A 57,671-nucleotide genomic window follows, 5' to 3' on the forward strand; every position below is an offset into this window, starting at 1 on the left:
TGCTTCTCACGGAACTCAAGCAAGATCTGCTTCTGGCCAACCAGACGCTCCAATTCCTTGATTTTTTGCTCCATTTCCTGAATTTTATGGGTATCACTCATGGGTTCGATGATTTGGCGAATTTGCTTTTTACGGTGAGCAGAATATTTATAAAGCCATTTGTAGACCGCTGCTCGGGTCACCCCATACACTTTACTCACCTGCATCACTGTAGTTAAGTTACGCTCAATTTCCCGAACCTTTTCCTGCTTGAAAGATTCACTGAAGTGACGCACCACTTGCACTTGTTTCTGATTTTCCATTTTTTGAAAGTTTTGTAACTCCCAAAAACGGTCAAGCTATTTTAGTCCTTTACATACTGCCTACTGAACACTGCCTACTGAACACTGCCTACTGATCAGTATCCCTTGATCATCCGTGCGATGTATTTTCCCACGATGTCAAACTCCAGATTGACCAAGTCACCCACCTGTAGTTGGTGGAAATTGGTGAACTCAAAGGTGTAAGGAATGATGGCCACGGAAAATTTCCCCGGCCCGGAGTTAAAGCAAGTCAGACTCGTGCCGTTGATCGTGATGGAGCCCTTTTCTACCGTGACATTGCCGGTGGCATCATCAAACTCCAGATCAAACAGCCAAGAGCCATTCTCATCGCTGATCTTCTTTACCACTCCTGTCTGGTCGACGTGGCCTTGCACGATATGTCCATCAAATCTACCACTTGCTGGCATACAGCGCTCTAGATTTACTTTCTTGCCTACTTCCCAACCAGAGAGATTGGTCTTTTGGATCGTCTCATGGATAGCAGTCACCCGATATTGCTGTGGATTGACAGCCACTACTGTGAGGCAAACCCCATCATGGGAAAGGGATTGGTCGATCTTGAGTTCGGGTGAGAGCGCCGAGCTCAGATCAAAATGTACGTTGCTGCCTTCGTGGGTGATTTTTTCGATAGTCCCAAAGGACTCGACGATTCCTGTAAACATGCCTGAAATTTAAACTTCGATAGATCAATTGGATAAGCAAAAAATGCCTTTCCGGGTTCAAAGTAAGGTAAATATTCATTTATCTTCGAACACCCAAACCCTCCCGGCATGCTAAAACTTGAAGATACCTACCTACACAAAGGAAAACGACGCGCACTGGTCGCCGAACTCCGGGTAAAGGGTATCAAGAGTGAAAAGGTCCTCGAAGCCATCAACCTCCTACCCCGTCACTTTTTCTTCGACACAGCGCTGATATCCCATGCCTATGAGGACAAAGCCTTTCCGATTGGTGAAGGTCAGACCATCTCCCAACCTTACACGGTCGCTTTTCAGACCGAACTTTTGGAAGTGAAAGCAGGCGACAAAATCCTCGAAATCGGAACGGGCTCAGGCTATCAGGGAAGTATTCTGCACCTGTTGGGAGCGGAAGTGTACACGATTGAGTACCAAAAGAAGCTGTTTGAAGGCACACAACGCTTTCTGAAGCGACTGGGAATCGAGATGCATCTGTTCTATGGCGACGGCACCGGCGGATTGCCGCAGTTTGCTCCTTATGATAAGATCATCGTGACTGCTGGAGCTCCGGTGGTTCCCGAAGCATTGATTCAGCAACTGAAAATCGGGGGAATTCTGGTAATTCCAGTGGGAGACCGGAAGCGCCAAGCTATGGTAAAAATCACCAAAAAGACCGCAAAAGACATCGTTCGGGAAGAATTCGATGGATTCGCCTTTGTTCCGCTGTTGGGAAAAGATGGATGGAAGTAGGAGTTACGGATTTTGATTTATGATTTACGAGGTTGGAAACAAACTGATCACGATTTGAGTTTTGGACAGCTTTTTCCAGAATAAAATTCCGATTGGATATAACTGGATTACCAAAACAGAATTTAATTTCTATTTTTGTCTAAAATCAGTTTTATGGCAAAGCAAAAGTTCGCAAAGGATTCTGTCACGATCATGACGGAAATGGTCCTCCCCAACGATACCAACACCCTCAACAACCTCATGGGCGGACGTCTGATGTACTGGATGGATATCTCTGCGGCCATTGCTGCGCAAAAGCACTGCAATCGCATCGTGGTCACCGCCTCTGCCGACAGCATCTCCTTCAAGCAACCGATCAATCTGGGAAATGTGATCACGCTTAGATCCCAGGTCACCCGCTCGTTCAACTCCTCCATGGAGGTATTTATCGAAGTGACTGCTGAGGATATTCCTGCGAAAAAGAAGATCATGACCCATCGCGCTTACTTCACTTTTGTGGCTGTGGATCAACATAGCAAACCGATCGAAGTACCGGAATTGATCCCGGAAACTCCCGAAGAAATCGAACAGTATGAGGGTGCATTGAGACGGAGACAACTTCGACTGGTGCTGGCCAAGCGAATGAAGCCTGAGGACGCTGTCGAGCTGAAGTCGATCTTCAATCTCGGAGAAAAGTAAGGAGTTCTGAGGACAGAGAGATAAAAGCGGCAAGGGGCTGATTTTTTCCCATCCGATTTTTTGCTATCTTCTTTCATGAAAGTCGCCGGCATCCTTACGCTACTTTTCCTTTTTTTCAGCTCCTGCGGCATCGAAGACGGCAGACCAAACGGGATTTTCATCCGGGTGCACAACAACTCTGACGTCAATTTCGAAAATGTCAGCGTTCGGTCCGGCAATGCCGAGCAGGCCTTTGGAGACATCCTTTCCCGAACGGAATCAGACTACAGGGAATTTGATCATGCGTTTCGCTATGGCGCAGTTTGGCTGAATGCCGAAGGTGTGGCGCTCTCGCTCGTCCCGATCGACTATGTTGGCGAAACTCCGCTCCGCGACGGCTATTATACCTATCGCATCGGCCTGAGCTCCGCCAATCTGGAGGACGCCGCCCTCACCTTTGAGCTCGAAGAAGACGAGTGATCCTACCGAAGCGGTCCTACCATTCGTCGCTGCAAACTGCCTATCCCTTTTTCTCCTCCGGCCAAATCACCGAAGCTAACACAGAGACCAACAAGATCCCTCCGACCACTCCCAGGGAAGGCGTCGAGCCAAAATGGTAAAACGGCGCCGTGATCATCTTAAATCCGATAAAGGCCAGAATGATAGCCAGACCAAACTTGAGACGGCTAAACATGTGGATGAAATTTGCCAGCAGAAAGTACAGCGACCGCAGTCCAAGGATCGCAAAGATATTGGAGGTGTAAAGGATGAATGGATCATCCGGTGCGATCGCGAAGATCGCCGGGATAGAATCCACTGCAAACAGCAGATCGGTGAATTCTACCACAGCAAGTACTACGAGCAGCGGAGTGGCCATCTTCACGCCGTTTTTGACGATGAAAAACTTGTCTCCGTGGTACTCCGGCGTCACCTTGAAGTAGTGATAGATCAGCTTCGCTCCAGGGTTTTTGGTATAGTCCTTATGCTCGTCCTCATCGTGGCTCGCAAACCAGGACTTGTACCCCGCATAGATCAGAAACGCCCCGAAGACGGTCAACACGACATTGATCTTCGCGGGATAGCCCCAGATCATCATCTCCGGTAGATAGGTCATCGAGATGATCCCCACTCCTGCGAAAATAAAGATCGCACGCATCACCAGCGCTCCGATGATCCCCCAAAACAACACCTTGTGGTGATACTCTCTCGGAACTTTGAAGAAGCCAAAGACCAGGATAAAGACAAAGAGATTGTCGACAGACAGGGCCTTTTCGATCCAGTAGGCCGATTGGAACTGGGAAAACTTCTCCAGCCCCACCTCTTCGTAGGTCACGATGTAGATGAAAATACTGAAGATCATCGAAAGCCCAATCCAGAATACAGACCAGATCGCGGCTTCTTTGTTGGAGATAATGTGACTCTTCTTGTTGAAGATCCCAAGATCGAGCAACAGCATAAATCCAACGGTAATGGCAAAACCGATAAGAATACCGGGATGGTTGATTAATGAACCCATAGAAAGGAATGATTGTAAATGTCTTGATTTGAAACCCGGTCAGCTGCCGGTTGGGAATAGGGTCTACTGCTAATTAAAAAGCAGCTCCCTAGGTCGTTTCAAAATAGACTTCAAACAGAATCCTGGTGTCAAAAAAAGAAGGAATCTGATCAATGACCGGTTCAGAGACACGGGCGCCGAACGGTGTCGGGCTGAAAGAGAACTGAAATTCAAAGGGAATGCTTAAAACCCGGTCTCCCAGATTCAGTTGAAAAGACTGGGCTTGTGAAGCGCTTCGGAGATGAAACTCGGGAGCAGCGTTTTGGCTAAAGTAGCTCGACTGATGATCAGCTGGTACATAGTCTGGAACGGGCGGAAAGATGCAGATCAGAAAGATCCCCAATATCCAACTGCCTAATACCAATCCAAAGAATGCCTGTTTTTTCATCAATACGCTAAGAGCATCCAAAGGTAGGACAATTGAAAGCTCCTGTGAAAGCTCAGATGGAAACTTTTACTGAATTAGCTGACGGGAAAAAATGCCGCAAAGTCAGACGCGAGTGTCTCTCCGAAATAAGCACTGGCCAGACGATTTGCCCTGAGCTCCGCCCAATACGTCCGATGATCGCCTGCGAAAGCCGGGATGCGGTTGATTCCCCACACCAGATTCAGCAGACTGGGGAGTCCAATCTTGCCGTAAAATCCCAGCAGATACGAGCCAAGCAGCCGCTTTCGATCTCCGTCCACTCCATATCTATAATCTAGATAATGGCCAAACTCATGCTGGATGATCCGCTTCGAAGCTCGGTCAGGGATATCTGAATGGATAAAAATCCCGATTCCCGGAAGGCAGATTCCGCTGCCGGACAGCATCAGACGGGTTCGGAAGACTCCGATTCCTTCCAGCTTTTCGATATTATCTATTCTTTTGACCAAGATCCAATGGTTAATAATGCGTACGAAAGTCTAATCTGATTTCATGCCAATCCCGCAAATAATACCGAAAAACTGGATTACGGTGGTTTATGAATCATAAATCTTTTTGAGTCAACGATTTCCAGCCAAGCCTCGGATCATCTCAGTCACAACTTACCGACGGTCCGGCTTGAAGCACACGATAATTCTATGCAAATTGAGTCTACATCAAACTTTTACTGACATGATAGACCAATTGTTAAAATCAGCAGACGGGCCATTGAAGGATTTATTGGCTCAAACCAGCGGAGACGCTGACTCGGCGGGTACCGTCCGCGAGACTTTTCTGGAAGTGATACAGACGCAGGCCCGGTCGGGCAATTTCGAGGGCATCATGGAGATGTTTTCCGGATCAGAAACTCCAGCCGACGGAGCTACGGTCAACCATCTCAAAGGCGATCTCGGTGACAAACTCAGCGAAAAGCTGGGAATAGACACCGACAAAGCGCTGTCCATCGCCGCAGCAGCGCTCCCGATGCTGCTCAACCTCTTTAACAAGAAGGTAAACGACGCACCGCAGCCCAATGCAGAGATTCAGGAATCGGTCGTGAAGTCCATGAAAGAAGACGAAGGAGACGGCACAGGACTGGGAGGTATCTTGAGTTCAATCTTCGGAGCAGATGCCGACCCCAGCGCCATTGATCTGGGCGGTGTGATTGATTTTGGAAAGGGATTGTTTAAGAAGAAATAAGACCGGAGAAGGTCGGGTTGACTTCAATCCAGATGTCCAATACATTCCTCCAAAAAATCCCTCTTCAGACTGGAGAGGGATTTTTTTTGTGGGTATAATCTCATCCCGGTAGGCGGGCATCGACAATATTGGGTAAAGTGCCATCGCGTGAATTAAAACCATTGAGATGGTTTTTTCGATCCGGTGAAAACAACATAGCCCACGGTTTAAGAGACTGTGTGAAAACATAAAAAGCAACTAAGTTTTTTAAGCTATTTAGTTATTTTTAGAGGAGTTCAATTTTGAAGCATGCATTACAAAGACTCTCAAGATAGGCATCAGGTAATGATGCTCAGTTATGATTCGATGATTTCCCAAGATAACCCTGTGCGATTGCTTGACATGATGTGTCGCCGGTTTGTTGAATCCAATCCAGATCAGTTTTTCAAAAAGGGCAAGAAGAAAGCGGGTAGGAAAGCTTATTCTCCTATTGCCTTACTTAACCTGTTGGTGTATGGATATTTCAACGGCATCTCCACGAGCAGAAAACTTGAGAAGGAATCTCACAGGAATATTGAAGTCATCTGGCTTATGGAAGGGCTCCAGCCAGACCATTGGACAATCAGTGACTTTAGAAAGGAAAATGGAGAAGCTATAAAAAGCTTTCTCCATACATTCAGGAGCTTTTTGAAGGATCAGTCCTACATCACTGGAGAAAGGATCGTCTTCGACGGATCCAAAGTCAAAGCCTATGCTTCTAAGGATATGCTCACCCAAAGCGGTATTCTGAAGAAACTCGACAACATTGAAAAGAATCTGTCTGAGTACTTCAAGTCCATGGAGCAGCTGGATTCATTGAAGAATAAAGACGAAAAGTTTACAAATGAGATTGAAGAGCTTAAAAGAAGCATAGAGAAGAAAGAGGTTCAAAAAAAAAGCCTGACCCAGATCAATGAAAAATTAGAACAGAAAGGCCTTAAGAGAATCACCGTCAATGATCCGGAGGCTGTTTTGGTCAAAAGCAGAAACGGTAAATTTGCCGGCTACAACCTGCAGATAGGGGTCGATTCCCAAAACCACTTTATAGTCACCAACTATCTGACCACTGATGTAAACGACCGCAAACAGCTTGAAGAATGCGTGAAGGAGACAATATCCCAGTTAGGAGTTAAACCAAAGGAAGCAGTCGCGGACAAAGGGTATGGAAACTTTAAGGATATTTTTTCTTTACAGGGGCAGGGAGTAGACTGTTTTGTACCGCTTCAAACCGTGGCAAATGATAAAAAAGAAGAGGAAGGACTAGTTTTTATCTATGATAAACTACAGGACAGATACACCTGCCCCCAGGGAAATTTTCTATATCTGAAAGCCAAAAACATCAAGTCGTCGGACTCTTTTTATGACAAGTACCAATGTAAAGATTGCGCAAAGTGTCCAATCAAAAATGAGTGTACCACTTCAAAATATGGAAGAGCAATAAAAAGGAATGTAGAGCAGGAAAAGATTGACCTCTACAAAACAAAATTGAAGGAGGAGCGGGTGGTAAAGGCTATTAAAGACCGAAAAAACATCGTCGAGCATCCCTTTGGTACAATCAAAGCCCTGATGGGAAAGTTTGATCTGGTTTTATGCGGAAAGTATAAGGCAGGAATTGAAATTGACCTCTATACACTCGCTTACAACCTAAAAAGGCTGGGAAATATCCAAAAGCCAGACTTACTGCTTAAGCAAGCGAAAAACTACAACTGGAAAGCAGCATAACGTCTATTCCATTTTTCAGAATTGGAAAAGAAAAAGTCTAAAACCAAAAATAGGATCAAGCAATAAACAAACTGAAAACATGTCAGAAGCCTTTTTTTGAACTGCGTTCAGTAAAAAATCTTGCTAACCCTTAAAATTATCAATTTGAGGGGGTTTTAAAGAAAAACGTTGGTTTTTAACACGGCCTCTTAAACCGTGGGCTATGGAGCCGATTCGTCCCCTGTAGAATGGCTTCAGCCATTTAGAATCATAGACGTGTTCGGGACCCTTCAGGGCAATTTGGTGGTTCTGTCGTATCGCTATCCTCGGGTTGCATCCGCGGCTACGCCACTTATCGATTTTTACTTAACACGATTCAGACAAAGGCGAAACCTGCAAAAAAAACAGCAGTGCGAATTGGGGTTTTAAACGGCCTTTTCCTCAACTTTATTTTGCGTTCTTTTCCATTCCAATTGAATCATCTTTTTCCCCCGGTAATGTCCTCCCTCCAAACGATCAGCATACCGGTTCCCAAAATTTTCCTGAATGAAAAGCTTTCCTTCAACTCCAACTTATTTTTCAAATGAAAAAGTACCTGACTTTACTTTTATTGTTCGCTTCCTGCGTTTCGGAGGAGTTCGAAACCCCTCCTTTCGAATCCCGACCCACCGTAAGAATTTTGGAAGATGTGGAAATGACTTTGGGTCAATACCATTCAGAACGTGATTCTTTCTACATAACCCTAAAGGAAGCCGGTTCAGACACGCTGCTCTCTCCGGTTGACACTACATTAGTAAGTAGATTGGTCCATGAAAATGTCTTAATCAGTGGGGTATTACCATTTACTGGGAGCATCACTAATTTTATAGAATTCAATCCTTACTACTATGATCTTTCAGGAATGAAAGTATTGGTTTCAGGTGAGGTAAAGCAAAAAGTGATTCAAGATTCGATACCGGGTCTACCCTTAATCCTGAGTAAAATTGATATTATTCCAAATTGTCCTGTTCCATTTATCTGGGAAAACAAAGAAGTGCCCCTGCAGAATACAATTTGGCAATGGATCGGTTTCGTAGACGAATCAAATCAAATCTACTCTGTACCAACTTGTGAAAATCCGGCTCCCTCTATTACTCTGACCGATTTACTTATCAACCGGCCTGAGTCACACTACTATTCCTATCAGCGTGATGCCTTACAAATCAATTTCAATCAATTTTATACTGGATATTTCGCCGTTTACACGATTAAAGGAAGCACTTTGCAAATCTACACTGGCTTCAAAAAAGTCCAACTATCTCCCGGTCAACAAAATGCCGGCAAGGTTTCAACTTATTTCTCCAAATATTACCAAGCAAAGAATGACAGCCTAAGTCTATTGTTTAGTAAGGACTTTGTGGCCCCATTAGAGATGGATTTTCTATTGGAAGGAAACCAATTGATCTTAAGCAATAGCAAAAGTAAGATCCGAGCCCTGTTTATCGCCGATTAGGTATCATAGAGCTGGAAAGATTTCGCACTTCCCTACACTGTAATGCATGCTGTTTCGGTGGTCAAGCTTGGTTGGTGATCCCAGTTGAACCATGCCGAGACCAATCCGTAAATTTCAGATACTGGTGCAAAAACGGATCCTTATATTTTTTCTACAAAATGACCTCGGCACAAGGTATAGATTCCAAAATCTGTAAATTCAGGGATCATTTAACCTTCCATTTTATGAACAGAACAAAATTTATTTCAGCTTTTCTTTTCCTCTTGTTCTTCGCTTTTGCAGCCCAAGCACAGATTCCGAGTATTCCCAAAGTAGGCACTGACGCGCTGTCCAGCCAGGTTTTGGGGATCTTGGACAGCAGCTCCTCCGGTCTCGGACTGTCGGGAGACAAGTCCACCCAGCTCAAGGCGGACAACAAGTCCTTTGTCAATGATCTCATGAAGATCGTCGGTGGGTCGGGCTCCGACGACAGCAAAAAAACCAGCATCCTCGGTCTCAAGGACAAGCGTCTGAAATTCCTCACCGACCTCATGGGCAATGAAGTAGCTCAAAAATACATGGGAAAAGTCCTCAGCGGCATCAACCCGCTCAAGTCAAAATTAGGGTTGGCCGCGCTTGCATTCTGACGGCAATTCACCCAACTTGAAGCCTTGGAAATCTTTCCAGGGCTTTTTCTTTTCACCGCAAATGAAAAAAATACTCCCTCTCCTATTTCTCGCGGCCTGTCTTGGCTGCGCAAAAGAACGGCATCCCATTGACCTCTGGCTTACCGATCCCAAAGCAAATGTGCTCTTTCAGAAGCAAACCGAACCACAAGAAGTCACGGACAGCGAACTGACCCTGACGGTAGACAGCGAGACTATCTTTCAACCGATCGATGGCTTTGGCTTTACGCTCAGTCAGGGAAGCGCAAAACATCTGCTGGGGATGGGTGAAAAACCAAGAGCTGCATTGCTCGAGGAGCTTTTTGGAAAGAAAGAAGACAACATCCGAATCTCCTACCTGAGACTGTCAGTGGCGGCCTCAGATCTGAACGAATTCCCTTTTTCGTACGACGATCTGGAAGATTCCCTTGCCACCGACCCGGAGCTCTTACAGTTTAGCCTCAGCCACGACACACTGGATGTAATCCCGGTACTGAAGCAAATCCTCAAGATCAATCCTGATATCAAGCTCATGGCCTCTCCCTGGTCGCCTCCTGCGTGGATGAAGGACAACAAAGACACCCGTGGCGGATCGCTTTTGGAGGAGTTTGAGCCCAACTACGCGTGCTATCTGGTTAAATACCTCCGTGAGATGGAAGCGCTCGGGATCACCATCGACGCTCTGACGATCCAGAATGAGCCCCTGCATCCAGGCAACAATCCTTCGCTTCTGATGCTTCCTGAGCAGCAGGCGAGATTTATCGGCCTCCATCTGGGGCCGGCATTTGAGGATGCGGGCATCAAGACCAAGATCGTCGTCTACGATCACAATGCAGACCGACCGGACTATCCGATCACCGTATTGAAGGACACGCTGGCCAATCCCTTCATCGACGGCTCGGCATTTCACCTCTATGGAGGGGAAATCGACGCGCTGACGGAAGTTCACCAGGCTTTTCCCGACAAAAATATCTACTTCACGGAGCAATGGATCGGAGCTCCCGGAGACCTCGAAGGCGATCTCCCCTGGCATATCAAAAACCTGATCATCGGCGCTACCCGCAACTGGGCCAAAACAGTTCTGGAATGGAACCTCACCTCCAATCCATCACTCACTCCTCATACAGATCGTGGCGGCTGCGACCGATGTCTGGGAGCAGTCACGATTGACGGGGACTCTGTCGTCCGCAATCCGGCCTATTACATCATCGCCCATGCGAGCAAGTTCGTCGATCCGGGTTCGGTGCGGGTGGATTCCAACATGCTGGAAGGACTTGAAAATGTGGCTTTTGTCCGGCCTGACAGAAAGAAAGTCCTCATTGCGCTCAACAACTCCGACCGCGTCCGAAGTTTCAAGATCAAGGACAAAGAAAAAATCTATGACGCACAGCTCAATCCGGGAGCGGTAGGGACTTGGGTGTGGTAGATTTTTTTACCACTGAGTAAAAGGAGGAAATGGGAGATTTTGAAAACAAGATCCTTCTTGAACCTCAATGTTGAAAGGTCAATTGCGCCCTGTCCCGATGTTTATAGGATCTGGAGGATAGAATTTCATCCCAAGAGATTCCCGGGTACACCCATAATCAATCTCCTAATTCTAGGCTAAAGCCCGGTGATTTTGTGATCCATCTTTGGAATGGGCTAAAGCCACATTCCTAATCACTAAGCTGAGACCAAACTATGAATTGCCTCCTACTTTAGCGGGAGGCAAAAAAATCAAAAGTCCACCTTCGGCTCCAGCCACAACAATCCCAAAAACAGCAACATCCCTATAATCCAAAACCATGGTGAAATCGGGCTACCGGAACTGGATTCTGAATCGGATTTGATGGCGGCATCATCTTTCATTTCCCGAATCAAAGCTGCCGTTTGCAGACCTGGAAGTTCTTCCCTATCGTAGGCAGCCACCGAGAATGCCGAGTCCAAATTAACCCAGCCGCTTTCATTGACCCGAAGGTCTGCCGTGGCTAAATGGGGGTTGACGGCATTTTTGCGAAGCGACAAGGTGTCCCGCTCCCACACCAATTGATCCGGCAGACTGTCGGCTCTAAAGACCTGAATCTCCTCTGAGATTCCGGACAGCAGCGGTGCCTCCATCTTCCAAGCTTGCTCCTCATTCGGTTCCAAAAGCCCAAACAATTCCCCCCAAACCGATTCATAGATCTCTGTTTTTCCCTGACGGGCCAGAGGAAAACTCGCACTGACTAGACTCATCGCAACTGGATTGCTGCCGGCGTATTGGATGGCGACAGACCGATCTTGGAGGAGCTTCTGACCAGGCTTCTCTTGGAAGACAAAAGGCATCGCGGCCACTCCATTCACTAGGATCCGATCCTCACTTTGGCCGGTCTGCTCCACTTGGAAGTCCGTCCCAAACAAGCGATTCAACTTCTGGGCGGTTTCAGCGGCTTGGCCTACATTCATCACCAGCAAGGCTGTTTTGCCCGTCTTCATAGCATCCTGAATTGATTTCTGATCTAATTGAGCTGGGTCAATCAGGAGAATTTGAAGGGAATCGGCAGCTCCACTCTGCAGGACAGTCTCACGCGAAATCTTGATCTCCTCGGTCACCGTCTCCCCTTTCTCCTGCAGCCAAGTGCTCAGCGTGCGGCTTTCCGCGCTAGGAAAACCAAGTTGGAAATGATACTTCTTCGGTAAAGATGCTCCGATAAAAAAACGAATTGTGGCAAGCGAATCCGCATCCAAAACCAAGGGGAACTCTGCCTTACCCAATCCGCTGGGATAGAATTCCAATAGACCGGCATTCCAACCTTTGGCCAAGGTCTGCTTTTCCAGATTTGCTCCGGCGATCTCCAATTGGGCTTCGTCTGATTCGGAGAAAATCTCAAAACTCAGTCGCTGCACTTCCCCTTTTCGGAGATAGCCTTTCCAAGAAAGGGCTCGAATCGCTCCTTGCTTTTCCGGCTGTATCCATTCAAAATCGTAACCTCTCAGCGGATAAATCTCCTGAGGAGTAAACCACTCTCCGAGCAAAAAGACCTTGCCCGAGGCTGTTTTGAACTTGGATAAACTTACCGCTCTTTTGATTCCCAGGCTGTCTTTCCAGAAATCGATCACCGGCTTTTCCGCCCCTTCTTCATACACCAGAATCTGGTTTCCTGTGGTGTCGACTTGTCTTAGCGGCCGTAAAACCGCCATGCTCAGACACGCTATAAACCCAAAAAGAAACAGAAACCTTAGGCCGAGACGGGCTGGGGCGGCACCTTTTCTCCATTGGAAAAAGAGACTCGTCCCTCCGATCACGGTCAAGAGCGAGAGGATGACAAAAAAGAATGGCCAGGAAACGAGCGGTTGGGTTTCGAAAATCATCTCAAATTCTTTCGGAAAGCAGCTTTTAAGGCCTCATTGCCGAGGTAGGAAGCGTCTGGATTCTTGTAATTCTTGGCCAGTGGGTAGAGTTTTTCCCGCAGTTGCTTTTTGCCGGCTTCGTCGAGTTTACCGGCTTCCAATTGCTGGAGAAACAGCACAAGATTCCAGTCAGCGAGCTTGGAGTTTTGCATCTTTTCAGTCCACAGATTCCCAAACTCGCGAACGGTCTGACGATCCTGCGCATTGAGTTCAGCTTTGGCCAAGAAGCCCAAAGTCGCCGAGGCCAAGGGAGCTATCTGCTGATCCAAGGCCAGTTGTTCCTTCTTGATTTCCTTATCCAAATCCTTCAATTCACCACTCAGACGCTTTTCGTCTTCCTTGATCGGGGGTGGATCATAGTTGGTTCGCTTCACATACACCCGCGATTTCTGCTGCACAGTCTTCAGCAATTCCAAAGCTTTGTACTGATAAGGCAGGGATTTCTCAGGTTCAAAAAGCCGCATGTACAACTCCGCCTGCCACATCTGCTCCAGGGCGGATTTCAAGGCACCCCGAGTTGACTGCTCAAAATACGTGTTCATCTCCTCTGAGTCATGCGCATGGATGTACTCGCTCATGAGGCTTTCCATGCTTCCTTCTTCCGCTTCCTCAGCCTCGTGACCGTGCCCGTCGGCATTAGTCGGAGGAGCTATCGACAAGCCTTCCTCGTGCTCGCCTTCCTGATCGTGCAGGTGCATGTAGCCCCGCAGCAGATCTCCGTCCTCGGGTGCATCTACCACAACACCCACTGCCGCTGTTTCAAACTCCTCTCCCAAATACTGCCCGTAGCGCAGGCGAAGGAGTTTTTGGTCATAGCCGATCTCGTTGGAAGTAGAGTTGAACTGCTTTTCGGGTGTTTTGGACTTCTCTGCGAGGAGCTTTTCGGTATCGATGATGATCTGTCGCTGACTGCGGAAATACTCCGGCAAAACCTGAATCGCCATGCCTTCCAGCACCGCGTTACTCTCCTCACTGTCATCAAAATACTTGATGAAATAGGTGTCTGTGCGGGTCAGATTAGCTTCAGGTGCCTTGTTGTCGACCGCCGCCCAATAGTAGTAGAGCTCATCTCCAGGTTGGAAATCCAGAGAATTAACATTCAGTACAAAGGTTGACTTCTTTGAAGTAAATGGGGTCTTCTCGACCGGAAGTTTGGTCTCGCGAAACTTCACGTTTTCTCCCTTTCCGCGCACCAAAGTCGCCACGATGTACACTTCATTGACCCGAAAATCATCTGAAATCTGGGCTTTGAGAGAAAGCTTGGGGTCATTTCCCGGGAAGAAAAACTTGTACGTCTCCTTCTCTTCAGGGACGATTTGGGGGCTTTGATCTTCAATGGATTCCAGCGTATAAAAGTCCGACTCGTAAACCAGCTTCTCAGCCCGAAAGGCCTGAATCGAATAAATCCCCGATCCATTCAACACTTCTTTAAGTTGATAATTTGAGTCTGCACGCGAAAACTCCAATTTTTCTCCGGAGGAATTCACCAAGTAAACGTCCAGTTCATTGGCTGTCTGAAAACCGAGATCCCAAGTGATTCTGGAGGTTTTTAGAGCTTTGATATCCAGACTTTCTTGAGTTTGGGCTGGAATTCCTGTATAGCCAGGCGATGTAATCTGCACTTGGGTCTGGGATAAAAGTATGGGAGCATCAGCCACGAGCTGAGCAGGAATGTTTTCGGACGCTGGCTGATTGGAAAGTCGATTTTCTTCCGATGTCGAGATCAATTCCGGCAAAAAGGAAATTCCATAAGTCAGCAACAAACCGACGGAAAACGGCAAGAGTCCTTTCTGAACTACCCAGATTTTGGGCGGGATCTTTGAAGAAATCCGTTCCAGTTGCAATCGCTCTCCGATGCTGGGATTTTTCTTTTGCAACAGCTCCAAGCTAAACTCCAAGCCTCCAACCCGATCATGCAGGATTTGGACAGCCTCTGACCTCCTGGACCGGACGCCGCCAAGATACCACGCAATCAGGAGGGTCGAAATCCCACCAAAAATCGTCGCAATCCAACCATCCACACCAACTGTGAACGCAAGCAGACCCAAGCACAGGGACAGTAAAAAACCTTTGAGCCAAGCATTCACCTGAAGCTGGGTTCCGATGGATTTGATATGTTGGTTGAGCGTTTTCACAGATTGCTTCTAAAGGCTAAAAAACGTTCCAATCCAAAAAGCAGGACAATCAAAACCAGAAATATTTCCGAGGTGTTGGCAACCGCAGATTGCTTACTCTGAGGAATTTCCATAAACCGCTGTTCAATCTGACTTTTGGTCAGAAATGTTTCCGGAGCAGAAATCCCCAGAAAACCGACCAGCGGATCCAGAATCAATTCAGGCAAAATTCCCTTGTCTACCACTTCATCCCAAGGCATCGCGACTGAATTGGCTAACGAAACTTCATTCTTTGGACTAGTCTGCAAATCGGCCTCTGTTACAAAATAGAGCTTTTCGCTTTTCGGATTTTCAGCCACAAGATCAGAGAAGATGACTTGTGCGTTTTGCTTTTCTCCTTCGGAAAAAGTCAAACCATACACCTCAGTCAATGCCGTCAGCGCCGCGTCGATATCCGCTTTTTTGACTTCATCCTCCAGCTCGAAAAAAACAGGAATCACGCCGGAAAAGGATATTCTCTCCTTCGAAATCCCAGCTCCGTCTGCCACGGAAATCAGCATTCCCTGCTCGTCCAATCCCAGATACTTCCCTGATTCCAGTTGGATTACCTGACTGGAGAATGCAGGAGCGGAAAGCTTTGATGCCAGATGAACTTGCGGGATTTTTGGTACCCAAAGAATGGATTGAGCGATCTCGGATTCGCTTCCGGATGCGTACCAGTGGATGGAATCCAGGTTCTTGGGAAGAGTTTCTAAGTAAAGAGGGAGCTCCTCGGAGTCAAATCCAATCGGTGGATTTTCACCCGTATCGTAGTCAGGAAGGCCCTCAGCCAACCAAAATACTTCTTCACCGGCTTGTAAGGCCTGCTCCAACTCAAAGCGAAAATCCGCTTCTACCTGTGCGCTCGGCATCACCAAATGGACGGTGGTGGAAGCTTCCGATTTCCCAAGAAACTTCCACCAAAGTCCAACCACGAAGAGTACGATCATCACGAAAAGTGCTATCCGAACCAACAAAAGCAACAGCTGATCCAACTTGAGTGATCTGCTGGACTGGGATTCGACGGGATTGAGCCAGGCGGTGGCAGCCCAGGCGATTACTTTCCCCCGCCGCCCATTCCACAGATGGATGGCCAGCGGAATCGAAATCCCCAACAAACCCAAGAAGAAGGCCGGCTGAATCCACTCCATCAGGAAAGGTGTTTTCGGTTTAAAATACTGCGGACGACCTCGGAAAGTGGAGTCTTCATCGAGATTCGGAGCAGCTGAACTTTCGGCAGCTGCAATCGCAGACTCAGTTCATCCAGGTAGGTTTTGAATTTTTTCTTAAACTCGGCCTGCACCGATTTGCCATCCTGGACAAATTCCTGATTCGACTCCAGATCCCGGAAGACAAAGTTTCCCTCCAAGTTGAAATCCAATTCCTGCTCTCCAAGCAACTGAATCAGCATGAGTTCCTTTCTGGGGTGTCGAAAGCCCGCAACCAGATTTTCCCATTCGGTTTCCTTTTGCAAAAAATCAGAAACCCAAATGACCAACTCCCGATCTCTTCCCTGACTCAGCGCGTCCGGCAAGGACTCCAATGGCCAGGTGCCGTGCGCCTTTTCTTCTTCCAGATAGAAGAGTATCCGCTGAAAGCTCTTCGGTGTTGGCGACACCTTTTGCTCGATTTTCCCCTCGGAAAGCGTGTAATAACTCAAGGCGTCTCCCTGCAAATAACCCAGATAGGCTAGTGAAGCGAGGAGATTTTTGGCGTAATCCAATCGGGAAAAGCCGTTTTCCACGTAGTTCATTGACCCGGACAGATCGAGGATCAACCGGATGTGAAGGTTACTTTCCGTAGTGGATTCCTTGACCATGTACTTGCCCGAGCGGGAAAAATACTTCCAGTCAATCCGCTTGAGATCATCGCCCGGCCGGTAGTGCCGGTATTGCTCAAACTCGCTCCCCACTCCCACCCGGATACCCGAATGGATGCCCTGTCGGAGTTGCTCGGAGATGAGTCGGGCAGACAGGCGGAGGTCGTTGAGCTTGATGATCTCCAGATTACTTGGCATGAACCGGGGTCTGAGCTAGGATCTTGGAAATAATGAAATCGGTGTCCAGCTGCTCCGCTTCCGCACGGAAATGGAGCGAAATCCGATGACGAAGCACCGGGAAAATCAAGTGCTCGATATCTTCAGGAATGACGGAATAGCGGCCTTTGACGATCGCTCTCGCTTTGGCACAAAGCACCAAGGCCTGCCCGGCGCGGGTGCCCGCTCCCCATTCTACATAGTTTTTGACTTCCGGCACGGTCGTGTTTTCCAGACGCGTCGCCCGAATCAGTCGAGTGATGTAGGCCAGCAAAGCGGAATCGAGGTGAACTTCTCTGGTCAGCGCCTGCAGTTGCCGTATTTCCTCCCCACTCAGGACGGTCTCCGGCTTGCCGCGATACGTCCCAGTCGTCCTTTGCAAGACTTCCAATTCCTCCTGCTCGGAGGGATAGCCCAATTTGATATAGAGGAGAAAGCGGTCCAGTTGCGCTTCAGGAAGCGGATAGGTACCACTTTGCTCGATTGGGTTTTGGGTGGCAATGATCAAAAAAGGATCGGGCAAAGCGTAGTTTTTCCCGCCATAGGTCACCATTTTCTCTTGCATAGCTTCCAAAAGCGCCGCCTGGGTCTTAGGTGGAGTTCGGTTGATCTCATCCGCCAAGACCATATTGGCGAAGATCGGGCCCTGCGTAAATTGGAAAAATTTCTTGCCGGTGCTGTGATCTTCTTCCAACACCTCTGTGCCGACGATGTCGCCTGGCATCAGATCCGGCGTAAACTGAATCCGTTTGAAGCTCATCTCCATGACCTCAGAGATGGTCTTCACCATCAGCGTTTTGGCTAGTCCTGGTACTCCCTCGAGCAGACAGTGACCTCCGGCCAGAAACGTGATGATCACCTCGTCGAGGACTTCCTCCTGACCGACGATGACTTTGGCAATTTCTTTTTTCAGCAGGGGAATCTTCTCCACCAGCTGTTGGTATTTTTTTAGGTCTGGTTCCAAGGTTGGTCTAGGTTAAGGCGTACACTACGATGTTGACTCCAAAGCGGGTGTTGTCGATCTTGTTAAAGCGTTTGTTGCGAAAGTCGTAGTCCCATTCGCAGCCATAATCTTTGTTGCTGTAAAGCACTCCGATTCGCCCGTTGATCTCGACAGCTTTCAGGTAATCATGGATCAGATCGTCTCCCCAGCCATTCAGCTCAAAGGAAGTCGCGGGTGGGCCTTCTTCGAATTCGAAGAAACAGCGGTAGATCCAGTGGTCATTTGGGATTTTTTTCAGCGCATCCGCACTGAAGGTTCGGGTCATTTCTTCCTCAAAGGATTTGGCGAAAAGCCCGTCAATGTCATGGTTACAGTCATCCACGAATACAAATCCGCCGCCCTCTACATAGGCTTTGAAATTGGCTCTTTCCTGCGTCGAAAACTCAACCAGCTTGTGTCCGCTGAGGTAGCAAAAGGGACTCTTGAAGATCTCATCACTGCTCAACTCAATGACCCGCTCCTTTTGATCGACAGGAATCGTCGTGTATTCAATCAGGCTGTGCAGGAGATTGGACGGCATGCGCTGATCCGTATCCCAATTGCCGGAGTTGTATTTGATACGTGTAAAGAAAAAAGGGGGCATGTTTCGGAGTTTACAGTGAACAGTGATCAGCTGGCAGAAAGACTGCTAACTGACCACTGCGAACTGCCTACTGAATTAAACGGCGTCTGACAAACTGGAGAACGTGAAGTCTCTGATCTTCATCGGCGGAATCATGCTGCCACCGACGCGCTGAGGCTTGCCCATCGCTTCGATGTTGTTGAGCATGATGATCGGGCTCTCGTTGAACCTGAAGTTTTTCAGCGGGAACTTGATCTTGCCATCTTCGATGTAGAAAGTACCGTCACGGGTCAGACCGGTAAATAGCAAGGTCTGCGGATCAACTGCTCTGATGTACCAAAAACGGGTAACTAAAACTCCTCTCTCAGTGCTTGCAATCATATCGGCAATCGACTGATCACCGCCGGAGAAGATATATCCTCCGCCGCCAAAGCCGCCTCCCGGTCTGGACAAAGGTGGAACCCCTTTCTTCTCTGCCCAATAGCGGGAATAGGAAAGGTTTTTCACCACGCCATTTTCAACCCAAACAGTCTTCTGTCTCGGCAATCCGTCGCTGTCCCATGGAGCCATCGGAATTTCGGTATTGGTCGGATCAGAAATGATCGTCACACGCTCGTCGAACAGCTTCTCGCCCAAGCGGGTTCCTCCGCCCTTTTTGCTCATATAGCTTCTGCCCTCATCGGCATTTCGCGCGTCGAATCCATTGGTCATCAGTCGCAGCAAATCTCCGGCTGCAGTCGGCTCGAGGATCACGGTGTATTTACCAGGCTCGATCGCTTGCGCATTCTTTGATGCCTGCGCTTTCTGCATGGCAACCGTGGTCACGTCCTTGGAATTCAATAGACTTACGTCGTTGAAATCGCGGATGGCATAGCCAGAACCGGTTCCGTCTTCTGTCCTAACCGTGACAGAAAAGTCAACCGAAGTACTGGTGTTGTATCCAAATTGTCCTTTGCTGTTACCAGAGGCTACAAATCCCGAGAAATCCTCCAAGTATCCGGCAGCGATCAGATTGGCAGCTGCGCAAGGCTCAATGGAGTCAATCGCCAATTGAGCGCGGTAGTCGGGGTCAATCTTGTCTGTGGCGGAGATAAATGTAGCTGACGCAGGATAAGTCTGGGGGCCTAGCATCGGCATGTATTCCGGATTTTCCGGAGCCAATTGGGCGATCTCTTCAGCCCTCTCAACGGCTTTTTTCAGGGATGCATCGTCCAGCTCATTGATGGATGAGGATCCGATTCTTTTTCCAAAAACAGAGGTGATATTCAATCGAATCTCGTTGGATTCACCGCTGGTACTTACTGTATTTCTTGCATAGCGGATGTTACCTGTCCTTCCGCCGAAAATCGAAACTTCCGTCTCGTCGGCTTTAGCATAAGACAGGGCTCTATCTATAATTTGCTTTGCTTCTTCTTTAGTCAAAATGGCCATAATTCTTGAGTTGGGGTTAAATACTTCTTGCCGTATTGATCACATTCACGCCATCGAAACGTGTAGTCGAGCTGCCGTGAGAGACAGCGGAAGACTGAGACGGTTGTCCTTTGCCGTCAAAGAAAGTACCCATGAATCGGTAGTCGTCTTGGTCGCAAATAGCGGAACAGGAATTCCAAAACTCTTGGGTATTGGACTGATAGGCTACGTCCTCCAGCATGCCGGCGATCTTGCCGTCCTTGATTTCGTAGAATACCGTACCTCCAAATTGGAAGTTGTATCGCTGCTGGTCGATGGAAAACGAACCTCTGCCTAGGATGTAGATCCCTTTCTCAACGTCCTTGATCATGTCCATCGGGTTCAGTTTCTCTTTACCCGGCTTCAGGGACACATTGGCCATTCTTTGGAACTGGACAGAACTCCAGTTGTCAGCGAAAGAGCAGCCATGGGATTCGTTTTCGCCCAAGATAGCCACTTGATCTCTGATCGCTTGGTAGTTCACCAAAACCCCGTCTTTGATCAGATTCCATTCTTTGCATTTCACTCCTTCGTCGTCGTAGCCCATATTTCCCAAGGAATAAGGTTGGATTTTGTCCGCGATGACGTTGACGATATCCGAGCCGTACTTGAAATCGCCGGACTTCCATTTGTCCAAAGTCGCGAAGCTCGTACCGGCGTAGTTTGCTTCATAGCCCAATACGCGATCCAGTTCCAGCGGGTGTCCGATGGACTCGTGGATAGTCAGTCCCAAGTGGTCTGGATCCAGTACCAAGTCATATTTGCCCGGGGTGACCGACTTGGCAGTGATTTTTTCCTTGGCCTGTTTGGCAGCGGTGATGGCATCCTCGACCATGTCATAGGAATACCTGTAGCTGTTAAACCCGGCGGCATTTGGGATTTTCTCCGAAGCCGTGCCATCCATGTATTCATATCCCATACCCATAGGAGTACTGAGACCTTGTCTTGACCGGAAGCCTCCCGACTCTTTGTTGACAGCCGTCACGGTCAGGTTTGGCCACATGCGATGCACATCCTGATCGATGTAGGAACCGTCGGTAGATGCGAAATACTTCTGCTCGTTGATCATGAACATCGCGGAGTTAACAAAAGCAGCGCCATTGTCCAAAGCGGCGTTGTTGGCAGCCAGCATCAGGTCGATCTTTTCCTTCACGGGGACCGCCATTGCGTTCTTCTTGATTGGGGTATTCCAGGTAACTTCGCCGTGGCCTTTCTCAGGTGCTAATACCACCGGCTCTTTTTGCAATTTGGAGTTTGCCTTAGCAATAGCGACGGCTGTTTCAGCGCATTTTTTGATCCCATCAGGAGTCACGTCCGACGTCGCGGAGAAGCCCCAGGTTCCATTGGCTATGACGCGAATCCCAACTCCAAAGGTCTCCTGGTTGGCGACGTTCTGGACGTTTTTCTCCCGTGTGAAGATGTTTTGCGACAAATACCTGCCGATACGCACGTCAGTGTAAGTTGCTCCTTTGCTTTTGGCCGCATTGAGCGCAGTGTCGGCCAGGAGTTTTTTGGCGGCTACGTCTATCCCTGGCTCAATCAGTCGCTCAGCAGACACGGGATTTCCCATCGCCATGACTCCAGGAGTCATCAGGGCTCCAAGCCCCAAGCCGGATAGGTGGATAAAATCTCTTCTTTTCATTTAATGATTGGTTTTTTTAATGGCATTCCTTAACACTCGGTAGAATCTCGCATGATTAACTATCCTTCCAAAGGGGTAGATTTTCGGCACACTCGATTTCAATGATAGGGATTGTTTAATGGTTAGTTTATATTCTGTATGCCCTAATGTAATTCTATTCTCAGGTCAATTCCATGGAAATATTACAATTGCGGTTAAATGGGTTTAATCGGTGGAGTTTATTCCGTTTGGGTTTGATTTTTTTCGGATAGGCGGTTTTCAAAAGTGTCAAAACCATTCAAAAAACTACCGATTATTCATTTTTTGGGTGTTTGAGCAGGATCACTTGCCTCAACTTTTCAGTAGAAAAGTCCAGAACGGGAAACAACGCTGAATGCCAGCACTTTCCAAAAACAACGAAAGCCAGAAAGACTCTTTGTAGGTCTGTGTCCTAACCTATGGGCAAAAATGCCGTACTTTGCACCGTGCAAGTCGTCTTGCCGCTGTCCCGGTAGCTATCGGGAGAGAGGAAAGTCCGGGCAACACAGAGCACCATACTTCCTAACGGGAAGGCTTTCTGCTGGTGACGGCAGGAAGACAGATAGGGCCACAGAAACAAACCGCCCGTCGGCTTCAAGGCTTGCCAAGAATGTCGAAAGGTAAGGGTGAAAAGGTGGGGTAAGAGCCCACCGTTCCGATGGTGACATCGGAAGCTAGGCAAACCTTATGGGTTGAAAGGTCAAATAGGCCCCGGGCAAAGAGCTGCTCGTTCGATTTCTCCTTCGGGAGGATTCCGGGGTGGGTAGATCGATGGATCCCGATTGCGAAGTCGGGACTAGATAAATGGCAAGAGCCCATTTCCCCCGCGGAGATGGGATACAGAACCCGGCTTACAGACTTGCACTTTTTTCTTTACTTTACGCTATGCCAAAGATTCTCATCATCGACGACGAGCGGTTTATCCGCGCTTCCCTTCGGGAAATTTTAGAATACGAAAAATTTGAAGTGTCCGAGGCCCAAGACGGCGAAGAAGGCTTGGCAAAAATACAGGAAGAAGACTTCGACTTGGTACTTTGCGATGTCAAGATGCCCAAGATGGACGGAATCGAAGTCCTCGATCACGCCAAAGCAATGGATCGCTCTCCGCAGTTTATCATGATCTCTGCACATGGCAGCATCGAGACTGCTGTGGAAGCCACCAAAAAAGGAGCTTTCGACTTCATTCCGAAGCCGCCCGACCTCAACCGTCTTTTGCTCACAGTCCGCAATGCCTTGGACAAAAAGCAATTGGTCACCGAGACTAAGGTGCTGAAGAAGAAGCTGTCCAAGAAGTTTGACATGGTCGGCGAATCTCCCGCCATCGCTCGAGTGAAAGATACCATCGCGAAAGTCGCTCCGACCGATGCCCGCGTCCTGATCACCGGCCCAAACGGCACCGGCAAAGAACTCGTCGCACACTGGATACATCAGAAAAGCAATCGTCAATCGGAACCATTTGTGGCAGTAAACTGCGCAGCAATCCCGTCAGAACTGATTGAATCTGAACTTTTTGGACACGAGAAGGGAGCTTTTACTTCAGCACACAAGCAGCGCAACGGCAAGTTTGAGCAGGCTCAGGGAGGAACGCTCTTTATGGATGAGATAGGCGATATGTCTCTTTCGGCTCAATCAAAGGTGTTGAGGGCCTTGCAGGAGAACCTGATCAACCGGGTCGGGAGCGACCGGGACATCAAAGTGGACGTGCGGGTACTCGCAGCGACTAACAAGGATCTGAAGAAAGAGATTGAAGCGGGAAGGTTCAGGGAAGATCTATATCACCGACTGAGCGTGATCCTAGTGCAGGTACCAGCTCTGAAAGACCGCAAAGAAGATATTCCCCTGCTGGTGGATAAGTTTCTGGATGACATCGCTCAAGAAAACGGTGATGCCAAAAAAGGTATTGCTAAAGAGGCGCTGCTTATGCTTCAAGACTTCCCCTGGACAGGAAATATCCGTGAACTCCGGAACGTAGTGGAACGATTGGTGATTCTCGGCGAACCGGTAATCAGCCTGGAAGACATAAAAAAATATGCTGACTATTAACGGTCAGCATATTTTTTAGCTATTGGATTTCTGCGCTGCGGGCGCTTTGGCGTAAGCCGGGCAAGGTTTGCTGGAGGCACATGCTCCCAAGGCTAAAATCCCAACCAATAGTGCAATCGTCGCTAATCTTTTCATGTGTCAGTTTTTATACTTTTCAAATATGTCTATTAAATTTTAAGATAGCAATTACTGCACCAACAAGTTGCAACCGCGGATCTCTGAGTTGTCAAAGCGTCCCAAGACCTCCAGAAACCCGTTTTCGTCAAACCTTCCCAAATCCTGTGTTTCGATAAAGGCGCAGGAATGGAAGTTAGCCAAGTCGATGACATTGATCCCGCCCTGAGATCTGGACGACCAACTCAGGGGATCGTTCACATCCCGAAGCATCACGCGCATCGAGTCAGGAAGTGTATATTTCCCAGCTCCTTTGGAATACGCCTGAGACATCAGCTCGGTCATTCCATACTCGGAATGGATGGATTCCACTCCGAAAAATCCTTTGAGAACGTCATGCACCTCTTCCCGGATCATTTCTTTTCTCCTCCCCTTCATCCCACCGGTTTCCATTACGAGGAGATTTTCCATGGGAGAAAAATCCCTTCCCGAATCCGCCAAATCCAGCAACGCAAAGGTCACACCGAGCAGCAAAACCTTCTTTCCCCCGCTACTCTTAAGCAATGCCATCTTTTCCAGTAAATCATCCTGATTGTACAGGTAAAAGCCCGAATGGGTAGAATGAGAAGCATCGATGAAATGCTTGGCCATCGACACCAGGCTGCTCCCGGGTCGCTCTAGATAGGCGGGCAACAAAGCAAGAACATGATAATCGCTCAGGCTACCGTATTCCTTCTCGAATATCCGCTGCGAATGGCGCAAATACCACGATTCTGACCAGATGTAATGTTTGCTGGTGATCATCCCGGTGGTTCCACTACTGGAATAAAACGAGCTAAAATCTGAAGCTTGACCGCACACAACGGTAAAATCCTTAAAAAAACGGATCGGCAAAAACGGAATCGATTCGAGCGATTTTACCCGATTCGTCTCAATCTTCCGGGCTTTCAAGTAAGACTTATAAACCTCATTTTCAGAAGCTTGAAACTGAAACAATTCCAAAGCAAGTTCCTCGAATCGGCCAGCGTCCAAAATGGTGACCTTTTCCGAAAAACTTTTAAAATCTTGCATCGTTTTATATTTTGCGTTTTTACTGAGAAAAACTAACGTTATTTTCGGGAGTAAATTTACCTTCAGCCGATGCGATTCAAAAACTATTCAGGATTAATGTTGGTGACGGCTTTGGGCTGGACATCCTGCATCAGCCCTCCAGATAACTATCCGAGCGTTCCTGAAATCGAATTTTCGACAATCGAATATGTGCAAACTTCCGGGCAGGACTCTCTAAACATCAGTGTGGACTTTAAAGACGCAGAGGGTGATTTGGGTCTTTCTGCTACGGATGTCAATCCTCCCTTCAATCCTCTTTTTTACAAACGGGATGCAGCCGGAAATCTCATCACCTATTCCAATCGTCCGCCTGAGGCACCTTCATACAATCCTATTGATTGGGAAGTGGATCCGTTGGTCAACAATGTAGAAGTGAAAGACACGGTCTGGGTGGAAGTAAACGAAGATCAATACAACATCTTCGTGCGGTTTTATATCAAGAGAAACGGCCAATTTACTGAATTCAAATGGCAGGATCCGCCATTCTACACCACATTCAACGGTCGATTTCCGAGAGTCCTCACCTCGGAGGAAGGGCAGGCGGTAGAAGGCAATATCAAGTATCGAATGCTGTCCTCGGGTTGGGAGTCAATCTTCCGAACAGACACGCTCCGCATTGATGTGGAGATCCAAGACCGAGCCCTCAATCGAAGCAACCAAGTCTCGAGTCCGGAGATCACGCTCAGGCAGATCACCAGAAACTGATAACGACAAAGCCCCCGAAGTTTCGGGGGCTTTGTCGTTAGATGACCGGATACTTTTTCGGATTGGCCTCGTGCATCATGCGATAGGCCTTTTCTGTCACGTCATCGACGCTTGGCTTGGAAAAATAATCTCCATCAGAAGAATAGGCCGGACGATGAGCTCTAGCGGCGATCGTCTGTGGCTCGGAATCCAAGTGTTTGAAAATCCCCTGCTCGTCCATCACTTGCTGAAGCATAAATGCGGAAGCTCCGCCGGGAACGTCCTCGTCGGCAAAGATGACCCGATTGGTCTTCTGAATCGACTGGCCGATCACGCCGTAGGTGTCAAACGGCAAGAGTGTCTGCACGTCAATCACCTCTACGGAGATGCCGATTTCCGCTAACTCCTCGGCAGCGTCCAGGACAATCCTGCACATACTGCCGTAGGTGACGATGGTCAAATCACGGCCTTCACGAAGGATCTCAGGCTTTCCTAGAGCTACAGTGTATTCGCCCAGATTGGTGGGCATCTTTTCTTTCAGCCGGTATCCGTTCAGACATTCCACCATGATGGCGGGTTCGTCAGACTCCAGCAGCGTTTTATACATCCCTGCGGCTTGCGTCATATCTCTCGGTACGCAGACCACCATGCCTCTCAGTGAAGAGAGAATCATCCCCATCGGAGAACCCGAATGCCATACGCCCTCCAGTCGGTGACCTCTCGTCCGGACGATCAAAGGAGCTTTTTGCCCTCCCTTGGTTCGGTACAACAAGGACGCCAGATCATCTGACAGCATCTGCAAACCATAAAGCAAATAGTCGAGGTATTGAATCTCTGCGACTGGTCTCAAGCCCCGGAGCGCGGTGCCGATCCCCTGCCCGATGATCGTACATTCTCTGATTCCTGTGTCAGCGACTCTTTGCTCACCGTACTTAGCCTGCAGACCCGCAAACGCCTGATTCACGTCTCCTATCTTCCCGACGTCTTCGCCGAAAGCAAAGAAGCGGGGGTCATGTTCCAGGGTATAATCGAAAAAAGCCTGGAGGATCTCACGTCCGTCTACCAGATGGGATTTCTCATCGTAGGTGGCTGGGATTTCTTTCACTTTGCCTACCGCCCATTCCGAATGACTATATAAGTGACTATTGTAGCGGTCAAAATTCTTTGCCTCCTGATCCTTGTACCAAGTTCTGAGGTTTCCTTTGACGGCGTCGGAGTCAAACCGTAAGGCAAGCAGCGCCTTCCTCACAGCGGTGACCGCATCCTTGCGGACAGGATTGATTGTCTTGGAAAGGTCGTCCGCCAGTTGGAGCAAGACCACCTTTCTGGTGCTTTTTTCGCCAGTGGATCTCAGCAAGCCAACGACTTCCTGAATTTCATTTTTTATCTCGCCGGAAAACGTGTTCCAAGCGGCTTCTTTTTGCTTTTTAACGTCTGCTTTTGCCTCGCTTTCGATTTGGTCCAAAACCTCATCTTTGGCAATCCCTGCGGAAATAATGTAGTCCCGGAACTTGCCGATGCAGTCCCAGTCCTTCTCCCACTGCAGACGTTCGGCGGACTTATAGCGTTCGTGAGAGCCAGAGGTCGAGTGCCCCTGAGGCTGAGTCATCTCGTCGACGTGGATCAGGACAGGTACGTGCTCCTTTCGAGCCAGCTGCCCGGCATGCTTGAACGCTTGCACCAGTCCTTCGTAATCCCAGCCTTTTACCCGGAGAATTTCGATTCCTTTCTCGGTTTCGTTTCGCTGAAAACCCATTAAAACCTCAGAGATGCTTCCTTTGGTCGTATGAAATTCGTTCGGCACCGAAATGCCGTATTCGTCATCCCAAATCGAAATCACCATCGGCACCTGCATAACGCCAGCGGCATTGATGGACTCGAAAAACATCCCTTCAGAAGTCGATGCATTTCCGATCGTCCCCCAAGCAACCTCATTTCCATTGGTCGAGAATTGCGGTAACACTTTCAGTCCTTTGTTTTCCCTGAAGAGCTTGGACGCATAGGCCAAACCCAGCAGTTTGGGCATCTGAGCAGCTGTAGGTGAAATATCCGCAGCGGAATTGTAGCTTTTGGTGAGGTCCTTCCAGGAGCCGTCTTCATTGAGCGAACGGGTCGCAAAGTGTCCGTTCATCAATCGGCCCGCGCTGGCTGGCTCCGCATTCACATCCGCATGAGCATATAATTGCGCGAAATATTGCTGAACGCTCAACTCGCCGAGGGCGAGCATAAAAGTCTGATCCCGGTAATATCCAGATCTGAAATCACCGATCTGAAAAGCCTTGGCCATTGCAATCTGGGCCAGTTCCTTGCCGTCGCCAAAAATCCCAAATTTCGCTTTTCCCATGAAGACTTCCTTTCTCCCCATCAGGGAAGCGTGCCGGCTGGTCACCGCCACCCTGAAGTCGTTGAGGATTTCTTCTTTGCTAACTAGGGGTTCTTCAGGAGACTGTGGATAGGATTTGGTAATTGCCATAAGCGATTAGGAATCTAAATGTTGCTTTAGGTGGAATATTCAGCTCTTAAGTATCTTCAAAAATAGCCAAAATAGATTTTGATGCAAATTTCGCCTTTACATTTTAACAATCAAAAATTTCGAATGAATTGTCATATTTTCACTATTTTGAAATATTATTTGGAAATTTATCAACAGACAACCTATTTACTTGAAGATCAAAAATTCGGGAAAATCGATAGAAGAAAACATTTTTGGATAATTATTTTAGAATTGTGGCTTTTCGAAAAATTAAATCTTGGAATATTCTATATCCTCAGCATAAAAAATGAAATAAACTATCGAAAAACGGCTTTTGCCAATCACATACCAAATACTATTTTTTAAATGGCTTTATGGAAAGTCATTGCTTATTATCTTTGCCACCAGAATTCAAATCCAAATAGCAGAGCCATGATAATAGGAGTTCCGAAAGAAATCAAAAACAATGAAAACCGGGTGGCTCTAACGCCTGCCGGTGCCAAAGAACTGATCAAGAGAGGTCATACCGTTTATGTTCAACATACTGCAGGTGACGGAAGCGGTTTTCCAGACGCTGAGTATGAGCTCGCCGGAGCAAAGATTCTTCCTACTATCGAAGCTACCTATCAGATCGCAGAGATGATCATGAAAGTGAAAGAGCCGATCGAATCTGAATACAAACTGATCAAAGAGGGTCAACTCCTGTTTACTTATTTTCACTTTGCATCCTACGAGCCATTAACCAACGCAATGATCGAAAGCAAGGCAACTTGCCTGGCATACGAGACGGTCGAAAAGACGGACAGAAGTCTTCCGCTACTGGTTCCTATGTCAGAAGTGGCAGGTAGAATGGCCATCCAGAAGGGTGCTAACTACCTGGAAAAACCTTTGAAAGGCCGTGGAATCTTACTTGGTGGCGTACCCGGCGTACTTCCTGCCAAAGTCCTGATCCTCGGTGGTGGCATCGTCGGTACCCAAGCTGCCTGGATGGCTGCCGGACTCGGTGCAGACGTGACGATCATGGATGTGTCTCTTCCGCGGATGAGATACCTCGCCGACGTCATGCCAGCTAACGTAAAAACTATGATGTCCAACGAATACAATGTGCGTACCTTGATCAAGGACGCGGATTTGATCGTTGGAGCGGTGTTGATCCCAGGTGCAAAAGCACCTCACTTGATCACCCGTGACATGCTGAAAGACATGAAGCCGGGAACTGTGTTGGTGGATGTAGCAGTCGATCAAGGTGGCTGTATCGAAACTTGCCGACCAACTACCCACGAAAACCCAACTTATATTATCGACGACGTGGTTCACTATTGCGTAGCGAATATGCCGGGTGCGGTTCCTTACACTTCCACTTTGGCATTGACCAACGCCACTTTGCCTTATGCAATTCAGTTGGCAGACAAAGGATGGAAAAAAGCCGCTCAGGACAATGCTGACCTAGTACCGGGGCTCAATGTGATCAACGGTGACGTGGTGTATCAGGCTGTGGCCGAGGCTTTCAATCTGCCTTACACTCCTGTCGAAAAATACTTGGCTTAATCTGGAAATGAATTCAAGTCACAATCCCTTTGGTTAGCTCCAGAGGGATTTTTTTTGGCTTTTTTCGATTTCTAACCCTTCGGCAAAACCACTCTGTCGGAATCCACCCTACAGATTGTCGTTTTCTTACTGGTAGCCTTCGCCATTCCGGGATAACTTGGTAGGACTAAAATGTTACATTGATGGAAGCATTCAACCCGCTCTTGATTCAATATGACCTCCACCAGAGGCTGTTCAATAACGTTCTGGATGGATTCTCGGATGAGGACACCAACCGTCGCTTGGAGGGATTTCCTCAGGTCAATCATGTCAAATATCTGGCTGGGCACCTGCTCAACTCCCAGTACGGCATCGCCAAGATTGCAGGTCTGAGACCTGAGGTTAAGTGGAATGAGCTCTTTGCCGTAATGGGACAATCCGAGGCAAAAGACGATATCACCTACCCCCGGATTGAGGAAATAATCGCGGAATGGAACAATCTCTACCTGCCTGCCAGAGAGGGATTGATGAGGCTGACCGCAGATCAGCTCCGTGGTAAAGCGCCGAAGCCCTTTGATGCCGTATCGGATTCGCTGGGAGAGCTTTGGGCTTTTGTCAGCCATCATCAGGCCTATCATATCGGCCAAATCGGAATCTTAAGACGTGCATTTGGCAAAGCAGCGATGAGCTATACCTGACAAAACAGTCCCAAAGCTGTATAATCTATCGTACTGTAACCACCATAAATATTAACCAATATGGACCACTGGGCAATTCCAAAGATCGTAAGCCGGGCGCAATGGCTTGATGAAAGAAGATCACTTCTGGAAAAAGAGAAAGCTGCAACCAGACAGCTGGATGCAGCCCGAGCAGCGCGTAGAAGGATGCCAATGGTGGAGGTGGAAACGGAATATGTCTTTGAGGGACCTGAAGGTGAACTATCACTATTGGATCTGTTTGAAGGGCGGCGGCAGCTCCTTGTCCACCACTTCATGTACTTTGATCATCCATCCAGATTCTGTCCGGGATGCTCCCTGGAGGCAAGCCAAAACTATAGTCGGATCTTGCAGGAGAAACTCCACAAAAAGAGTGTCACATTGGTGGCGATCAGCCGTGCTCCTCTGGCGAGAATCCAGGAGGAGAAAGCAAGGAACGATTGGGACTTTCCATTCTACTCTTCCCAAAAAAGTGACTTTAACTACGACTTCCAAGCCACTGTGGATCCCAAGCGAAACATGGAGTATAATTATCAGGGGATCGATCTGAAGTCACTAAAGGATTATGAAGGAGATCTTCCCGCCAAAAGCGTCTTTCTCCGTGATGGAAACGCGATCTATCATACCTATTCTGCTTTCGCAAGGGGAACCGACCTGGTGGCCACGCACTACAACTATCTGGATCTGACACCTTATGGACGGCAGGAGTCATGGGAAGACTCCCCGGAAGGCTGGCCTCAAAACCAGACCTACGAGTAAACAACAGCCTGATTAGGGTCTCCCAAAGGTTTGTACATGCGCTATCGCCGAGGACCGGTCCGGATGGGTTGACTTCGCTTTACCTGTCTTTGCGGCCTTTTCCAGTCTGAAAAGACCGGAAAACATTGAAGCCCAAATGAATATCCCCATCGAAAAAATTTCCCTGGACCGGTGGCAAAAAGCCTGAAGGTGTCATTGCCGCTGAATTCGTGAAATGCAGCTGAAACACATGCCCTCCCGTATCGATGTCCACTCCCAATCCCATGGAATTGTTGCCTTCCAGTTGAGCCTGGGAGCTATAATAATATTCCCCGGTGATCCCGACCCGCTTGGATACCATCACTCTGCCCCCGACTCCAAGCAACAAGAGAGTATTCGGGATATCAGCCGTAGGCACCAGATTTTGATGAAGCAGGGATGGCATTAGCTGGATGGATACCGCGGGGCTCAATTTCCTGGCGATAAGGAGTTGGTTCACATAGCTCATTCTCCGTTGAGTGTTCATGGGGAGCTCCGGTCGCTTGAGCGTGTTGATGGACATATCAAATACCCAGGCGAGCGTCACGGGAAATCCATTCTTCTTTTGATCCAAAAAACGGAATTTGAGGTAGCTGTCATACACTTTGGAAAGGGAGTTGCGACCCAAACCTACGGATATCTGGTCTGAGAAGGCATACTCCAGCCCAAGGCGGATGTTCGCTTCATCCAAGCCGTATAAATGATATGCTCCGGAATTTAGCCTGCCAAATCGGTGAGAAATCACCACGCCCAGATTGCCCTTTCCCCTCGTTTCCACCGATTGCCCGTTGATAATCCGGGTTCCTTTAAAAGTGGATCCCACCGGTTCTGGTTTTCCCTCAGGTTCCTTGAGTTGATCCAACAAATCCTGTCCCTGCAGGGACACCGAGATGATACTGAAGAAGATACAAAACCAGATTCTGATCATTTTTCTTTAGCGATTAAATTCAAATTTCACTGTCACCTCCACCTCCTCTGCGATATTCTGGAATAGAAGTGTCGGTATTTCGATCCCGTAATCCTCCAGTTTCACCCGAAACACCGCTTCCATCCAAAGCTTATTTCCCTCCTGGCGAATGGTGCCTGGCACCCTTACACTCTTCGTCACCCCGTGTATCTTCAGTTCCCCCTCGGCCTGAACCTGTCCCACGCTTTGCCCCGACACATAGCCAGAAACTTTTCCTACAAAGGTGGCCTCTGGGAAGCGGTCTGATTCCATGAAGTTTTCGTTGAAATGCTCCTGCATCAGGGACTTCCTGAATTCAAACTCCCTGATCGGGATTAAGAAGGCCACCTCAGTCGTATTTGGATCAAAGGCTCCACTCGCCTTTTCATTGATAGCCGTAATGTCCTCTATCGGCGCGCTGCTGAAGAAGCGAACATACCCCTGAACGGCACGAAGCTGTTGTGCCACGACCGTCCTGGCGCAGGTGAGCAGGAAAAGAAGGATGAGCAACCTTTTCATGTGTTTAACAATTTGGTTTTCAAAGGCCAATTCGATTCTCGCCAAGTCCAATCATCCGATTGAAGGCTGGCTCGATTTCATACCTCAGTTGTCATTAGCTCCGTTTTGCACCCAGCAAGCGATCGCTGCCTTCTGCTCAGCACTGAGCGAGGATCCCAATCCGGGAGGAGGCATGATACCACTTTGGGTGTTGGCGCGGATGAGGCTGGCGTTTTGGACAATGTTCGCTTTGACGGTGAAGTTCACTCTCCCGGTTCCGGCCACATGACAGCCCGAGACAGCACAGTTTTGCTGAATGATTGGAATAACATCCTGTGCCAAAGACACATCCTTGTCTTCGCAATCCTGGCTGGGCGTCGGTGGAGGAGGCAGAGCATCCTCGCTTTCCGAGGAGCAAGCCAAGAAGATTATCAAGCATACGGTACAGATCCAGGCGCCTGTCCAACTGATTGGGTTACTGATTTTCGAGCTGTTCATAGGTTATATTTTTTACATTGAGCACATACTTTTCCTGCCACTGCCCTGATAAGGGAGTGTCCGGGATTCATTTCGATATAGATTCAGTGATTAGCGGCCGGGATAATATTTGAGCCCGAGAAATATTCCTGCACTTTTTAATGAAATATTGCCTTCTCCCACTCCATCCAGCGGAACCTTAAAATAGGGCTCTACCTGAAGTGACAGTCGCTCCGCAAGTTTGCGTTCATACCCGATACTCAGGTTCACCACTCCAAATGGATGTTGATTTTCTCCATTCTTCTCGATGGTTTGGGTGTATTCATAGCCGGTCATAGGGTCTTCATAGGTGATCTCGTAGGTTTCAGAAAGCATGAGGTAGCTGGAGAATCCCATGCTGATAAAAGCCCGCTGCAACGTACCCTGAAGTGGATAAAGCCGGAGATTAATCGGGATGTCCAGAACGCCGCAATCGCCAATCACCCCGTTGACTTCCTCTCCGTATGCCATCTGGAAAGGCCCCTCCGACTCATACGGTTTGTGGGAATAAAACACCCCTGAGTTGACGCTGAATTGCGGAGAGATGAAATATTCTGCGCCAAGTCCCAGTGCCTGCCCAGCTTTCCCGAACTGGTTGAGCTTGACTCCGCTTAAGTCAGGCGCGGCCTGGACCGACAGGTTAAATCTCCCAGAAAACCACTTTTTGGTTTTCGTGTCTTCTGGCTGCTTCTCTTCCGATTCGATGATTGATCTGAAACTAATTCCTTTTGGTATAAGATCTTGAGGAGCCAGCTGGGTTAGGTCCGGTCGATAGTTTAACTCTATAGTTTGGCTCTCCAGGAACTCGTCCGAAGAATAGATGCCTCCGTCCTTCCCTTCCCTGGAGTCAGCAAAGACCGAAACTTCAGTACCCAGCTCTTCTTTCTCCAAATTTGTAATGGATGAAGTCGAGGAACCAGAATCTCCTTTTGCAGGTGTCGGGTTTAAGGCTACTTTCTCATCTTGATACATTTCCTCAGTAAGATTAGAGTCTCCTATTTGACCTATTTCAGGTTCCCCCTCCGACTCCAGAGTTCCTACCTCTTGGCGCGGATCGGTAGAGCTGGCTTCCCACAGTGCACTTCCCCCAAAGTAGATCCCCAGAGATACGATCGACACGACGCCCATCCAAACCAATGCGGTCAACCATTTCGCCGGTGAGGTCTTAGCGTTCGCGGTCGCCAACCGGGCCTTCATAAGCGTCCAGTCCTCCTCACGAAAGGGGATATCTGGAGATTCGGAAACCTCCTTCAAGAAACCGTCAAATTCCTTATCATCCATATCGGAAAACTCCCTGCTCATGATTTTTTGGATTTAACATTTCTCTCAGCTTTATTCTGGCCCTTGCCAGATTGGATTTGGAAGTTCCGATCTGGATTCCGAGCATTTCGGCGATTTCCTCGTGGCTAAAGCCTTCGATTGCAAATAGGTTGAACACGGTGCGGTAAGCATCGGGGAGCTTCTGAATAGCCCAGATTAGGTCAGAATAATTCAGTTCATCAAGCACACCTGGGCTTGAGTCTTGTGAATCCACCTGATAGTCTAAGCCGGTATCGACCACGTCTTTTTGATGTTTTTTATAATGGTTGATGCATAAATTGATGAGCGCCCGCCGAAACCAGGGTGGGAATGGTCTCTCCGGATCATACTTTTCGGGATGGGTAAATACCGCCATGAATCCATCGTGGAGAATCTCCAGCGCTTCCTCCCTCCTGGCTGTATATCGAAGGCATACGCTCATCCCATAACTGTAAAATCGCTTATACAGTACCTCCTGGTATTTTGGATCTCTTCCTACCAGACCTTGCAAGATTTCTTTCTCCAGAGCTTCTGATTTCACATTCCCGGTGTTGCATTAGTCCATACAAGGGATTATTGACGGAGGTTGCGTGAGTATAAAAATAAAGATTATTGGCTCAATGATTCAGAGACTTAAGTGGCAGACGGAATAGATCATTACGGCCTTGCGTCTTAGTCTCGGGCCCGTACTTATCCTCGTTGACCTGGCTTTTTCACAAAAGGTCGCGGGATTTTAGGATTGTTTTTTTGAGCTGGAGAAAAACGGCTTCCATACCCAAGGACATGGCTTTTAAAAAATAACCTCTTTCTCCACATTAAAAAGTCGAAGCGCTACATGACTTGGAGATTCAATGGGATTCATCCGGATCAAACCTACGTTGGTTCTCTTTTTCCGGGGGTAATCTGACATCTGTAAATCTTGTGTCTAGCTTCTTTAATCTAGCTTCTTAAAAAGTTACGCCTTTCGGACAAACTCCGACTTCAGCGCCATCGAACCAAAGCCGTCGATCTTGCAGTCAATGTTGTGATCGCCCTCCACGAGGCGGATATTTTTCACCTTGGTCCCGGCTTTGATGGATTTTGGAGCGCCTTTCACCGGTAAATCTTTTGCAATTACTACCGAATCTCCGTTGGCTAGGATGGTTCCGTTAGCATCTTTGACCACCAATCCCTCTTCCACTGCTTCGTTCGATGATTCTGACGGGTCCCACTCATATCCACAATCCGGGCAGACCATCAGGTTGTCCATCTCATAGGTGTACTCAGATTTACATTTCGGGCAAGGGGCTAGATTTTCCATGGGGCAAAAGTACGCTTTTCGAGTCCTTGTTGATTGGAAGATTAGAAAATGAAAATCGGGAAAGTTGGAAAGACTAGGACTTCGATTGCATTGTGTGTGATTTCGCATCACTGCGGACACATTGCTTTTCACCACTGAGACCTTACTGATCGCGGTTTTCCCCCTACTTCCCCCAAGTCAGCCAAATCATCCTGAGTCCGTAAAAAATCAACGCCACCCCTACTCCTTTGTTGAGCAATCCGAGGAGCCTGGGAGTCACAAAGCGACTGAGCTGCTTGGCTACGAACGCTTTTAGGAGATCTGTGCCAAACACGGTCAACAAAATACCCAGATAGTAAACGAGGATTTGGGGGCGATGCCAAGAGTCTTTGAGCGAAACCAAACTCGCAATCGAAATCCAAAAAAGCAGCACAAAGGGATTAATACCATTGATGCTAAATCCTTTGGCAAAGGCATTCCGCTTCTTGGCTTGGGGTGGATCATGGCGCCCGGACTCAGCGCCTTCCTGTTGCTTTTTTACTAAAGAACTGATCCCAAACCCAACCAAGATCAGCCCCCCGACGTATCCCAATATCGATTCAAACAAGACCACATTTGCCAAAAAACTGACACCAAAATAGGTCAGAAGACCATAAAGCGAATCACTCACCAAGATTCCCAATGCCAACATCGCTGCGTATCGGAATCCGTGCTGCATGCTGCTGCTGATCAGGGCAAAAAATACCGGCCCGATAAGTACGGAGAGCAACAGCCCCATGCTGACTCCTTCAACCAGACTATGGATCATTCGGCGGACAGCTTTTTCGCCAAAAACTCCTTCCAGCTTTGTGCCTTTTCGCCTTTCAAGACGCGTGGAAATTTGTTTTGCCCGCCTTCTTTCCCCTCAGATCTCATCCAATCATAGAAAACCGTCGACGGCAGTACGGAAACCTTCACTTGCTTTAATGCATGATTGCGTTCGACCGCATAGTCATCATTTAGTTTTTTCAGATGCTGATCGATGGAAGCAGTGAGCTTTTTCACCGAAATATCATCATCTGACCCGATGTACCAGTGGTGCGCGAAGAGGTTTTTGTAAGGTTCTCCCAATACGGTAAACTCCTTCACGCGAATGCCGAATTCATCAGCGGCCAATTCGATGGCTTTGTTCATGTTATCCACGGAAAGATGCTCTCCGCACAAACTCAGAAAGTGCTTAGTTCGGCCCGTGATGATGATCTCGGACTCCGCTTTGGACACAAACCGCACCACATCCCCAATCAGATAGCGCCAGGCTCCTGCACAGGTCGAGATCAAGAGAGCGTAGTCTTTGCCCTCTTCCACCTCGTCGATCTTCAGGGTTTGGGCGTCCTTTTTCACATTTCCGGCCTCGTCAAAATTGGCTTCTGTGAAAGGAATAAACTCATGGAAAATCCCATTGTTCAGCACTAGACGCATGGATTTCCTGTCGGGCAGTGCTTGAAAAGCCAAAAATCCCTCCGATGCCAGATAGGTTTCGATGTAGATCAGCGGCCTGCCCAGCAGAGTTTCAAACCCCTTTTTGTAAGGCTCGAAAGACACACCTCCGTGGACAAAAATCCGAAGATTGGGCCAAATCTCATGGATATGCTTGACCTTATACCGTTCGATGATCTTTTCGATCAGGATCTGCAACCAGGCCGGGACGCCGACAATGATGCCGATATCCCAGTCTTTGGCCCGCTCCACGATCTGATCCAGCTTGTCTCCCCAGTTTCTGTTTCTCGAGATTTTCTTCCCCGGCTTATAAAATCGCTGGAGCCAAATCGGAAGTTTTCCGGCGGTAATACCGCTAAGGTCTCCGGAGAAATACGTCCCGTTAAACTCCAAGTCTGTACTTCCACCGAGCATCAGAATTCCTTTGGTGAACAGTGAGGCCGGTAGGTCGTACTTGGAAAGGCTCAGGATCTGCCTCACTCCCGTCCGACGGATAGCAGTCACCATGGATTTGGTGATGGGGATGTATTTGGAGGCAGCGCCCGAGGTGCCGGAGCTTAGGGCAAAGTACTTGACTGCACCGGGCCAGGTCACATTTTTCTTCCCGGATTGCAGTTTATTCCAAAATTCAGCATGAATTGAATCGTAGTCATAAATGGGTACATGACTCTTGTAAGCCTCATAAAATGCTCCGTCACTCTCGCGGAACGCCCGTAGAATTTCATGAAAGTCATACGTTTGGCCGATTTCTGTGCCTTCAGCTTTCAGCAAAAGTTTCTTCAGTTGATTTTTTTGAAGGTCAAGCGGACTGGAATATTCCTGCTCCAAACTCTCCCGAAGCCGGATTCCTTTTTTTAGCAAAGTGCTAATGATTGCCATATCTTTGTTTTAAGGCCAAAAAGCAAAAGTGTAGTCTAAAAATATCAAATCTAATTTTACGCTTTTCTTCCAGTTGATGAATTTCCGCTAATTATCTGGCTGGAAGGCAGAAGAAAAAAATCCCTGTTTTTGTTTTTTGCAAACGGCTCTCTTCATTTAGACCAAAGGAGCGGATTAATACATTAAAGAATGAGTATCAAAGCCAACCTCGAAGCAGTAAAAGAATCCTTTGTCAATCCTGCCGGTCAGCTTATCGCCGTCAGCAAGACCAAACCGCTCGACGATCTGAAGGAAGCGTATGCCGCCGGCGTCCGCGATTTTGGGGAAAATAAGGTGCAGGAAATCCAGACGAAGCAACCGGAGATGCCTGCCGACACACGCTGGCACATGATCGGCCACTTGCAAAGCAACAAGATCAAATACATCGCTCCTTTTGTTCATTTGATTCATGGCGTTGACTCTTTTAAGCTTTTGAAGGAAATCGATAAGCAGGGAAAAAAGATTGACCGGATCATTCCAGTATTGATTCAGATGCATATCGCGGAGGAAGAAAGTAAGTTTGGCTTTGACCGCGCCGAGTTGGACGAGATGCTTTCGGCTGCCGAATTTGCGGCGTTAACCCACGTTCAAATCGAAGGGTTGATGGGAATGGCCACTTTCACGGAAGATGAAAGCCAGATTCGAAAGGAATTCCGCTCACTCAAGACGCTTTTCGAAGAGCTAAAATCGAGAAGCCTTCCATCATTTGTCAGCCTCAAAGAACTGTCTATGGGCATGAGCGGAGACTATCTCATCGCCCAAGAAGAAGGAAGCACGATGGTGCGTGTCGGGTCTGCAATCTTCGGAGGCAGGGGCTAATTTCAAATTTGAGATTTCAGCAAGAATCCAATCAGTCCAAGTAACCAATCAACTATTTAGCCTTGAAAGCACAAACGATCCTAAAAACCGCTGCAATCTTTGGAGCCATAGCCGTGGGAATCGGCGCATTTGGAGCGCATGGACTGAAACCCATGCTGGAGTCTACCGGCAGACTGGAAACCTTCGAGACAGCGGTGAAGTACCATTTCTATCACAGTTTGGCACTTCTGGCGCTGGGGATCTGGGCATCTGTCAAGCCGGGTTTGAAAAAGACGGCCCTGAGTTTTTGGGGTTTTAGTGTGGGAATTTTGATCTTTTCCGGTTCGCTCTATGTGCTTTGTCTGAGCGGTGTGACCTGGCTTGGGGCCATCACTCCCATCGGCGGCGTAGCATTCATCGTCGGCTGGCTGGGCCTGTGGGCTCCTGCGGGAGATTCAGGCAATGCCTAAGCGGCAATTCTGATTCGGAACGATTCCTGCTTTCCCCCATCCAGATCTTTCAAAATCCATCCATGTCGATCTCCGAATCAACTGTTTTCAAACCTACTTCAGTCCGCAAAATCGCTATAGCTTTCCGTTTGGTGCTTTTGCTTCTCACGGCCCAAGCCCATGCTCAGATCACGCGGGATCAATACATCCAACTGGAAACCGCGCTTGGCGATCAGAGTTTTTTCAGCGGACATCTCACGGGATTTGTGCTCTACGATCTGGATTCACAGCTTGTCCTCTTCGAAAAAAACTCACAGCTCAATTTCATTCCGGCCTCGACTACCAAGCTTTTCACACTTTTTGCCTCCCTGGCCATTCTGCAAGACAGCACGCAGACGCTTCGCTACTTGCCTTCCGGCGACACGCTCAAAATCTGGGGAAGCGGCGATCCGAGCTGGAAGTACCTGGACTTTCATCAGCCTGACTTCGGGAAAATATGGAGTGACTATCCGATCATCCAGTTTTCGGATGCAAATCAGGTCTCTCCTGACTTCGGCTATGGCTGGCAATGGGATGATTACTATTTCGACTATTCTGCCGAGCGGAGCAGCCTGCCGATCTATGGAAATCTGCTTCAGGTCAAAAAAATCTCAGGCCGGCCGGAAGTCTTTCCTGGACATTTCCAGTCAGTAGTCCGCATCACCAACCGTCCCATCAAGGAGTTGGAGCGGGATTTTCACAGCAACACCTTTTCCTACAATCCAGGCACTTTCCTAGGCAAGGAAAAGTACATCCCGCTCATCACTTCCGGTGAATTGACCGCTGAATTGGCGCAGGATGCCACCGGCAAAAAGTGGATTTACAAACCCGAAACCCTTCCAATAGTGAATCGAAGCTGGAGAGGAGCGCCGCTCTTTCCGCTGCTGAAGGAGATGATGCTGGAAAGCGACAACTTCATTGCGGAGCAAATGCTCTTTATGGTTTCTGACCGTCTGTTCCAATCCCTGGACACTGAGCGAGCCATCGAATACATCCTCAAGACGTATCTTTTTGACCTGCCTGATCAACCCAATTGGGTGGACGGAAGCGGGCTGAGTCGGCACAATCTTTTCACGCCGCGATCCATGGTGGCGCTCTTTGACAAGCTGTATCGGATCCTCCCAGAGCACCAACTGCTGGAGCTTTTGCCGACAGGCGGAAAAACCGGCACGCTTAAAAACAGCTATCAGGCAGCTCAGCCTTATATTTTTGCCAAAACTGGCACCATGAGCAACAATCACAGCCTGGTTGGCCTGATAAAAACCAAAAGCGGCAAAGTCTATTGCCTGGCCTTCATGAACACCAACTATCCCTACTCTGCATCAATCGTGCGAAAAGAAATGGAGAAGGTGCTCTTGTTGGTGAGGGACATGATGTGAGGCTAAAACACAATTTATCTGCTAGTACCATAACATTTTACAACAAGTCTATTTTGAGGCAGGATGGAATAGCTTTTGAGAAAGCACAAGCAGTTTTGACAAGCTTTATCTCCCAAAACCCTAACTTCAAACCTCAATCTGAGACACCACATGGATAAACGACACTTTCTCAAATCCTTAGGTTTACTGGCCGGAACCGCACCGTTTCTTTCCTTTGATTCTCCGTCACATAATCCAGGCGCTGAAGTCATTCTTCCCAAAGCCATCAAAAAAGGAGATACCGTTGGCATCATCGCTCCTTCGGCGGCCACAGCGGACCGAATGGAATTCACCTACGCGAAAGAAGCCATGGAAGCGCTGGGATTTAAGGTCAAACTCGGCGAAAACTTAAGAAACCGCTCCGGGCACCTGGCCGGAACGGACGAGGAGCGCGCTGGGGACTTGAATGCCATGTTTGGCGATCCGGCCGTGAAGATGATCGTGTGCATCCGCGGAGGCTCCGGCGCTGCCAGGATCCTCCCTCTACTCGACTACGAACTGATCAAAAATAACCCAAAACCACTTCAGGGCTATTCCGATATCACGGCACTGCATTCCGCCATCCAAAGTCAAACGGGCCTGATTACTTTTCATGGTCCAAATGGCTCCGGCAGTTGGAATAGCTTTAATGTAAAGCAGTTTGAAAAAGTCTTTTTTGGCTCAGACCCGATCGTGTTTAAGAATGAAGTAGGCAAAGGCGATGACCTCGTCGCCAAGGGAAATAGGATACAAACGCTGACCGGCGGAAAGGCGAAGGGGAAGATTTTGGGCGGGAATCTGACCGTGCTGACTGCTTTATCTGGAACTCAATACTACCCTGATTTTCAGGAATCTATTTTATTCATCGAAGATACGGGAGAGGACCCTTACAAAGTGGATCGCATGATGAGTACGCTGAAGCTCAACGGCACTTTGGCTAGGATCAAGGGCTTCATCTTCGGCCAATGCACCGAATGTACCCCAGGCGGAGGGTATGGGGCGTTCACGGTTGACCAGATTATGGATCACTACATCTTGCCGCTGAAAATCCCCGCTTATACCGGCGCGATGATCGGCCACGTGAGTCGACAGTTTATCATCCCGGTCGGAGCGGAAGTCGAGATGGATGCAGATGCGGGCCGCATCACGGTGACTCAGAAATTATTTCAGGTCTAGCTTTATGAAATGTCTATTTCTGCTTCTTACACTCACAGCAATCCTCCTATCGATGACTGATTCTGAATTTTCTGCGAAAGAGAAAAAACTGACCTATCTAGCCCTGGGCGACAGCTACACCATTGGCGAAGGAGTCGATGAACAAGAACGCTACCCCAATCAATTGGTCGAGAAGCTCAATAAAAGCGGAAAATTCACCTTCGAAGCTCCCCAGATCATTGCCAAGACGGGCTGGACGGTGGACGAGCTGGAAGTCGGAATCAATGCCAGCCAAACGAATTCCGAGGGATATGACTTGGTGACACTCCTGATCGGGGTCAACAATCAGTATCGCGGCAGACCAGTGGCGGAGTTTGAGAAGGAGTTTGAAGCGATGCTGAAGCGGGCGATTGCTTTTGCCCGTGGAAAAAATGATCACGTCATCGTGATCTCCATTCCGGACTGGGGCGTGACTCCTTTCGCGAAAGACCGGGGTTCAGATCAGGAAAAAGTTGCAGGGGAAATCGATGCCTACAACATTGCTGAAGCCGTCATTTGTAGCGAATACGGAGTTGAATTCGTAGAGATCACTGAAGACTACCGCCAGATCGGTGCGAAACCAGAGATGGTCGTTGAAGACCAACTCCATCCTTCGGGATTGGTGTATGCACGATGGACGGAGAAGATCTTCAAGATCGCCAACCAAATCCAGTTCTGATATGAAATTATTTGTCTCCATTTTCACCCTTTTCCTAGCCATGTTGGGTTGCCAGAGTGAGAATCAAGCGCAAAAAGAAACCTGGTGGATCAATTCCGCAAAGGTTGATTGTACCGGAGTCGGACCGATGAGTTGCTTCCAGATTCAAAGAGGAGAAGAAATCAAAGACGGTGAATGGGAGCTGTTTTACGACCAGATAGCAGGTTTCGAGTACGAACCGGGATTTATCTATGAGCTGGAGGTCGGGGTTTCCAAAAAGACCGATCCTGTACCAGCCGACGCTTCTTCCCTTACTTACGAACTGATCGAAGTGATCGGCAAAACCCAGGATCCCCGACTGGCCTTGACCAACATCTGGAAAGTACTTCACGGGGGAACAATCCAAGACCCAAAATCCCAAAAGGGCGAAGCTTTGACCTTTGAGCTCAACGGTTCCCAGGGATCTTATTTTGGCGAAACTGGCTGTAATTCCATCCGGGGTGCGTTCTCTGTCGAAGGTAAAAACGAGATCCGATTTGGGCAGGGAGTTGCCACAATGATGGCCTGCGCTGATATGACAGTGGAAATGGAAGTCAAAAAAGTCTTGGAACTGATCCGCAAATTCGAAATCGAGAATAACGTCCTGTATCTAAGAGATGAATCGGGACAGGTTTTGATGAGTCTCAGAGCGGTGGATTGATCAGTAGGCATTGTAAGGGTTCAGTCGCAGTGGATTCCCTATCAATCCTAAAATGGAACTGGCAGGGAATTTTATTTCCAACCCTCGGCTTTGAAAAAAACTGCCATCATCTACCGCTCAACCAGACTCTAGGGTTCCTACTAGTATGCGTAATCGCAAAAACAATGATTAATTTGTCCTGTTCAATCACCCTGTAATGTACCTGATAGGGGAATTTTTTTAGCAACATATTCCTGATATCCCGATAAACAATCTGGCTGTTAAATGGATATTTTCGTATATAGTCTAAACTTGATTTCAACGATCCATAAAACCGTCTACCCAACCCTGACTCTACATTATTATACCAAATGATGATGTCTTTAATATCAAGGCGAGCCTCGTCCAGAAGTCTTATCTGGTAGTTCACAGGCCTTTTTCCAACTCATTTACTACATCTTCCCAGTCCAGCATTTTACTGGGATCTTTTTCGTAGGACGCAATTCGCTCATCCAACAACGCTTTGTGGGACTCGCTTAAATCTTCCTTTTGCTGCTGCTTGAATGTATGCAGTTGCTCCAATATCCGTCGGTCCTGAAGTTCCGTAAGCCAATGAATTAGATCTAGTTTGATTGCTTGTAAGTCCATGCATCTATTGTTTTGACATCTTAAATCTAACGATTTATCGAAATAATTGATCGGCCTATCTATTCCTTGCTGATCGTCAAAAACGAAGGTTTAGAGCTGATTGGAATTTTTACTTCTCATCCTCGGTTTTAAAATCTCCCGACTTTTTATGGGAAAATTCTTTCAAACCAAACTCTACAACCCACATGGATTTAAAACTAACAGGCAAAAAAGCCTTCATCTCCGGTTCTACAGCCGGAATCGGATATGCGATTGCTTCCCGATTTTTGGCCGAAGGAGCCAGCGTCATCATCAACGGCCGAACCCGGGAAAGCGTCAATCATGCGATTGCCGAGTTGAAAGCAAGCCACCCAAACTGTGACGTATCCGGCGTAGCGGCAGACCTTGCCAAAGTCGAGGATGTCAACAGGCTGCTTTCCGAAGTGCCAGAGGTCGACATCTTGATCAACAATACAGGGATATTTGAACCCAAAGCGTTCGCTGAAATTCCCGACGAAGATTGGTTTCGGTTTTTTGAGATCAACGTGCTCAGCGGAATTAGGCTTTCCCGGCACTATTTCCCGAAGATGCTGGACAAAAACTGGGGTCGGGTAATCTTCATCTCCAGCGAGTCGGGCATCTTTATCCCTGAGGAAATGATCCAGTACGGCATGACCAAGACCGCCCAGCTTGCGGTGAGCCGCGGCATGGCCGAACTCACCAAAGGAACCGCCGTCACTGTGAATTCCATACTTCCCGGCCCAACCAAGTCCAAGGGAGTCGGCCAATTCATCGAAGACTTGGCGACTTCCGGCAACAAATCTACCGAAGATGTGGAGCGCGAGTTTTTCAAAGACATGCGGCCCACATCCCTGATTCAGCGTTTTGCATCGGTCGAAGAGGTAGCCGACACAGTCGTCTATTATTCAAGTCCACTCGCCTCGGCTACCAACGGCGCTGCGATTCGAGTGGAAGGTGGATTGGTCAAATCGATAATTTAAGGACCTTTTCATGCAATTTTCGAGGTTGGTCCGTCGGGTCAGCCTCTTTTTTGCTTTAAAGCGCGGAAGCTCTCCTATTGAAAGAGATTTGGAATTTCAATAGGAGAGCCTCATTTTTTCCTCCAATGTTACTTCCATGCGGCAAATACGATTAATTTCACGGGCGAAAGTTGAGAGCAGTATTTGCATCTGCAACAGCTTTCTGAATTCAGCATCCAACTATGAAAATCATCTGCATCGGCCGGAATTACGCGGCTCATATCGAGGAACTCAAGAACGAAAAACCCGGCAAACCGGTCGTATTTCTAAAGCCGGACACGGCACTTCTCAAAAGCGGCTCTCCCTTCTTTTATCCGGATTTCTCAGAAAACATCCATCACGAACTTGAGCTCGTCTTGAAGATCTCCAAGGAAGGAAAGTACATCCAGCCGCAGTTTGCTCATCGTTATTTCGAAGAGATCGGCCTCGGCATCGATTTCACGGCCCGCGATCTCCAGGATCAATGCAAAGCCAAAGGGTTACCTTGGGAAATTGCCAAGGCGTTTAACGGCTCGGCTCCGATCGGCGACTTCAAGCCTGTGTCTGATTTTGCGGATCTGAAGAATATCGACTTCCATCTCGAACTCAACGGCGAGCTAAAGCAAAAAGGAAACACCAGTCTGATGCTCTTTGACTTTGCCACGATCATCTCCTACGTTTCCCAGTTTTTCACGCTGAAAAAAGGAGACCTGATCTACACCGGGACTCCGGCTGGGGTCGGCCCGGTGAAGATTGGAGATCGTCTCGTTGGATATATTGGTACCGAAAAAATGCTGGATTTTGAAGTTAGGTAGGCTTTTTCCTCTGGTTCTAGTCCTGGGTTTCAGTACGTCAATCGGAAGTTTTTCACAGGAAATCCAAAAAGGGTATTTCCGGTCTCCAGTGAAGCCTGGAGGAAGAAACTTCCTTTCCGGCAACTTCTCCGAGCTTCGCCCCAATCACTTTCATACCGGCTTGGACTACAAAACCGGCGGAGTCGAGGGCGAACCGATCTATGCAGCAGCTGATGGCTGGGTGCATCGGATCAAGATTTCGTCCTTTGGCTATGGAAATGTGATCTACCTCAAGCATCCCAGCGGAAACATCACGCTCTACGGACACCTCAGGAATTTCAATCCCAAGCTCCAGGCCTGGATGCGCCAAAAGCTCTACGAAGCTCAGGTAAACGAACTGGAAGTCACTCCCAATCCCGGAGAACTCTCGGTGAAAAAAGGCGAATTGATCGCAAATGGAGGCAATACAGGTGGCTCAGGCGGCCCGCATCTCCACTTCGAAATACGCGACAGCCTGGATCGGGCAATGGATCCGCTGCTCGCTGGATTCACTGAGGTCTTGGACAACATCCCTCCCACTCCGCAAAAAATCGCCATCGTCCCGCTGGAAATCGACAGTCGCGTCAACGGAAAATTCCAGCGTTTGGAGATCACCCCAGTCCTCAGTGGAGCAAGTTATCGAATTCCCGAGACGATTCGGGTCACGGGAAAAGTCGGTCTGGAGATCCAAAGCTATGACAAGCTCGACGGAGCCGACAACCAAAACGGATATCCGAAATTTGAGGTTTCTGACGAAAGTGGGCCGTTGTACACGCTCTTGATTGACAAAGTGGACTTCAACTTCACCCGACACTTCCTGCTGCACACTTACCGAAACCGCTTTACCAAACTCTATCTCCAGCCAAATCTGAAATTTGATTATTTCACTCCAAATACTCCGGGGACGGGCGCGTTTGAAGTCGAAGCGGGAGCAAAGAAAAACCTCCAAATCAAACTTTCCGACGCGTACAACAATTCACGATCGGTAAACTTGGCCTTGACAGGCGAGGATCTGGACTCGACCGTCTCCAACGGGGCTGCCCCCGCAAAGGCACAAACTGAATATCTCTCCCATCACATGAGAATCCGCGTGGCGCAAACTGAGAAGGGTGGCTTGGCGAAGTTTTTCATCGGAAATATGGTGTACGAGGTCCTTCCCGCATACCAAGACGCCCAAAGCAGAACCTACCTCTGGGACCTGAGATTTGGTGTCCCAGTCAAAATTGACCTTTGTTCAGAGATTTTGGAACCGGAGCTTTTTGGTCATTTTCCAGTAGGAAAAGAGCATCTGCACGCCACCGACAGATTGACTGTGAGAACTGCTGAAAACAGCCTTTTGGAAGATCTCTACCTGCGGGTGGGTCATTCAGGACCAGATTCTGCTCCGGTTCTCCGGCTTCAGGAGACGACGGAGTATCTCTGGAATCCCATCGAAGTCACCTGGAATGTCAGCGGATACACCGGCGATAAAGGTAAAACTCACGTTTATCTCCGCGCTCCAAATGGTGCCAGATCTTTCGCCGGAGGCGAGTGGGAAGGCGGACAAATCCGGTTCAAAACCAGAAATTTTGGTAGTTTTGTCCTCGCTGTGGACAACGTGAAACCAACCATCAACCTGATCCGCGCCAACAGCCAAGGGATGAGATTCACCATCAAGGACAATCTCTCCGGCATCAAAAGCTTTGAAGCCTTTGTGAATGGCAAGTGGGTCTTGATGCGCTACGAGCACAAACAAGCCGTGATTTGGTCCGAAACGCTAAACGGGGAAGTCCTTCGTGGATCCGCCGTCCTACGGGTCACGGACATGGCAGGAAATGTGGCCGAATGGAAAGGCACGATTTCCTAAGATATTTTAAACTAAAGAAAAATATGGCATTAGAAGTAGGCCAAATGGCTCCCGATTTTGAAGCTACCAACGAGAAAGACGAACTGATCAAGCTTTCATCCTATCGGGGAAAAAAGGTGGTTTTGTACTTTTATCCCAAAGACAACACACCGACCTGCACTACGCAGTCATGCAACCTCCGAGATAATCACGAGGCCTTGCTCAAAGCCGGCTATGTAGTCTTGGGTATCAGCTCCGACTCCGAAAAATCGCACCGGAATTTCATCAAAAAACAGGCGCTGCCTTTTTCACTCATCTCCGATCCGGAGCAAAAAGTACAAAAGGCTTATGGGGTATGGGGTGAAAAAACCACCTTCGGAAAGACCTACATCGGCACGATCCGCACCACCTTTGTCATAGATGAATCTGGCAAAATCACGGAAATCATCGACAAGGTGGACTCTAAAAATCATTCTGCTCAAATCCTAAAATAAACCGACCTAATGGAAAAACAATCAATCGAACAACTCCAAAAAGTCGCGACCCAGCTCAGAAGAGACGTGTTGCGCATGGTGCATGCGGTGCAATCGGGTCACCCCGGCGCACCCCTCGGCTGTGCTGAGTTCTTTGTTGCACTTTACTTTGATCAGCTTCACCACAACCCTGACTTCAAGATGGATGGCAAAGGTGAAGACCTTTTCTTCCTTTCCAACGGTCACCTTTCTGCAGGCTGGTATTCTGTGCTTGCGCGCAGCGGATATTTCCCTGTGGAAGAGCTGGTCACATTCAGAAAATTGAACTCAAGACTTCAGGGTCACCCCGCCACCCACGAGCATCTTCCGGGTATTCGGGTCGCATCCGGCTCTTTGGGCCAAGGGCTTTCTGTGGCCATCGGCGTCGCGGAGGCCAAAAAGATCGACAAAGACGAGCATCTGGTGTATGTCATGATGGGTGACGGCGAACTGCAAGAAGGCCAGGTCTGGGAAGCAGCGATGTATGCAGCACACCATAAAATGGACAACATCATTGCAACGATCGACTACAATGGTCAGCAGATCGACGGCCCTGTCTCCAAGATTCTGGATCTCAAGAACCTCCGTGCAAAATGGGAAGCTTTTGGCTGGGAAGTCAATGAAATCAAAGAAGGAAACGACATGAAATCCGTCTTGGAAGGCTTGGAAACAGCCAAATCCCTGGCGGGAAAAGGCAAGCCCGTGATGAATCTCCTTTATACTCAAATGGGCTATGGAGTCGATTTCATGGTGGGAACCCACAAATGGCACGGTTCCCCTCCCAACGACGAGCAGCTGGCCAATGCTTTGGGACAGCTTGAAGAAACCCTCGGCGACTATTAATTCCTCCTTCCAAAAGACTTTATCATGAGCTTAGACTTAAAATTTACCTATACAGAAAAGAAAGACACCCGCTCCGGTTTCGGTGACGGTTTCCTGGAAGCAGGGAGAAAAAATCCAAACGTCGTCGGACTCTGCGCTGACTTGATCGGCTCGCTGAAGATGGGTGACTTCCAAAAGGAATTCCCCGAGCGTTTCTTTCAAACGGGCATTGCGGAAGCCAATATGATTGGCCTCTCGGCTGGTTTGGCACTGGGCGGCAAGATTCCTTTCGCCGGCACTTTTGCCAACTTTGCCACAGGCAGAGTGTATGATCAAATCCGCCAATCCGTAGCCTACTCCAACAAAAACGTCAAAATCTGTGCTTCACACGCAGGCTTGACCCTGGGAGAAGACGGTGCTACTCACCAGATCCTCGAAGACCTCGGCATGATGAAGATGCTTCCGCACATGACCGTAATCAACCCTTGTGACTACAATCAGACCAAAGCAGCGACTTTGGCGATTGCGGAGTACGAAGGCCCTGTGTACCTGAGATTTGGCCGCCCAAGCTGGCCGATCTTTACTCCAAAAGATCAGAAGTTTGAGATTGGAAAAGCATGGAAAATGATCGACGGAGCTGACGTTTCGATCTTTGCGACCGGTCATTTGGTCTGGGAAGCCGTGGTCGCTGAGGCGATGCTCCGCGCGGAAGGCATCTCTGCCGAAGTGATCAACATCCACACGATCAAGCCACTCGACGAAGAAGCGATCTTGGAGTCAGTGAAAAAGACCGGCTGTGCAGTATCTGCCGAAGAACATCAGATCAACGGTGGCTTGGGCGACAGCATCGCTCAGGTTCTCAGCCGACACAATCCCGCTCCTTTGGAGTACGTGGGTGTCAACGACAGCTTTGGCGAGTCCGGTACTCCGACTCAACTGCTTGAAAAATACGGCCTGAACGCCGAAAATATCGTGAAGGCCGCGAAAGCGGCTTTGGCGAGAAAGTAAACGCTACTGACTTTTATGGAAAAACCACAGCCTCGAAAGGCTGTGGTTTTTTGTTTGAGGTGGCCGGACTCGTCCCAATTCTCCGCGCTTTATTAGGACAAATCATCTTTGTCTCAAGTCCACAGTGAAGAGTCAGAAATTAGAACCCTTTTTCGCTAGCCCTTTTCCCTAATTCCTCAGTAGTCAAGGTAGATAGAACCGATTTAGACTTGACCCATGAAAACCAATCTTCAAGCGATTTTCGCGACCCGCCACTTACTCACGGCGCTGGCTTTGACCTTTAGTATCTCATCGCTCCAGGCTCAGACTTATGCCGAAAAACTCGGCTGGCCAAAGGACAAAAAAGTCGTCATCTTCCACGTCGACGATGCCGGAATGTCCCTGGAGTCAAACAAAGGCACTTTTCAGTCTCTCGCCGGAGGTGTTGCTACCTCCTGCAGCGTGATGATGCCCTGTCCCTGGGCGGGAACTTTCATGAGGGAAACGAAAGACTCGGCTCCGATTGACGCGGGTTTGCATTTGGTCCTGACCTCGGAGTGGAAAGGCTACCGATGGGAACCGTTGGCGGGCAAAAGTCTGGTTCCCGGACTTCATGACCCTGAGGGTTCATTTTGGCATACAGTAGCTCAAGTAGTAGAAAATGCGACTCCGGAAGAAGTATACATCGAGCTCAAAGCGCAAATCGATCGCGCACTCAGCATGGGTATCCAACCTACACATTTGGACTCTCATATGGGGACAGTGTTCGCCCATCCTGAGTTTCTGAAGAAATACATCCAATTGGGGGCTGAGTACAAGATCCCGGTGATGTTCCCCGGCGGCAATAACGTCCTTTTGGAGGAAAGTCAGCTGGCCCCGATTGTCAAAAAGCTCAAGGCAGACGGAAAATACACCGAGGGAATGGCGCTGCCCAAGCCAGCATTGCTCAAACAAACCACCGAAATCGGTCAACAAATTTGGGCCCTGGGACTGCCGGTCCTAGATGATCTGCACTCCAACAGTGGTGACTGGAAACCAGAAAAAGCGGAATATACCCCAGCAGAACATGCGCAGTATAAGGTCGAGCAGTTTAAGCGTATCCTTGACAAGATGCAGCCCGGCCTGGCGATGATCATTGTACACAGCACCACGCACAACGACAATTTCGACAACATCTCCGGCTCGGGTAGATCCCGTCAGGCTGACCTCGACGCGATGGTGTCCCCAGATCTGAAATCCTTTATCGAGAAAAACGGCATCATCCTCACGACTTGGAGAGAGGTGATGGAGAGACGGCAGAAAATCGATAACTAAAATCAAAAAAAGAACAACCTCCCAATTCTGGCGCCACTAAAAGTCCGGCATACTGCTCAGGAATACCACATCTTATGAATAAATCTGACTACAATTCACGTAGAAATTTTTTGGGAAAAGTAACCCTTAGCAGCCTGTCTCTGACTGCTTTGCTCGGCTTGGATGAAAGTCTTTTTGCAGCTACTCGACTCACAAAAGAAAATACCGCAAACACCAAACTTATGAAAAACGCCGAACAGAAATTCGTACCGGTCATGCTCACCCCGTTTGACTCTGATTTGAAGATCGATTTTGAGGCCTTGTCCAAACTCACGGATTTTTACCTGGCCTGTGGAGCGAAAGGCTTTTTTGCGAATTGCCTGAGCAGCGAAATGTATCACCTCGACAGTGAAGAGCGTCTGGCTTTGGCATCACATGTCGTAAAGCAGGTGAAAGGCAAAATGCCAGTCGTAGCGACTGGATCTTTTGGGGAAACTATCGAAGAACGGGCGGAGTTTACCAAGAAGATGTATGACACGGGAGTCGATGCCGTGATCCTGATCACCAGTCATTTCGCGGCCAAAGACGAGGATGACAACGTACTGATCAGCAATCTTCAAGAGTTTCTGAGCCTAACCGGAGATATTCCGCTAGGCACCTACGAATGTCCCACTCCCTACAAGAGAATCGTTTCCCCTGAGGTCATGCGCTTCATGATCTCCTCCAAGCGCTTCATCTATCACAAAGACACGAGTCTTGACCTGGATAAGATCAAAGCAAAACTGGAAATAGCGAAGGGCAGTCCTCTGGAATTCTATGATGCACATACGCCCAATACCATGGAGTCGTTGCAACTGGGGGCTCAGGGCATGTCCTGCATCGCCGGAAATCTATATCCCGAGCTCTTCTCCTGGATGTGTGCCAATGCCACCAATCCTGCAAAACAAGCCGACGTCAACTGGCTACAGTCGGAACTTACCCGAGCGGATGCCATCATCTCTCAGGGCTATCCGACCAGCGCCAAATACTTCCTGCAAAAACGAGGCGTACCCATTGCGCCAATCTGCAGATCAAGGAATACACCGCTTACCGAAGCACAAACACAGGCGCTCGACGAGATCTACGAGCTACTGCCGCAGTGGCATGCGCGCTTGGATATAAAGCTTGGTTACTAAAAATTGACTCTATTTTTCTCCCGTAGGGCGCAATCATCTCTAGCCGCAAGGCAGAACCAACAAAACACCTCCGGGTATCTGATCTGGTGTAGGCTTACTATACCAAAGACTGGCATTTGCTTCTGATTCCGGCAATACATTAACGCAAGATTTTATACCTTGCGCCCTCGGTCGACAGACGAGTTACTGAAAAACCGGTCGAAATCATCTCGGTACAAGTGTTTTTTCCAAGACTTCTTCTGGCAGTCTGATCCGAAAATCAGGTGGCATGCCAGGCGGAAGTCCTAACCGGATGTATTACCGCAACTTCTGTCGACGCAACGCGATTTCCCCAATCGAACAGAAAAAAAGTACAAATCTCCAAGAAACATGGATCAAATAGAAAATTGGATTGAGCATCTTTTAATCAACTCAGGCGTATCCGAAGAGGTCGCGACTTATCTCCGCCTGGCAATCCTGCTGGTATGCCTTTGTCTGGTAGCAGGAATTACATTTTGGCTTACCAAAAAGATCATCGTAAACTACATTTATCGAATGATTCGGAAATCTCCCATAACATGGGACGATGTGCTGGCAGATCATCAGGTATTCAACAACTTCGCCCATATCGTTCCAGCCTTTTTCGTCCGGGCGCTTACTCCGAGCATTTTTCAGGATTTTGAGAGTCTCTCCCCTTTCGTTGTCAAACTGACCGACGTATATATCCTTATCGTCGGAACGAGCATTGTGATTTCATTTTTGAGGGTGATAGAGTATGGGCTTTCAAAGTCCCAAGCATTCAAGGACAAACCACTCACCAGCTACGCCCAACTGGTACGCCTGATCCTCTACATTGCAAGCGGGATTCTGATTCTTTCGGTTCTGCTCGGCAAATCACCGATCTACTTCCTGAGCGCTTTTGGTGCGATGACAGCCATCTTGCTGTTGATTTTTAAAGATACGATCCTAGGTCTGGTGGCGAGCGTACAGATATCGTCCAATGATATGGTTCGAATCGGTGACTGGGTCGAGATGCCCAAGTTCAATGCCGACGGTGACGTGATTGCAATGAATCTAAACACGGTGAAAGTTCAAAACTGGGACAAGACCATTACCACTATTCCGACTTACTACTTCATCACCGACAGCTTCAAAAACTGGAGGGGAATGCAGGAAAGCGGGGGAAGGCGAATCAAGAGAGCCGTGTATGTCAACTCCCAAACGATCAACTTTGTGGATCCGGAAACCCGCGAGCGTTATAAGAAATATGCGTTAATAACCGACTATGTCTCGGAAAGGCAAGAGCAGATCGAAGCCTATAATACGATCAATAACATCGATACCTCCGAACTGATAAACGGGCGCAGAATGACGAATTTGGGTGTCTTCAGAAAATACCTCGAGCTGTATCTGCATTCTCATCCCAAAATCCGAAAAGATCTTACAATTCTGGTCAGACAGTTAACGATCGAAGACAGGGGCATCCCCATCGAGATCTACTGCTTTACCCAAACTACCGCATGGTTGGAATATGAGGATATTCAGGCGGACATCTTTGACCATGTATTGGCCGGAGCCTCCTACTTCGGATTGGAAATATTCCAGCAGCCCAGCGGCGCCGACATTGTCAGGGCGTCCAAAAACATTCACCAGATACCTGTAAATTAAATCTTTGGGCATTCGTTTGTATCCATTTGAGGCTTTGAAAAAAGCGCTGGTTTCCAGTAATCCTTTTCGCTCCAAAATCCCAATTGCATCGTACAGACGCTGCAGACTGCCATCTGTTGTAGCGAGCTGATTTAAAGCGGTTTATATTCGTTATTTACCCTACTGAGCTAACTTACTGTCGAAAAGACCGTTATAGAACATTCGACCTTATGGTTTTAGCCATGGGCTTGAATTAGCGAAGTGCTATTCCTGAAGTCTTTTTTCCCATATTCTATCTGTGCCCAATTGTTGCTACTATGAAATTTCCGCCACTTTCAGCCTTCATTTTCCTCCTTGCGGTGACAGCCGCGTGCGCCCAGCCTGAACCGGCCGAGCCACCAGTCCCCGGTGATCTTCAACTTTCAGAAGCTTTTCCTCAACTATCCTTTAACCGACCGGTGGATCTTCAGCATGCGGGCGACAACACCAATCGGCTATTCGTGGTGGAGCAGAAAGGTGTTATTTCCGTTTTCAAAAATGAGACGCAGGCGGGAGAAAAGTCCACCTTTCTGGACATCGAAAGTCTAGTCGACGACGACAGCAATGAACAGGGTTTACTCGGTTTGGCTTTTCATCCTCAGTATGAAATCAACGGCTACCTCTACGTCAACTACACCGCCTCCAACCCCAACCGCACGGTCATCTCGAGGTTTAAAGTATCGACGAATGATCCCAACAAAGCGGACAAAGCCAGCGAATTGGTCCTCTTGGAATTTGACCAACCCTACTCCAATCATAACGGTGGCCAGCTTTCATTTGGCCCGGATGGCTTTCTCTACATCGCTGTGGGAGACGGTGGCAGCGGCGGCGATCCCAAGGGTCATGGCCAAAACAGACAGACTTTATTGGGCAGTATGCTCAGAATAGATGTTGACAAAAACGAGGGGGCAAAAAACTACGGAATTCCGGCTGACAATCCCTTTGCAAACAACACCCAAGGGTACCGTCCGGAAATCTACGCCTATGGACTGCGAAATCCCTGGCGGTTTAGCTTTGACTCCGAGACCGGACAATTATGGACGGCAGACGTCGGGCAAAACAGTTACGAAGAGATCGACATCATCGTCAAAGGTGGAAACTATGGCTGGAACACCATGGAAGGCGCGCATTGCTTCAAATCCGGATGTGATGAAACCGGCTTGGAATTACCCGTCTGGGAGTATGGCAGATCCGAGGGAGTCTCCATCACCGGCGGATACGTCTATCGGGGAACTGCATTGCCCCAGCTCGAAGGCCAGTACATCTACGCGGATTTTGCCACGGGACGGATTTGGAGTTTGGACGTCGCCAATCCCCAAAGCCCAATCAACAAGGAGTTGCTAAAAGCCGGATTCAACATTTCCTCCTTCGGCATCGACCAAAATCAGGAACTGTACATCTGCGGCTTTGATGGGAAAATCTACAAGCTGGAAGTAAAGTAGCTTCCGCATAGCTCTGGCTTATCAGGGAAGTGGCCCAGCGAAGGATAAAACCCACCTTCCCCCGAGGACTTGAGTTCGGATGTTCATACTTTTTGTATAAACATTGAGACTTTTTGCTCCGACTTTTATACTTTTTATATCAACGTTGAGTCTTTTTGCTCGGACGTTCCTACTTTTTATATGAACGTTGAGTGTTTTTGCTCGGACGTTCATACTTTTTATATGAACGTTGAGACTTTTAACTGTAATAGTACTACGCAGAGCAGGAAAAATTCAATTTTTGAGGGGATCGAACAGTCTCGTGGTTCCGATTCCTCGGAAGCAAGATTTTGCAAAGCTTCCGAAGAAGCTGCTCAGTGTGAAGAATTCAGCGAAAATCCATCACTCAAAACCCACTCAATCTTCGGCCAACTCCTCCTCCAGCGCCTGCACATCCACACTCACCTTCATCTCCTGTTCACTTCCGCTGTACACGATTCCCTTCAGTGGAGTCACGTCGGCAAAATCGCGACCGACGGCCACCCGGATATGCTTGTCGCTGACCAGCAGATTGTTGGTCGCATCAAACTCAACCCAATCGTGACCGGGAATATAGACTGCAATCCAGGCATGGGAAGCGTCGGATCCCACCAGTTTGGGTTTGCCTGGAGGAGGCAAGGTCTCGATGTAGCCGCTGACATACCTGCCCGCCAATCCCAGCACTCTGAGGCAGGCCAGTGAAAAGTGGGCAAAGTCCTGGCAGACGCCCTTCTTGTGTTCAAATACTTTTGCCAAAGGTGTGCTGATATCGGTAAATCCCGGCGTAAATGCAAAATCGGTAAAGATCCGAGTATTCAGGTGCGACATCGCTTCCATGATCGGCCGACCGGGAGTGAAGGACTTTAATGCATATTCTCTAATCCCTTCAATCAGCTGCACGTGGCTCGAGCCCAGATAATACTGCCGGATATCGCTGGACGCCTCGATTGAATGAAGCCAAGCGTGCACTTTTTCCCAAGGCATCGTTTTCTCAGGCCGGATCGAAATCCAGGGTGGAGGAAGGAGTTCGAGGATACTTTTTGAGGCGACGGTGAGCTTCTTATGAGATCTCTCCACTGAAAAGTAGAGGTACTTATTTCCAAAGAAATCACTCCTGGCTATCTCAGAACTTGGCTTGGGTGAGATGTCACAGGAATATTCCTCCACGGTCTGAAAGGCATTGCTTTGAGGAATCTGAAACATCAGATTGTGACAAAGTGTCGCCGGAAACTCGTAGATGTAGTCCGTGATATGGATAACCTGATATTTCATCTGTTTATAATTTGACTTTCAATGGCCAGACCTGCCTACCGGCAGGCAGGTGGAATCTCGCAAAGCACCCCGATGCGTATCGGGCATCCCAGTGTGTGACCTTCTTCGTCATGCCCCTCTGCCTCAGACAGGCTCGATTTCATATCTCGGGAATTACTGACGTTTGGATCATTTTGTAGCTGCTGCCGGTGTGGCTAAAATATTTCTCATAGACGACGTCTGACGTGTCGTGCAAGAGTTCAATAATGTCATCAAGAAAAGCCTTCAAGGCATCGAATCCGTTGCTTTCAGGATCTGCGACAGCTAGTTTATCTACATCGCAAAGCCTGATCTTGGTGATGGCTTCGAGCAATTTTTTGCGTTCAATACTGAAAAGTTCTGTATCCTCGCGATTAGGAAGTGTCCTTAAATGCAGGTCAATCTCCAACAGTTGGAAGATCAGCGACCTTGGATTGTCCTCATGGAGCATCAGCAGAGAAAGTACTCCCTGCAGTTCCAGGTTGGAGCGGTAGCGATAGCGGTACGTTACCAGACTTTCATTGCACCGCAGCGTGTCTTCCATCAGTTCTTTGTTGGATTCGGTGTCAAAGGACACGCAAAGCATCCCTCTCAGTATCGTGCAGTTATTGACCGCAGATTCGATGAAACGCCCGATATTCAGCAAGTGCCAGGTCGGTTCCCGGGTCATGTTGTCCAGATTCAATCCATAAAATGCCATCAGCTTCACGACCATATTATCCAGACTTTGATAAGCCTGCTGAAGCGTCTTTACGGATTGCCTCATCTTGGTGAGCTCCTCGGATATGCTATCCAGGATTCTCCACGTATCCAAACTCAGGCGATCTCTGACTGCGTAGGCATTGGATAAAAAAGATTGGATGGAATAGGCCAAACTGCCTGATTTCTCTATGTCACGCACCAGATCCAAGAGCTCAGG

General features: G+C 48.4%; 56 protein-coding genes and 1 other RNA gene (1 of these 57 running past the window's edge). 30 read left to right on the forward strand and 27 right to left on the reverse strand.

Features of this window, described 5'->3' with window-relative positions; translation table 11 throughout:
- The coding region (locus G459_RS0114235) for a transposase (RefSeq protein ID WP_026968356.1) at nt 1–302 on the reverse strand (302 nt) is incomplete at its 3' end.
- Between the two features lie 95 nt (nt 303–397).
- The gene (locus tag G459_RS0114240) at nt 398–985 is read right to left on the reverse strand and encodes a riboflavin synthase (RefSeq protein ID WP_026968240.1); all 588 of its coding nucleotides are present in this window, start codon (nt 983–985) and stop codon (nt 398–400) included.
- 108 nt (nt 986–1,093) lie between these two features.
- On the opposite strand from G459_RS0114240, the gene G459_RS0114245 reads away from it, so the two are divergent.
- The 3 genes from G459_RS0114245 to G459_RS0114255 all read left to right on the forward strand — a co-directional run bounded on the left by G459_RS0114245 (nt 1,094) and on the right by G459_RS0114255 (nt 2,887).
- Complete coding sequence (locus G459_RS0114245) at nt 1,094–1,750, forward strand: protein-L-isoaspartate(D-aspartate) O-methyltransferase (RefSeq protein ID WP_026968241.1); 657 nt, start codon at nt 1,094–1,096, stop codon at nt 1,748–1,750.
- 153 nt (nt 1,751–1,903) lie between these two features.
- A complete protein-coding gene (locus G459_RS0114250; protein ID WP_026968242.1) occupies nt 1,904–2,428 on the forward strand; it encodes an acyl-CoA thioesterase in 525 nt (174 codons plus the stop codon).
- A 75-nt stretch (nt 2,429–2,503) separates the two neighbouring features.
- A complete protein-coding gene (locus tag G459_RS0114255) occupies nt 2,504–2,887 on the forward strand; it encodes a hypothetical protein (RefSeq protein WP_026968243.1) in 384 nt (127 codons plus the stop codon).
- Between the two features lie 40 nt (nt 2,888–2,927).
- On the opposite strand, the gene G459_RS0114260 is transcribed toward G459_RS0114255, so the two are convergent.
- The 3 genes from G459_RS0114260 to G459_RS0114270 form a co-directional block, all read right to left on the reverse strand.
- Entirely contained in the window at nt 2,928–3,923 is a 996-nt protein-coding gene (locus G459_RS0114260; protein ID WP_026968244.1) for a TerC/Alx family metal homeostasis membrane protein, read from the reverse strand.
- A gap of 88 nt (nt 3,924–4,011) precedes the next feature.
- Nucleotides 4,012–4,350, reverse strand: coding sequence for a hypothetical protein (locus G459_RS0114265; protein WP_026968245.1), 339 nt, complete (start codon nt 4,348–4,350; stop codon nt 4,012–4,014).
- Nucleotides 4,351–4,424: 74 nt separating this feature from the next.
- Complete coding sequence (locus G459_RS0114270) at nt 4,425–4,838, reverse strand: hypothetical protein (protein WP_026968246.1); 414 nt, start codon at nt 4,836–4,838, stop codon at nt 4,425–4,427.
- 223 nt (nt 4,839–5,061) lie between these two features.
- Here G459_RS0114270 and G459_RS0114275 point away from each other — a divergent pair, with 223 nt between their 5' ends.
- The 5 genes from G459_RS0114275 (at nt 5,062) to G459_RS0114300 (ending at nt 10,849) form a co-directional block, all read left to right on the forward strand.
- Nucleotides 5,062–5,568 carry a DUF937 domain-containing protein gene (locus G459_RS0114275; protein ID WP_026968247.1) on the forward strand — a complete coding sequence of 169 codons (507 nt, stop codon included), beginning with the start codon at nt 5,062–5,064 and terminating at the stop codon, nt 5,566–5,568.
- Between the two features lie 288 nt (nt 5,569–5,856).
- Nucleotides 5,857–7,308, forward strand: coding sequence for an IS1182 family transposase (locus G459_RS0114280; protein WP_026968248.1), 1,452 nt, complete (start codon nt 5,857–5,859; stop codon nt 7,306–7,308).
- Between the two features lie 562 nt (nt 7,309–7,870).
- Nucleotides 7,871–8,779, forward strand: a complete 909-nt coding sequence (locus tag G459_RS0114290; protein WP_026968249.1) for a hypothetical protein — start codon at nt 7,871–7,873, stop codon at nt 8,777–8,779.
- Nucleotides 8,780–9,003: 224 nt separating this feature from the next.
- Complete coding sequence (locus tag G459_RS0114295; protein ID WP_157373352.1) at nt 9,004–9,405, forward strand: hypothetical protein; 402 nt, start codon at nt 9,004–9,006, stop codon at nt 9,403–9,405.
- Between the two features lie 61 nt (nt 9,406–9,466).
- Nucleotides 9,467–10,849 (forward strand): glycoside hydrolase family 30 protein, encoded by a 1,383-nt coding sequence (locus G459_RS0114300; protein WP_026968251.1) that lies wholly within the window; start codon nt 9,467–9,469, stop codon nt 10,847–10,849.
- A gap of 290 nt (nt 10,850–11,139) precedes the next feature.
- On the opposite strand, the gene G459_RS0114305 is transcribed toward G459_RS0114300, so the two are convergent.
- The 8 genes from G459_RS0114305 to G459_RS0114340 all read right to left on the reverse strand — a co-directional run bounded on the left by G459_RS0114305 (nt 11,140) and on the right by G459_RS0114340 (nt 21,636).
- The gene (locus G459_RS0114305) at nt 11,140–12,753 is read right to left on the reverse strand and encodes a hypothetical protein (RefSeq protein ID WP_026968252.1); all 1,614 of its coding nucleotides are present in this window, start codon (nt 12,751–12,753) and stop codon (nt 11,140–11,142) included.
- Complete coding sequence (locus G459_RS0114310; RefSeq protein ID WP_026968253.1) at nt 12,750–14,927, reverse strand: hypothetical protein; 2,178 nt, start codon at nt 14,925–14,927, stop codon at nt 12,750–12,752. The genes G459_RS0114305 and G459_RS0114310 overlap by 4 nt, the downstream gene beginning before the upstream one ends.
- Nucleotides 14,924–16,096, reverse strand: coding sequence for a BatA domain-containing protein (locus G459_RS0114315; protein ID WP_026968254.1), 1,173 nt, complete (start codon nt 16,094–16,096; stop codon nt 14,924–14,926). The genes G459_RS0114310 and G459_RS0114315 overlap by 4 nt, the downstream gene beginning before the upstream one ends.
- Nucleotides 16,096–16,962, reverse strand: a complete 867-nt coding sequence (locus G459_RS0114320) for a DUF58 domain-containing protein (protein ID WP_026968255.1) — start codon at nt 16,960–16,962, stop codon at nt 16,096–16,098. The genes G459_RS0114315 and G459_RS0114320 overlap by 1 nt, the downstream gene beginning before the upstream one ends.
- On the reverse strand, nt 16,952–17,944 hold the full coding sequence (locus G459_RS0114325) for an AAA family ATPase (RefSeq protein WP_026968256.1): 993 nt from the start codon (nt 17,942–17,944) through the stop codon (nt 16,952–16,954). Before G459_RS0114325 ends, G459_RS0114320 begins: the two co-directional genes overlap by 11 nt.
- A gap of 7 nt (nt 17,945–17,951) precedes the next feature.
- Complete coding sequence (locus G459_RS0114330; RefSeq protein WP_026968257.1) at nt 17,952–18,566, reverse strand: DUF4159 domain-containing protein; 615 nt, start codon at nt 18,564–18,566, stop codon at nt 17,952–17,954.
- Nucleotides 18,567–18,641: 75 nt separating this feature from the next.
- Nucleotides 18,642–19,976, reverse strand: a complete 1,335-nt coding sequence (locus G459_RS0114335; protein ID WP_026968258.1) for a TldD/PmbA family protein — start codon at nt 19,974–19,976, stop codon at nt 18,642–18,644.
- A gap of 16 nt (nt 19,977–19,992) precedes the next feature.
- Nucleotides 19,993–21,636, reverse strand: coding sequence for a TldD/PmbA family protein (locus G459_RS0114340; protein WP_026968259.1), 1,644 nt, complete (start codon nt 21,634–21,636; stop codon nt 19,993–19,995).
- Nucleotides 21,637–22,099: 463 nt separating this feature from the next.
- Between G459_RS0114340 and rnpB the strand changes: the two genes are divergently transcribed.
- Nucleotides 22,100–22,524, forward strand: an RNA gene (gene rnpB, locus G459_RS29035) — RNase P RNA component class A.
- A gap of 15 nt (nt 22,525–22,539) precedes the next feature.
- Nucleotides 22,540–23,697: a sigma-54-dependent transcriptional regulator gene (locus G459_RS0114345; RefSeq protein WP_026968260.1), complete on the forward strand. Its 1,158-nt coding sequence runs from the start codon at nt 22,540–22,542 to the stop codon at nt 23,695–23,697.
- A 186-nt stretch (nt 23,698–23,883) separates the two neighbouring features.
- On the opposite strand, the gene G459_RS0114350 is transcribed toward G459_RS0114345, so the two are convergent.
- Nucleotides 23,884–24,882 carry an acyl-CoA synthetase family protein gene (locus G459_RS0114350; protein ID WP_026968261.1) on the reverse strand — a complete coding sequence of 333 codons (999 nt, stop codon included), beginning with the start codon at nt 24,880–24,882 and terminating at the stop codon, nt 23,884–23,886.
- Between the two features lie 69 nt (nt 24,883–24,951).
- On the opposite strand from G459_RS0114350, the gene G459_RS0114355 reads away from it, so the two are divergent.
- Nucleotides 24,952–25,626 carry a hypothetical protein gene (locus G459_RS0114355; protein ID WP_026968262.1) on the forward strand — a complete coding sequence of 225 codons (675 nt, stop codon included), beginning with the start codon at nt 24,952–24,954 and terminating at the stop codon, nt 25,624–25,626.
- Nucleotides 25,627–25,663: 37 nt separating this feature from the next.
- On the opposite strand, the gene G459_RS0114360 is transcribed toward G459_RS0114355, so the two are convergent.
- Entirely contained in the window at nt 25,664–28,078 is a 2,415-nt protein-coding gene (locus G459_RS0114360; protein ID WP_026968263.1) for an alpha-ketoacid dehydrogenase subunit alpha/beta, read from the reverse strand.
- A gap of 432 nt (nt 28,079–28,510) precedes the next feature.
- Here G459_RS0114360 and ald point away from each other — a divergent pair, with 432 nt between their 5' ends.
- The 3 genes from ald to G459_RS0114380 all read left to right on the forward strand — a co-directional run bounded on the left by ald (nt 28,511) and on the right by G459_RS0114380 (nt 31,080).
- The gene (gene ald, locus G459_RS0114370) at nt 28,511–29,626 is read left to right on the forward strand and encodes an alanine dehydrogenase (protein WP_026968265.1); all 1,116 of its coding nucleotides are present in this window, start codon (nt 28,511–28,513) and stop codon (nt 29,624–29,626) included.
- Nucleotides 29,627–29,808: 182 nt separating this feature from the next.
- Entirely contained in the window at nt 29,809–30,303 is a 495-nt protein-coding gene (locus G459_RS0114375) for a DinB family protein (RefSeq protein ID WP_026968266.1), read from the forward strand.
- Between the two features lie 60 nt (nt 30,304–30,363).
- On the forward strand, nt 30,364–31,080 hold the full coding sequence (locus tag G459_RS0114380; protein ID WP_035456041.1) for a DUF899 domain-containing protein: 717 nt from the start codon (nt 30,364–30,366) through the stop codon (nt 31,078–31,080).
- Between the two features lie 79 nt (nt 31,081–31,159).
- Here the strand turns inward: G459_RS0114380 and G459_RS0114385 are convergent, their stop codons facing one another.
- The 8 genes from G459_RS0114385 to G459_RS0114425 form a co-directional block, all read right to left on the reverse strand.
- Nucleotides 31,160–32,026: a DUF5777 family beta-barrel protein gene (locus G459_RS0114385; RefSeq protein ID WP_026968268.1), complete on the reverse strand. Its 867-nt coding sequence runs from the start codon at nt 32,024–32,026 to the stop codon at nt 31,160–31,162.
- A 6-nt stretch (nt 32,027–32,032) separates the two neighbouring features.
- Nucleotides 32,033–32,563 (reverse strand): YceI family protein, encoded by a 531-nt coding sequence (locus G459_RS0114390; RefSeq protein ID WP_026968269.1) that lies wholly within the window; start codon nt 32,561–32,563, stop codon nt 32,033–32,035.
- A gap of 84 nt (nt 32,564–32,647) precedes the next feature.
- The gene (locus tag G459_RS29445) at nt 32,648–33,040 is read right to left on the reverse strand and encodes a 2-polyprenyl-6-methoxyphenol hydroxylase (protein ID WP_245588189.1); all 393 of its coding nucleotides are present in this window, start codon (nt 33,038–33,040) and stop codon (nt 32,648–32,650) included.
- Nucleotides 33,041–33,130: 90 nt separating this feature from the next.
- Complete coding sequence (locus tag G459_RS0114405; protein ID WP_157373353.1) at nt 33,131–34,360, reverse strand: hypothetical protein; 1,230 nt, start codon at nt 34,358–34,360, stop codon at nt 33,131–33,133.
- Nucleotides 34,332–34,898: an RNA polymerase sigma factor gene (locus G459_RS0114410; protein ID WP_026968273.1), complete on the reverse strand. Its 567-nt coding sequence runs from the start codon at nt 34,896–34,898 to the stop codon at nt 34,332–34,334. Before G459_RS0114410 ends, G459_RS0114405 begins: the two co-directional genes overlap by 29 nt.
- A gap of 414 nt (nt 34,899–35,312) precedes the next feature.
- Complete coding sequence (locus tag G459_RS0114415; RefSeq protein WP_026968274.1) at nt 35,313–35,657, reverse strand: zinc ribbon domain-containing protein YjdM; 345 nt, start codon at nt 35,655–35,657, stop codon at nt 35,313–35,315.
- A 163-nt stretch (nt 35,658–35,820) separates the two neighbouring features.
- The gene (locus tag G459_RS0114420) at nt 35,821–36,444 is read right to left on the reverse strand and encodes a LysE family translocator (RefSeq protein WP_026968275.1); all 624 of its coding nucleotides are present in this window, start codon (nt 36,442–36,444) and stop codon (nt 35,821–35,823) included.
- Nucleotides 36,441–37,991 carry a GH3 family acyl-acid amido synthetase gene (locus G459_RS0114425; RefSeq protein ID WP_026968276.1) on the reverse strand — a complete coding sequence of 517 codons (1,551 nt, stop codon included), beginning with the start codon at nt 37,989–37,991 and terminating at the stop codon, nt 36,441–36,443. Before G459_RS0114425 ends, G459_RS0114420 begins: the two co-directional genes overlap by 4 nt.
- 189 nt (nt 37,992–38,180) lie before the next feature.
- Here G459_RS0114425 and G459_RS0114430 point away from each other — a divergent pair, with 189 nt between their 5' ends.
- The 6 genes from G459_RS0114430 to G459_RS29895 all read left to right on the forward strand — a co-directional run bounded on the left by G459_RS0114430 (nt 38,181) and on the right by G459_RS29895 (nt 43,265).
- A complete protein-coding gene (locus G459_RS0114430) occupies nt 38,181–38,849 on the forward strand; it encodes a YggS family pyridoxal phosphate-dependent enzyme (protein ID WP_026968277.1) in 669 nt (222 codons plus the stop codon).
- Nucleotides 38,850–38,911: 62 nt separating this feature from the next.
- On the forward strand, nt 38,912–39,298 hold the full coding sequence (locus G459_RS0114435; protein ID WP_026968278.1) for a DUF423 domain-containing protein: 387 nt from the start codon (nt 38,912–38,914) through the stop codon (nt 39,296–39,298).
- Nucleotides 39,299–39,360: 62 nt separating this feature from the next.
- Nucleotides 39,361–40,695, forward strand: coding sequence for a D-alanyl-D-alanine carboxypeptidase (locus G459_RS0114440; RefSeq protein WP_051315238.1), 1,335 nt, complete (start codon nt 39,361–39,363; stop codon nt 40,693–40,695).
- A gap of 150 nt (nt 40,696–40,845) precedes the next feature.
- Nucleotides 40,846–41,889, forward strand: a complete 1,044-nt coding sequence (locus tag G459_RS0114445) for a S66 peptidase family protein (protein ID WP_026968280.1) — start codon at nt 40,846–40,848, stop codon at nt 41,887–41,889.
- Between the two features lie 52 nt (nt 41,890–41,941).
- Nucleotides 41,942–42,586, forward strand: coding sequence for an SGNH/GDSL hydrolase family protein (locus G459_RS0114450; RefSeq protein ID WP_051315239.1), 645 nt, complete (start codon nt 41,942–41,944; stop codon nt 42,584–42,586).
- Between the two features lies 1 nt (nt 42,587).
- Nucleotides 42,588–43,265 carry a DUF4377 domain-containing protein gene (locus G459_RS29895; protein ID WP_169725036.1) on the forward strand — a complete coding sequence of 226 codons (678 nt, stop codon included), beginning with the start codon at nt 42,588–42,590 and terminating at the stop codon, nt 43,263–43,265.
- Between the two features lie 106 nt (nt 43,266–43,371).
- Here the strand turns inward: G459_RS29895 and G459_RS29455 are convergent, their stop codons facing one another.
- Together G459_RS29455 and G459_RS0114460 are read right to left on the reverse strand one after the other, a co-directional pair.
- Nucleotides 43,372–43,674, reverse strand: a complete 303-nt coding sequence (locus tag G459_RS29455) for a type II toxin-antitoxin system RelE/ParE family toxin (protein WP_084454517.1) — start codon at nt 43,672–43,674, stop codon at nt 43,372–43,374.
- The gene (locus G459_RS0114460; RefSeq protein WP_026968282.1) at nt 43,671–43,892 is read right to left on the reverse strand and encodes an addiction module protein; all 222 of its coding nucleotides are present in this window, start codon (nt 43,890–43,892) and stop codon (nt 43,671–43,673) included. Before G459_RS0114460 ends, G459_RS29455 begins: the two co-directional genes overlap by 4 nt.
- A 185-nt stretch (nt 43,893–44,077) precedes the next feature.
- On the opposite strand from G459_RS0114460, the gene G459_RS0114465 reads away from it, so the two are divergent.
- The 10 genes from G459_RS0114465 to G459_RS0114510 all read left to right on the forward strand — a co-directional run bounded on the left by G459_RS0114465 (nt 44,078) and on the right by G459_RS0114510 (nt 55,444).
- The gene (locus G459_RS0114465) at nt 44,078–44,872 is read left to right on the forward strand and encodes an SDR family NAD(P)-dependent oxidoreductase (RefSeq protein ID WP_026968283.1); all 795 of its coding nucleotides are present in this window, start codon (nt 44,078–44,080) and stop codon (nt 44,870–44,872) included.
- 221 nt (nt 44,873–45,093) lie between these two features.
- A complete protein-coding gene (locus G459_RS0114470; protein ID WP_026968284.1) occupies nt 45,094–45,705 on the forward strand; it encodes a fumarylacetoacetate hydrolase family protein in 612 nt (203 codons plus the stop codon).
- Nucleotides 45,692–47,569, forward strand: coding sequence for a M23 family metallopeptidase (locus G459_RS0114475; RefSeq protein WP_026968285.1), 1,878 nt, complete (start codon nt 45,692–45,694; stop codon nt 47,567–47,569). The genes G459_RS0114470 and G459_RS0114475 overlap by 14 nt, the downstream gene beginning before the upstream one ends.
- 23 nt (nt 47,570–47,592) lie before the next feature.
- Nucleotides 47,593–48,042, forward strand: a complete 450-nt coding sequence (gene bcp / locus G459_RS0114480) for a thioredoxin-dependent thiol peroxidase (protein WP_026968286.1) — start codon at nt 47,593–47,595, stop codon at nt 48,040–48,042.
- Between the two features lie 9 nt (nt 48,043–48,051).
- On the forward strand, nt 48,052–48,903 hold the full coding sequence (locus tag G459_RS0114485; protein ID WP_026968287.1) for a transketolase: 852 nt from the start codon (nt 48,052–48,054) through the stop codon (nt 48,901–48,903).
- A gap of 24 nt (nt 48,904–48,927) precedes the next feature.
- The gene (locus G459_RS0114490) at nt 48,928–49,890 is read left to right on the forward strand and encodes a transketolase family protein (protein ID WP_035456045.1); all 963 of its coding nucleotides are present in this window, start codon (nt 48,928–48,930) and stop codon (nt 49,888–49,890) included.
- A 216-nt stretch (nt 49,891–50,106) separates the two neighbouring features.
- Nucleotides 50,107–51,183: a polysaccharide deacetylase family protein gene (locus G459_RS0114495; RefSeq protein ID WP_026968289.1), complete on the forward strand. Its 1,077-nt coding sequence runs from the start codon at nt 50,107–50,109 to the stop codon at nt 51,181–51,183.
- Between the two features lie 74 nt (nt 51,184–51,257).
- Nucleotides 51,258–52,337, forward strand: a complete 1,080-nt coding sequence (locus G459_RS0114500; protein WP_026968290.1) for a dihydrodipicolinate synthase family protein — start codon at nt 51,258–51,260, stop codon at nt 52,335–52,337.
- 369 nt (nt 52,338–52,706) lie between these two features.
- Nucleotides 52,707–53,984 carry a mechanosensitive ion channel family protein gene (locus G459_RS0114505; protein WP_026968291.1) on the forward strand — a complete coding sequence of 426 codons (1,278 nt, stop codon included), beginning with the start codon at nt 52,707–52,709 and terminating at the stop codon, nt 53,982–53,984.
- A gap of 296 nt (nt 53,985–54,280) precedes the next feature.
- A complete protein-coding gene (locus G459_RS0114510; protein WP_026968292.1) occupies nt 54,281–55,444 on the forward strand; it encodes a PQQ-dependent sugar dehydrogenase in 1,164 nt (387 codons plus the stop codon).
- Nucleotides 55,445–55,840: 396 nt separating this feature from the next.
- Here the strand turns inward: G459_RS0114510 and G459_RS0114515 are convergent, their stop codons facing one another.
- Entirely contained in the window at nt 55,841–56,734 is an 894-nt protein-coding gene (locus G459_RS0114515; RefSeq protein WP_026968293.1) for a transglutaminase family protein, read from the reverse strand.
- A gap of 139 nt (nt 56,735–56,873) precedes the next feature.
- Nucleotides 56,874–57,671, reverse strand: partial view of a circularly permuted type 2 ATP-grasp protein gene (locus tag G459_RS0114520; protein WP_026968294.1) — the final stretch only. The gene runs 1,743 nt beyond the window's last position; 798 of the gene's 2,541 nt are visible here — the last part of the coding sequence; its start codon lies off the right edge, out of view — the gene reads right to left on this strand; the stop codon is at nt 56,874–56,876.

It is taken from the genome of Algoriphagus terrigena DSM 22685, assembly GCF_000429445.1.
Lineage (GTDB): Bacteria > Bacteroidota > Bacteroidia > Cytophagales > Cyclobacteriaceae > Algoriphagus > Algoriphagus terrigena.

Coding starts and splice junctions, on each gene's coding strand:
- G459_RS0114300 (WP_026968251.1), top strand. CDS start 9,467: ATGAAAAAAATACTCCCTCTCCTATTTCTCGCGGCCTGTCTTGGCTGC.
- G459_RS0114465 (WP_026968283.1), top strand. CDS start 44,078: ATGGATTTAAAACTAACAGGCAAAAAAGCCTTCATCTCCGGTTCTACA.
- G459_RS0114295 (WP_157373352.1), top strand. CDS start 9,004: ATGAACAGAACAAAATTTATTTCAGCTTTTCTTTTCCTCTTGTTCTTC.
- G459_RS0114430 (WP_026968277.1), top strand. CDS start 38,181: ATGAGTATCAAAGCCAACCTCGAAGCAGTAAAAGAATCCTTTGTCAAT.
- G459_RS29445 (WP_245588189.1), bottom strand. CDS start 33,040: ATGAACAGCTCGAAAATCAGTAACCCAATCAGTTGGACAGGCGCCTGG.
- G459_RS0114390 (WP_026968269.1), bottom strand. CDS start 32,563: ATGAAAAGGTTGCTCATCCTTCTTTTCCTGCTCACCTGCGCCAGGACG.
- G459_RS0114340 (WP_026968259.1), bottom strand. CDS start 21,636: ATGAAAAGAAGAGATTTTATCCACCTATCCGGCTTGGGGCTTGGAGCC.
- G459_RS0114275 (WP_026968247.1), top strand. CDS start 5,062: ATGATAGACCAATTGTTAAAATCAGCAGACGGGCCATTGAAGGATTTA.
- G459_RS0114405 (WP_157373353.1), bottom strand. CDS start 34,360: ATGAGCAGGGAGTTTTCCGATATGGATGATAAGGAATTTGACGGTTTC.
- G459_RS0114350 (WP_026968261.1), bottom strand. CDS start 24,882: ATGCAAGATTTTAAAAGTTTTTCGGAAAAGGTCACCATTTTGGACGCT.
- G459_RS0114255 (WP_026968243.1), top strand. CDS start 2,504: ATGAAAGTCGCCGGCATCCTTACGCTACTTTTCCTTTTTTTCAGCTCC.
- bcp (WP_026968286.1), top strand. CDS start 47,593: ATGGCATTAGAAGTAGGCCAAATGGCTCCCGATTTTGAAGCTACCAAC.
- G459_RS0114260 (WP_026968244.1), bottom strand. CDS start 3,923: ATGGGTTCATTAATCAACCATCCCGGTATTCTTATCGGTTTTGCCATT.
- G459_RS0114500 (WP_026968290.1), top strand. CDS start 51,258: ATGAATAAATCTGACTACAATTCACGTAGAAATTTTTTGGGAAAAGTA.
- G459_RS0114440 (WP_051315238.1), top strand. CDS start 39,361: ATGTCGATCTCCGAATCAACTGTTTTCAAACCTACTTCAGTCCGCAAA.
- G459_RS0114305 (WP_026968252.1), bottom strand. CDS start 12,753: ATGATTTTCGAAACCCAACCGCTCGTTTCCTGGCCATTCTTTTTTGTC.
- G459_RS0114335 (WP_026968258.1), bottom strand. CDS start 19,976: ATGGCCATTTTGACTAAAGAAGAAGCAAAGCAAATTATAGATAGAGCC.
- G459_RS0114245 (WP_026968241.1), top strand. CDS start 1,094: ATGCTAAAACTTGAAGATACCTACCTACACAAAGGAAAACGACGCGCA.
- G459_RS0114515 (WP_026968293.1), bottom strand. CDS start 56,734: ATGAAATATCAGGTTATCCATATCACGGACTACATCTACGAGTTTCCG.
- G459_RS0114250 (WP_026968242.1), top strand. CDS start 1,904: ATGGCAAAGCAAAAGTTCGCAAAGGATTCTGTCACGATCATGACGGAA.
- G459_RS0114460 (WP_026968282.1), bottom strand. CDS start 43,892: ATGGACTTACAAGCAATCAAACTAGATCTAATTCATTGGCTTACGGAA.
- G459_RS0114385 (WP_026968268.1), bottom strand. CDS start 32,026: ATGATCAGAATCTGGTTTTGTATCTTCTTCAGTATCATCTCGGTGTCC.
- G459_RS0114320 (WP_026968255.1), bottom strand. CDS start 16,962: ATGCCAAGTAATCTGGAGATCATCAAGCTCAACGACCTCCGCCTGTCT.
- G459_RS0114375 (WP_026968266.1), top strand. CDS start 29,809: ATGGAAGCATTCAACCCGCTCTTGATTCAATATGACCTCCACCAGAGG.
- G459_RS0114420 (WP_026968275.1), bottom strand. CDS start 36,444: ATGATCCATAGTCTGGTTGAAGGAGTCAGCATGGGGCTGTTGCTCTCC.
- G459_RS0114380 (WP_035456041.1), top strand. CDS start 30,364: ATGGACCACTGGGCAATTCCAAAGATCGTAAGCCGGGCGCAATGGCTT.
- G459_RS0114415 (WP_026968274.1), bottom strand. CDS start 35,657: ATGGAAAATCTAGCCCCTTGCCCGAAATGTAAATCTGAGTACACCTAT.
- G459_RS29895 (WP_169725036.1), top strand. CDS start 42,588: ATGAAATTATTTGTCTCCATTTTCACCCTTTTCCTAGCCATGTTGGGT.
- G459_RS0114470 (WP_026968284.1), top strand. CDS start 45,094: ATGAAAATCATCTGCATCGGCCGGAATTACGCGGCTCATATCGAGGAA.
- G459_RS0114445 (WP_026968280.1), top strand. CDS start 40,846: ATGGATAAACGACACTTTCTCAAATCCTTAGGTTTACTGGCCGGAACC.
- G459_RS0114280 (WP_026968248.1), top strand. CDS start 5,857: ATGCATTACAAAGACTCTCAAGATAGGCATCAGGTAATGATGCTCAGT.
- ald (WP_026968265.1), top strand. CDS start 28,511: ATGATAATAGGAGTTCCGAAAGAAATCAAAAACAATGAAAACCGGGTG.
- G459_RS0114505 (WP_026968291.1), top strand. CDS start 52,707: ATGGATCAAATAGAAAATTGGATTGAGCATCTTTTAATCAACTCAGGC.
- G459_RS0114290 (WP_026968249.1), top strand. CDS start 7,871: ATGAAAAAGTACCTGACTTTACTTTTATTGTTCGCTTCCTGCGTTTCG.
- G459_RS0114425 (WP_026968276.1), bottom strand. CDS start 37,991: ATGGCAATCATTAGCACTTTGCTAAAAAAAGGAATCCGGCTTCGGGAG.
- G459_RS0114355 (WP_026968262.1), top strand. CDS start 24,952: ATGCGATTCAAAAACTATTCAGGATTAATGTTGGTGACGGCTTTGGGC.
- G459_RS0114450 (WP_051315239.1), top strand. CDS start 41,942: ATGACTGATTCTGAATTTTCTGCGAAAGAGAAAAAACTGACCTATCTA.
- G459_RS0114265 (WP_026968245.1), bottom strand. CDS start 4,350: ATGAAAAAACAGGCATTCTTTGGATTGGTATTAGGCAGTTGGATATTG.
- G459_RS0114510 (WP_026968292.1), top strand. CDS start 54,281: ATGAAATTTCCGCCACTTTCAGCCTTCATTTTCCTCCTTGCGGTGACA.
- G459_RS0114240 (WP_026968240.1), bottom strand. CDS start 985: ATGTTTACAGGAATCGTCGAGTCCTTTGGGACTATCGAAAAAATCACC.
- G459_RS0114360 (WP_026968263.1), bottom strand. CDS start 28,078: ATGGCAATTACCAAATCCTATCCACAGTCTCCTGAAGAACCCCTAGTT.
- G459_RS0114490 (WP_035456045.1), top strand. CDS start 48,928: ATGAGCTTAGACTTAAAATTTACCTATACAGAAAAGAAAGACACCCGC.
- G459_RS0114485 (WP_026968287.1), top strand. CDS start 48,052: ATGGAAAAACAATCAATCGAACAACTCCAAAAAGTCGCGACCCAGCTC.
- G459_RS0114330 (WP_026968257.1), bottom strand. CDS start 18,566: ATGCCCCCTTTTTTCTTTACACGTATCAAATACAACTCCGGCAATTGG.
- G459_RS0114345 (WP_026968260.1), top strand. CDS start 22,540: ATGCCAAAGATTCTCATCATCGACGACGAGCGGTTTATCCGCGCTTCC.
- G459_RS0114315 (WP_026968254.1), bottom strand. CDS start 16,096: ATGGAGTGGATTCAGCCGGCCTTCTTCTTGGGTTTGTTGGGGATTTCG.
- G459_RS0114495 (WP_026968289.1), top strand. CDS start 50,107: ATGAAAACCAATCTTCAAGCGATTTTCGCGACCCGCCACTTACTCACG.